Raw genomic sequence first — 54,794 nt, forward strand, 5'->3', positions numbered from 1 at the left:
CACCGTGGTCGAGCGCGGCTACCGGGCGCTGAAGCTGGACCCGTTCGGCACCGGCCACTTCGAGCTGGACCACGCGGAGACCCTGCATTCGATCTCCCTCGTGGAGGCCGTACGGGACGCGATCGGGCCGGAAGCCGAGCTGCTGGTGGAGATGCACGGGCGGTTCAGCCCGGCGACCGCCGTCCGCATCGCCGGGGAGCTGGAGCGGTTCCATCCGTCGTGGCTGGAGGAGCCGGTGCCGCCGGAGAACCTCAAGGCGCTGGCGAAGGTCGCGGAGAAGACGCGTCTGCCGATCGCCACAGGTGAGCGCATCCACGACCGCATCGAGTTCCGCGAGCTGTTCGAGTCGCAGGCCGCCGACATCATCCAGCCCGACGTCGGCCACATCGGCGGCATCGGCGAGGCGCGCAAGCTGGCCGCCACGGCCGAGACGCACTACGTACTGATCGCGCCGCACAATGTGGGCGGCTCGGTGCTGACCGCCGCGTCGCTGCAGCTCGCCGGCTGCACCCCGAACTTCAAGATCCTGGAGCACTTCAACGACTTCGCCGACGCGGAGATCAAGAAGGTGGTCAAGGGCGCCCCGCAGGTCGTGGACGGCTACTTCCAGCTCTCCCACGAGCCCGGTCTCGGCGTGGAGCTGGACACCGAAGCGGCGGCCGAATTCCCCCAGCAGCAGGCCCGTTTCGACCTGTGGGCCGAAGGCTGGGAGAAGCGGGACCCGAAGGGCGGGGCGAAGTGACCGCGCTCGTCCTCGACGCCCCCGGCGCGTTCCGTCTCGTAGAAACCGGCACCGGGACCGACACCGGAACCGAACAGCCCGCGCCCGGCCCCGGTGACGCGCGGGTACGCGTCCATGCCTCCGGGATCTGCGGCAGCGACCGCGAGCTGTACCAGGGCAACCGGCCCGAGGGCTACGTCCGCTATCCCGTCACCCCCGGCCATGAGTGGTCCGGGACGGTCGAGGCGGTCGGCGAGGGCGTCCCCGAGGCGCTCGTCGGCCGTAAGGTCGTCGGCGAGGGGTTCCGCAACTGCCAGGTGTGCGACCGCTGTCATGCCGGGGACACCACCTTGTGCACGGCCGGGTACGAGGAGACCGGCTTCACCCAGCCCGGGGCGATGGCCGACACCCTGACCCTGCCGGCCCGGCTGCTGCACCCGCTGTCCGACGACGCCGACCTGGGCGCGGCCGCCCTGCTGGAGCCCGCCGCATGCATCGCCGCCGCCGCCCTCAAGGCCCAGGCCCGGCCCGGTGAGCGGGTCGCGGTGGTCGGCACCGGCACGCTCGGCATGATCGCCGTACAGTTCCTCGCCGCCGTCTCCCCCGCGCGGCTGCTGGTGGTGGGCACCCGCCCGGACCGGGAGCAACTGTCGCTGGACTTCGGCGCCACCGACTTCCGCACCCGGGACCAGCTGTCCGACCAGCTCTCGGGCTACGACGTGGTCATCGAGACCGCCGGATCGGCCTCCGCCGCCCGTAGCTCCGCCTCGCTGCTGCGCCGGGGCGGCCGGCTGGTGCTCACCGGCATCCCGGCGGCGGGCGCCGACGGGCTGGACCCCACCGATCTGGTGGTCCGCCAGATCGAGGTGCAGACCGTCTTCGGCGCCCCGCCCGCCGCCTGGTCGCACGCGGTACGGGTCTTCGACGCGGGGCTGCTGACCCTGCGGCCGCTGATCACCCATGAGCTGCCGCTCACCGACTTCGCCTCCGCGATCGAGCTGGTCGGCAGCGGCGATCCGGCCGTCGGCAAGGTACTGCTGCGTCCGCAGGGCCTCGACTAGCAAGGGCCTCGATCAGCACATGTGGCACGCCTCCCGCACCCGTCCCCCGTCCTCCCACCAGCCTCCCGGACCGTCTCTAGTCATCCACCCAGCCCCACCCGGACAACGATGTCCTGGGCAGCACCAGCCGGACGCCGAACCACCGGCCATCACTCCACAGGGAGCACCGTGACCGCCGCCTCACCCACCACTCCCGGCCCCCGCCGCCCCGCCGACGCGGCCCTCGCCTCGCTCGGCCACGCCACGCCCGCCCCCGACCCCGCCGACGCCTCCGCGCACACCTTCCCCGACGGCGGCACCTGGCGCACCGAGATCCCGTCCGTCGAGGGTCCGGAAGCGCTGGCCACCGTGTTCAAGGAGGCCGGGCGGCTCGATGTGCCGATCCACCGGATCAGCCAGGGCAGCGGCGTCTGGATGCTCACCGATGCCGAGATCACCGAGATGGTGGAGTCCTGCGCCGAGCGGAACGCCGAGCTGTGCCTGTTCACCGGCCCCCGCGGCACCTGGGACATCGGCGCCGCCACCCGCTCCGACTCCGGCGGCGGCGGCCTGCGCGCCCGTGGCCATGACGCGGTGGCCGGATGTGTGGAGGACGCGCTGCGCGCGGTCTCGCTGGGCGTGAAGTGCCTGCTGGTCGCCGACGAGGGGGTGCTGTGGCTGCTGAACCGGCTGCGGGAGCGCGGTGAGCTGCCCGCGGACACCACCTTCAAGCTGTCCGCGCTGGTCGGCCCGGTCAACCCGGCCTCGTTCGCGGTGTACGAGCAGCTCGGGGCCGACTCCATCAACATCCCGTCGGACCTCACGCTGGAGCACCTCACCGAGATCCGCCGGGTCTCCCGCGCCCCGATGGACTTCTACGTCGAGGCCCCGGACGACCTCGGCGGCTATGTCCGGCTCTACGACGCGGCGGAACTGATCCGACGCGGTGCCCCCATCTATTTGAAGTTCGGGCTCAGCAAATCCCCGGGGATCTACCCGTACGGCGCCCAGCTGCGGGACGTGGCGCTGGGCAGCGCCCGTGAGCGGGTACGCCGCGGGCGGCTCGTGCTCGACCTGCTGGGCCGGCTGGGCGCGGACGGCGGGATGTCCCCGCTCGGCTCCCGGCTGCCGGGTCCGCTGCGGCGTTTCACCGCCGACGTGGCCCCCCTGAATTCCTGACGCAACGACGCCCCAGGGAAGGACCCAACACCATGCGCACGGTAAGAGGAGCACGAGCCGCGGCGATAGGCGCCGGCCTCCTCGCGCTCTCGCTGACGGCCACGGCCTGCGGCCAGGAGGCGGTCGGCGGCAGCCGGTACAAGAGCAAGGAACGGGGAGGAACGATCGGCATCGCGATGCCGACGAAGTCCTCCGAGCGATGGATCGCCGACGGCCGGAACATGGCCAAGCAGTTCCAGGCGGCGGGCTACAAGACGGACCTGCAGTACGGCGAGGACGACGTACGCACCCAGGTGTCCCAGATCGAGAACATGATCACCAAGGGCCATCGGCTGCTGGTGATCGCGCCGATCAACGGCGGTGCGATCTCGGATGTGGTGAAGCAGGCCCATGAGGCCAACATTCCGGTGATCTCCTACGACCGGCTGATCCTGGGCACGAAGAACGTCGACTACTACGCGACCTTCGACAACGACAAGGTCGGCAGGCTCCAGGGCCAGTACATCGTCGACAAGCTGGGGCTGTCCAAGGGCCGCAAGGGCCCGTTCTCCATCGAGATGTTCGCCGGGTCGTCGGACGACAACAACACCCGGTACTTCTTCAACGGCGCGATGAAGGTACTCAAGCCGTACATGGACAAGGGCGAGCTGGTCGTCCGCTCCAAGCAGACCAGTCTCAACCAGCTCTACACCGAGAAGTGGAGCGGAAGCGCCGCCCAGGACCGCATGGAGGACCTGCTCAACAAGGCGTACAGCAGCCGCGATGTCGATGCCGTGCTCTCGCCGTACGACGGCATGTCCATCGGCATTCTCTCGGCGCTCAAGGGCGTCGGCTATGGCAGCAAGGCCAAGCCGTATCCGGTGGTGACCGGGCAGGACGCCGAACTCGCCTCCGTGAAGTCCATCATCCGGGGCCAGCAGACGCAGACCATCTACAAGGACACCCGCAAGCTGGCGAAGGCCACGGTGGACATGGCCAAGGCGAAGCTCACCGGCGGAAAGCCCCCGGTCAACGACACCAAGTCGTACGACAACGGCGAAAAGGTCGTGCCGACCTTTCTGCTCAACCCGGTCAGCGTCGACAAGTCCAACACACAGGTGCTGGTCGACCAGGGTTACTACACCGCGTCGCAGCTGAAGTAGGGCGGTTCCGGGCTATGAGCACCATTCTCGAATTGCGCTCCATCACCAAGACCTTCCCCGGTGTCAAAGCGCTCTCCGACGTCAATCTCCATATCCGCAAGGGCGAGATCCACGCCCTGTGCGGGGAGAACGGCGCGGGAAAGTCCACCCTGATGAAGGTGGTCAGCGGCGTCCATCCGCACGGCAGCTACGACGGCGAGATCCTCTTCGAGGGCGAGGCGTGCGCCTTCAAGGACATCCGCGCGAGCGAGCAGCGCGGCATCGTCATCATCCATCAGGAACTGGCCCTGATCCCCTATCTGTCCATCGCCGAGAACATCTTCCTCGGCAATGAGCATTCCCGGCGCGGCCTCATCAGCTGGAACGAAACCCTCAGACACGCCACCGCGCTGCTGGGGCGCGTCGGTCTGACGGATTCGCCGCAGACCCGCGTCACCGACATCGGCGTGGGCAAACAGCAGCTGGTGGAAATCGCCAAGGCGCTCTCCAAGGAAGTCAAGCTGCTCATCCTGGACGAGCCGACCGCGGCGCTCAACGACGAGGACAGCGGGAAACTCCTCGATCTGCTGCTGGAATTCAAGGCGCAGGGCATCTCCTGCATCCTGATCTCCCACAAGCTCAATGAGATCCGCCGCGTCGCCGACTCCGTCACCATCCTGCGCGACGGCCAGACCATCGAAACCCTGACCGTCCGGGAGACCCCCGAGGCCGACCCCGAGGTCTCCGAGGACCGCATCATCCGCGGCATGGTCGGCCGCGACCTGGATCACCGCTTCCCCGACCGCACCCCGTACGAGGGCGAGGACGCCTCCGAAGTGGCCCTGGCCATCGAGGACTGGACCGTCCACCACCCCATCGACCAGCAGCGCAAGGTCGTGGACGCGGTGTCGCTGAACGTGCGGCGCGGTGAGATCGTCGGCATCGCCGGGCTGATGGGCGCCGGCCGCACCGAACTCGCCATGAGCGTCTTCGGCCGGGCGTACGGGCGCTACGCGGGCGGCCGGGTGTTCCGGGACGGCCAGGAGGTCCGTACCCGCACCGTGCCGGAGGCGATCGACCACGGCATCGCGTATGTCACCGAGGACCGCAAGCACTACGGGCTCAACCTCGACGACACCATCAGCCGCAATGTCTCGCTCTCCTCGCTGACGAAGGTGGCGCGCCGCGGCGTGGTCAACGAGCACGAGGAGTCACGGGTCGCCGAGCGGTTCCGCACGACCATGAACATCAAGGCCCCCACGGTCTTCGAGCGGGTCGGCCGGCTCAGCGGCGGCAACCAGCAGAAGGTCGTCCTCAGCAAGTGGATCTTCGCCGGTCCCGAGGTGCTCATCCTCGACGAGCCCACCCGTGGCATCGACGTCGGGGCCAAGTACGAGATCTACACGGTCATCAACGACCTTGCGGCCCAGGGCAAGGCCGTCATCTTCATCTCCTCCGAGCTGGGCGAGCTGCTGGGGATGTGCGACCGGATCTACACGATGGCGGCCGGGCGGCTGACCGGGGAGGTGCCTCGGGACGAGGCGACCCAGGAAGTTCTGATGCGCCACATGACGAGGGACAGAGGAGACGAAGGATGAGCACGGCCACCCAGAAGACCGAGAGCCCGGCCCCACCGCCGGCCAAGGGCTCCCCCAGTGTCGGGACGCTGCTGCTGGAGAGCATGCGGTCCAATATGCGGCAGTACGGGATGCTGGTCGCGCTCGGCCTGATCATCGTCATCTTCCAGATCTGGTCGGACGACATCCTGCTGCGCCCGCTGAACGTCACCAACCTGGTGCAGCAGAACGGCTATATCCTCATCCTCGCGATCGGCATGATGATCGTGATCATCGCGGGGCATATCGATCTGTCGGTCGGCTCGCTGGTCGCCTTCATCGGCGCGGCCGCCGGCGTGATGATGATCAAGCACGATATGCCGTGGGGCCTCGCGGTCGTCCTCTGCCTGCTGCTCGGCGCGGTGGCCGGGGCCTGGCAGGGCTTCTGGATCGCCTACATAGGCATCCCGTCCTTCATCGTCACCCTGGCCGGAATGCTGGCCTTCCGCGGCGGCACCCAGATTCTGCTGGACGGTCAGTCCCTGTCGCCGTTCCCCGACGGCTTCGAGAAGATGAGCACCGGCTTCATCCCGGAGATGGGCCCGTACACGCAGTACCACAACCCCACGATGGTGATCGGCCTCGTCGTGTGCGCGGCCGCCGTCTGGCAGGAGTGGCGCGGTCGGCAGCAGCGGGCCGCCTATGAGCTGGACGTGGTGCCGCTGGGGCTGTTCTTCGTCAAGTGCGCCGCGATCGTGGCCGCCGTGATGGCGTTCACCATGACGCTGTCCAGCTGGCACGGGGCGCCGTACGGGCTGCTGGTCCTGGCCGTGCTCTTCGTCCTGTTCAGCTTCGTGATGCGCAACACCGTGGTCGGGCGGCATGTGTACGCCCTCGGCGGCAACCAGCCGGCGGCCAAGCTGTCGGGTGTCCGGGACAAGCGCGTCACCTTCATGGTCTTCGTCAACATGGGTGTGCTGTCCGCCCTCGCCGGTCTGGTCTTCGCCGCCCGGCTGGGCTCCGCCACCCCCAGCGCGGGCCTCAACTTCGAGCTCGAGGCCATCGCCGCCGCGTTCATCGGCGGCGCCTCGGCCAGCGGCGGTGTGGGCACGGTGCTCGGCGCGATCATCGGTGGTCTGGTGCTCGGGGTGCTCAACAACGGCATGTCGCTGGTCGGCATCGGCACCGACTACCAACAGGTGATCAAGGGTCTGGTGCTGCTGGCGGCGGTCGGCTTCGATGTCTGGAACAAGCGCAAGGTCGGGTCGTAACCCCTCGACTGCGGGACGTCACCCCTCGACCGCGGGGTGACGTCCCGTCGACTTCGGGGTCATGGCCCGTCAGCTGCCGGGTCGTACCCCGTCAGCTGTCCCTCTTGGATCTAGCCTTAGGGAGCCGCATATGACCACGAGCAGACGCACGGTGATCACGGCTGCGGCGGCGGCCGGACTGGCGGCATCGGCCGCCACGACCGGCACCGCCCACGCGAAGAGCGGAGGAGACTCCGCGGGCAGCGGGGGAGACTCCGCGGGCAAGGGAGGCGCGGTGAAGGAACACTTCGGCACGCTCGCGGACGGCACGGACGTCGACCGCTGGACGATCGAGAACGGCCGCACCCGGCTGCGCGTGCTCAGCTACGGCGGCATCGTCCAGAGCCTGGAGATCCCCGACCGCCACGGCCGCCGCGCCAATGTGTCGCTCGGCTTCGACGACCTGGACTCCTACGTCGCCAACAGCCCTTACTTCGGCGCCCTCATCGGCCGCTACGGCAACCGCATCGCCCGCGGCACCTTCACGCTGGACGGCAAGAAGTACCAGCTGCCGATCAACGACGGGCCGAACAGCCTGCACGGCGGCGACAAGGGCTTCGACAAGCACGTCTGGTCCGTGGAGGCGTTCCGCAAGGGCGCGGACGTGGGGCTCACCCTGCGCCGGGTCAGTCCCGACGGCGAGATGGGCTACCCCGGCACGCTCACCGTGCGGGTGGACTACACGCTCACGGCAGAGGGCGACTTCCGCATCGACTACGAGGCCACGACCGACAAGGCCACGGTCGTGAACCTCACCAACCACACGTACTACAACCTGGCCGGGGAGGGCAGCGGCTCCATCTACAACCACCGGCTGGAGATCGCCGCCGCCCGCTACACCCCGGTCGACAAGACCCTCATCCCCACCGGCGAGCTCGCCAGGGTGGCCGGGACCCCGTTCGACTTCCGCCGCGCCAAGGAGATCGGCCGGGACATCCGGGAGGCGCACCAGCAGGTGCTGTACGGGCAGGGGATCGACCACAACTTCGTGCTGGACAAGGGCATCACCAGCCGTCCCGAGCACTTCCTGACGGTGACCGAGCCGGAGTCCGGCCGGGTGATGAAGATCGCCACGACCGAGCCCGGTGTGCAGTTCTACACCGGCAACTTCCTGACCGGCACGTTCGCGGGCACGTCGGGGAAGGTCTACCGGCAGGGTGACGCCTTCGCCCTGGAGACCCAGCACTTCCCGGACTCGCCGAACCAGCCGTCGTTCCCGTCGACGGTGCTGCGGCCGGGGCAGACCTACCGGTCGACGACCGTGCACTCGTTCTCGACGCGCTGAGCGGCTCCGCCGCGCACGGCCCTGTAGCTCAACGGTTCCCCTCCCGTACGGTGCTCACGAGCACGGTACGGGAGGGGTTCTCGTTTCCCCCCGGCCCCCGTCATCCGTCACTCCTCACTCGAGAGGACCCCGCATGAGACCGATCCGCCCCCGGCTCGCCCTGCTCGGCGCCGCCCTGTTCGCCGCCACTCCCCTGGCCCTCGCCACCCCGGCGACGGCCGCGGCCGACACCACCGCCACCCCCACCGTGGAGGAGCAACGGCTCGACGAGGCCATGCCGCAGGAGATCCTGCGGCGCAGCGGGTTCGACGACGCGGCGCCGGACTTCGCCCGCGCACTGGCGGGCGTAGGGTCCCCTGCCGAGGCCGAGCGAGTGATCGCACGCGAAGGCGGGCATCTGTGGCAGCGGGCGGTGGACCGCGTACAGGGCCGGGGCCCCGCGGTCGGGGACCTGAGCAGGGACGACGACCGCCCGCTGTACTGGGCACGGCTCGGCATGACCCGCGCACTCGGCCAGTGGCAACCGGGCTTCCCGCTCCCCGACGCCCGCCGCGCCGCGCTCCTGCGCACCCTGGAGCGCGCCTCGCGCGGCGAGGACTCGCTCAACCTCCCGGCGGGCAAGCACATCAAGCGCATCGTGGTCACCGGCTTCGACCCGTTCCAGCTGGACGACGACGTGCGCCGCTCCAACCCCTCGGGCGCGGCGGCGCTCGCCCTGGACGGGACGACGATCCGTACGGACAACGGCCCGGCCCGGGTCGAGACGGCCGTCTTCCCCGTCCGCTGGACGGACTTCGCGGACGGCACGGTCGAGCGCACCCTGCTGCCCGCCTTCCAGTCGGGCCCGCGCCGGGTGGACGCGTTCATGACGGTGAGCCAGGGCCGGGTGGGCCGCTTCGACGTCGAACGCACCAACGGCGCCTGGCGGGGCGGCTACCCCGACAACGCGAACATCTCCCGGACCGAGACCGTGCCCATCCCGGCCAATGTGCCAACCCAGCTCCCCCAGCCCCAGTGGACGACGACCACCCTCCCCTACGACAAGATCGTTACGGCGAACACCGGCCCCACCCCCGTCTACGACCACACCGAAGTCACCGAGATCCCGGCGGGCGCCACGACCCCGGTGGTCCAGCCGAACGGCCCGACCCCCGGCTCGACGGCCCGCGCGGGCGGTGGCGGCGACTACCTCTCCAACGAGATCGCCTACCGCGCCACCCTGCTGCGCGACGCGGTCGCCCTGAAGGCCCCGGGCGGCCATCTCCACACCCCGGTCCTCCAGTTCGGCCCCAACAACACCGACCCCGCCACCGGCCAGATCACCGACCCCGACTTCGTCCACAACCGCGAAGCCATCACCGCCCAGGTCCGCTCAATCCTCACCGTCGTCGCGACCACGACCCATTGAGGCCCTGGGCCCTCGATCGGCGAGCAACAGAGCCAAGGGCCCGGCCGGAAGCGGAAAGCGGCCCTGCGCGACCGCGTTGATCGCGTCGCCCATCGACCACCGAGAAAGCTTGAAGTCCCGCTCAGTAGGGGTAAGTTCCTGAGGCCCGACGGTCAGCCGCCGGGCCTCGAAAAGATGCCCGCGCGCCGTGGAGCCGAGGGTCATCGCATACGCCCCCGCCGAACGCCACGTCTCGGCCATGACCCCGGCCTCCTCCCGCAACTCCCGCCGCGCACACTCTTTCCGCCGTCTCCCTCGCCTCCCTGCGCCCGCCCGGCAGGAACAGATACTCCCCCGCCATGGCGGGGGAAATCCGCGCTCAACACGGCCACCAGCCCTCGGCGTCGCGGGCCACCACGACACAGGCGTCACGGACCGGCCCATGGCCCTGGGTATCGTCGCTCATGGCCGGCGAGCGTAGCGGCCATCACCGCACCGTCGCCGCGTACGCCACCGTGTCTGAGCGGCCCGGTCTCAGGAAGATGACGCCGCAGGACTAAGGGGTCGCTTCGGAGGCCAGGAGGGCGAGGAGGCCGGGGAAGCGGGTGTTCAGGTCGGTGCGGCGCAGGGTCACGCCCTTGCGGTTGCCGTAGTCGACGGTGCGGATGAGGCCGGGATGGCGGTCGGGGTGGAGCGGGTGCTGTATGTGTCCCTCCTCGGGCGGCGCCCACGGCCACGTATCGCAACGCACGCGACCACTGGCTGACCGAGCAGTACCTGGCGGGCGCCGGGGTCCGGCACACGGTGTTCAGGGCGGGCTTCTACGCGTCGACGCCGGCCGCACTCGCCGACGACGAACTCGTGGTGAGCGGGCCCGGGGGAGATGGCCGGGCCGCCTTTGTCACCCACGACGACATCGCCGATGTGATCACGGCCGTCGCCCTCGACGAGGGGCCCGCTCCGAGCACGACGGGGCGACCCTGGAGGTCACCGGGCCCGAGGCGCTCACCCTCGAGGAAATGGTCGCCCGGATCGCCTCGGCCACCGGGCGGCCCTACCGCTATGTCCCCGAGACCGTGGAGGAAGCGTTCGCGCGGCGGTGGCGGCTGGGCGTCAGCGGGGTGCAGATCGAGAGCTGGATCTCGTGGTACCAGGCCATCGCGAGCGGCGAGCTGTCCGCGGTGACCGATGTCGTCCCGCGGATCACCGGCTCGTCCGCGACGCCGGTCGAGCGGGCCGGCTGGTGGCCCGCGCCCAAGACGGCCTGGTAGCCACTCGGTCGTACGCCGTTACGACGCGCCGTTGAAGGCCCCCGCCGGGCCCGCCGCCGTCTCGCCCTGCGGCGCCGCGTCCTCGTTCTCGCCCGTCAGGTCGCGGACCAGCAGGGTCGCGCCCGCGACGGCGCCCGGCATCAGGAAGACCGCGACCAGGGGGACGAGGAAGAGGAGGGACAGGGGGACGCCGAAGCCGAGGGCGAGGAGACGGCGGGAGTGAAGCATGCGGCGGCGTTCCTTCAGCAGGATCCCGCGGCGCAGCAGGGCGATCGAGGTCAGCTCCTCGGTGAGGAAGAAACCGGTCACGCAGAAGGCCAGCGCGGGGATCATGGTCTGGCCGACGGCCGGGATGAAGCCGAGCGCGAAGAAGAGCACGCTCCAGAGGGTGACGCGGATGAGCAGGGCGGTGGCCTCGCGCAGCCCTATCCACAGCTCCGCCCAGACCGACAGGCCAAAGTCGGGGACCGCGCCGCCCTCGGAGCGGTCGACCTGCTCGGAGAGCGACTCGTAGAAGGGCTGGCCGACCAGGAGCGTGACCGCCGTGAAGGTGAGGACGGCGAGGAAGAGGCAGGTGGCGGCGAAGAGGATCGTGAGGGCGCCGCGGAAGATGCCGAGCCAGGGTGAGGACCAGTCGTCGGCGAAGGGCGTCGCCCATGCGATGACGTCATCGGTCCAGAAGAAGAGGGCGACGAGGGCCGCCGCGTAGCCGACGAGAGTGATCAGGGCGGGAATCATCCCGAACCCCCACCATCTCCCGTGCCGGGCCGCCCAGCGCTGCCCCTTCATCAGATAACCGAAGCCGTTCACAAGATCACGCATGGGCCGAAGCCTACTGGCCTAACGTGGCGCGAAAAGGACGCCGAGTTTATCGATCTCGTCACCGGCGCGGCCGGTGAAGCCCACGATCCGCCAGCCGGTGGGGGCGGTGTAGATGGCGGCGTCCGACGTGGGCGATCCGGCCGTCACCGTACGGCCCGTATCGGTGGTGAACGCCGCCGAGAAGACACGGGTACGGCCGTCCTTCCGGCCCCGGGTGAGGGTCACGGAGGTGAGGTGTTCGGCGGGGCCGAGGGTGAGGGAGACCGGGGCGCCGCCCGTGCCGCCGTGGGTGAGGGTCGCCCCGCCGTCCATGGCCAAGGACACCGCGTCCAGCCGGGAGCCGCCGCGCAGGGTGAGGGTGCGAGGCGCGGGCGGTGCGGCGGACAGGTCGTCGGCGTCGTTGAAGGCCGTGCCGTGCGGGCCGCCGAACTGGTCGCTGGCGCGCAGGGCGCCGGAGGTGCGCCAGGACAGGTCCACGGTGTGCGGATAGTGGTCGGACAGCGGCTTGCCGTCGGCGTCGAGGAACGACGTGTGCTCGTTGTGATAGCGGGTGGCGGTGAGCGAGAGCAGCGGGCCGGAGCGGTAGAGGACCTTGTCCACGACCTCGCAGGTATCGGTGACGTTTTCGGGGTCGCAGACGAGCGCGTCGGAACCGGCGGGCGGCGCCGAGCCGCCACGGACCAGGTCCACCCATGCGTCGGTGAGGCCGTTGCGGGTGGCCAGGTCGCGGATGTTGTCGGCGGCACGGGTGTAGCGGGTGTTGGTGTCGCCCATGACGAGCACCGCGTTGCCGGAGGAGGTGGCGGTGATGTAGTCGGAGAGCTGGGTGATGTTGGCGCGGCGCGCGGCGAGGTCGGCGTCCGTCGTCCCCGCGTTGGTGTGCACGTTGTACAGGTCGAGATACGCGCCCTCGGCCAGCCGCACCCGGGCGAGGGTGAAGCCCTTCGGGGTGAGGCAGTCGGTGCCGTTGCACCGGTTCCACTTCACCCGCTCGAAGTCGTCGTACGGCAGGTCGGAGAGGGTGTTGAGGCCGTCGCCGAAACCGGCGCCACCGCTGGTGGGGGTGCGGTACGGATGGTCGTCACCGGCGTAGAGCGCGGCGTGGTAGTTGAAGTCCTCCTGGACGTTGACGATTTCGTACGCGCCGAGCCGGGGCGATATCAGCGGGGTGTTCTTGGCGGGGTGGCCTGAGGACAGGCCCTCGGGGAGCCCGGCCACGTTGTAGGTGAGCACATGGAACGTGCCGGTGGCGGCGCGGGGGACCTGCGCATCCGCTACCGCGGGCGTGGCGCCGGATGTGGTCGCACAGAGTGTGAGCGCCGCCGCGGCCGCGACGGCTAAGCGTCCGGTGATTCTCAAGGAGACATCCTCTCGGCTGATGACCGGTGACAAGGGGCTGTTGGGCGTGCGGTGTTCGGCTGGTGTTCCACCGCGTTCCTTACCTTCGCTCATGGCTCCCGGACGTCACCACCCTCACGATGAACACGCGGTGCACAGCCTTCCCCCGGCTCTCGACCTGTCCGTACGGGACGAGGAGCTGCCCCCCCGACCAGCTCTCCCGGCGCTCGATGCTGCGCCGCGCGGGGCTGCTGGGCGCGGGGATCGGTACCGTGAGCGTGCTGGACGGCGGCGCCGCACCTGGGGCGGCTTCGACTGGATGACGGCGACGGTGGGCGGGCTGTGGGACAGCCTGCTCGCCGAGGGCAGGCCGTGGTGGATCACCGCCGACTCCGACTCCCACAACGTCTACGCCGACACCGCGATGCGCGTCAGGGCGAGGTCACGGGGCCGGGGCGCGGCGGTGGATCCGCACGGCCCGGCGATGGATGTGCCGGGCGATGCGGATCCCTGGCGCGACCTGTGGTTCTACTCCAACCCCATGGGGTGCCGCCCTCCTGACGAGGGGTCGGGTGCATCCGCCCTGACGACGGGGCGGACGCATCCGTCCTGACGAGGGGGTCGGGTGCATCCGCGTCTCAGAGCTTGCCCGCGCCCGCCTGGGCGGTGACGCTCGCTACGACGGAGGACGCCGGCTCCGCCGTGTACGCGTACGGCGGGGTGGTGAAGTTGCCGGTCTGGGACACCTCCGTGGCCGCCCCGCCCAGGTCGTTGCCGCGCAGCACCGCATAGCCGTCGATGTCGCTGTCCCGGCTGGTGGTCACGGCCACCTCGGTGTCACGGAAGACGTTGTTCTCCACCAGCGTCTGCGCGCCCATCCGGGAGTGCACACCGGTTTCCGCGCCCTGGACGTAGTTGTCGTAGAAGTGGCCGGTGCCGAAGCGCAGGCTGGGAATGCGGGAGTAGACGTTCGTGAACCAGTTGTGGTGGTACGTCACCTTGAGGTGGCCGGTGTCCTCGCTCGCGTTGTTGTCGCTGTGGCCGACCAGGCTGCCCTTGAAGTGGTCGGCGAATCTGTTCCAGGAGACGGTGATGTTGTCGGAGCCGTGGCTGATGTCCAGCAGACCGTCGTAGTAGTCCTTGTCGTGGTCGCGGTCGGCCGAGAGGGTGTTGTGGTCGATCCACACCCTCGTGGACTTCTGCACGGTGATGGCGTCGGACGGCTTCCGGGGCTTGCTGAGGTTGAGATTGCGGACGATGACGTTCGTCGCCTCCTTCAGCCGCAGTCCGCCGCCGGTGAAGCCGGAGCCCGAACCCATTCCCAGTACCGTGGTGTTGGAGCCGATGTCCACCTGGCCGGTGAGGGAGAACATCCCCGAGACCTTGACCACCTTGGCCTTGTCGCCGGTGACGGCGGCCTTGAAGGCGTCCAGCGAGGTCACGGTGGTGGCGGTGGCGTTTCCACCGCCCGTGGTGCCGGCGCCGAAGCCGATGGGGGTGGTCTCGGCGGCGAGACGCGCAGCGGTGGCGGAGCCCGCGGCGGTGCCGGAGCGGGCGGCCGTCGCGTGTGTGCTCTCCGAGCGTGCGGAGTCGGCCGAGTCCGCGTCATGGGCGGAGACCGTGGCGAGGCCACCGAGGGCGAGCGCCGCGGCGACGCCCGCGGCGACCGCCGTCAGCCGGCGTCGGTCGCGAGCGGTGACGGGAGTATTCGAGGCGCTGGTGACATCGGTGGCGCCGGTGACGCCACCGATGTCGTCCGTGGTGCCGTGGTCGTACGTCGAGCGCATAGGGGAGTCCTCTCATTCGGAGGATCTCCACACGGGAGGGGTAATCGCTTGCGGGATAAGCGCGAATGAGCGGGCAAGCACGCTGATCACAAAGGCCGGTGGAGATCGCCAAAGGTGCGGCTCTGACGGGTGCGGGGCCCTGACGCCGGGCGGTGCGGTCAGGACCGCCCCGGCGGACAGCAGCCATCCCGGAAGAAGCTAGTAAGCGCTTGTGACACTGTCAACACCCCTTTGCGACAAGGGAGTTGGCCATAAGGAGAGTTGACGGGGGCGGACTTTGCCGAATCCACAGGCGTCCCACAGATACCGACCGTACCTTTCCATGCTCATGACAGACTTATCCTCCGCCCCCATGGGGCGCCGACGCGTACTGGTCGCCGGAAGCGCGGCCGCCGCGGCCATCGGAATCGGCGCGGGCACGGCCGCCGCGCGCCCCGAGACGGCCGCCACGGCCACCACGGCCACCCGAAGCACCGGTGTTGCAGGGGCCGGCGATTCCGCCGCCATCTGCACGCTCACCAAGGAGCTCACCGAGGGCCCGTACTACCTCGACCACGCCCTCGTACGCTCCAACGTCGCCGAGGACAAGAAGGGAGTCCCGCTCCAGCTCACCCTCACCGTCGTGGACACCGCCACCTGCGCACCGCTCAACAAGGCGCTGGTGGAGATCTGGTACTGCGACGCGCTCGGCGAGTACTCCGGCTTCGTCGGCAACAACGGCCACCAGGAGCCGGACGACGGCACGTTCCTGCGCGGTGCCGTGCTCACCGGCGCCGATGGGGTGGCCAACCTCACCGGCATCTACCCCGGCTGGTACCGCGGCCGCTGCGTCCACGTCCACCTCAAGGTGCACACGGACGTCACGCTCACCCCGGACGGCTCGTTCACCGGCGGCAACGAGATCCACACCGGACAGCTCTTCTTCGACGAGAAGATCACCGAGGCGGTGGCCAAACTCTCCCCGTACTCCACCAACACCGTCCCCCGCACCCCCCTGTCCGCCGACGGCATCTACGGCAACGGCGGCACCGCCGCCGGGCTGCTCGCCGTGACGGCGCTCGGCAGCACCCCGTCCGCCGGTTACCGCGGCACGCTCACGGTCGGCGTCGACCCGGACGCCTGACCCGCCTCCCTGTCCGCCCCGCCCGGCATCCCCGGGCGGGGCCTTCACGGACGTCGTCCGCACCCAGGCGTTCAGGCCAGGCGGATGACGTTCCAGGACATCGGCTCGAGCGTGGTGCGCAGGGCGCCGTCCGCGAGCGCCGTGCCCCCGCCGGGATGCGGGGTGACGCGCTCGGGCTCCGTGAGGGTGTTACGGGCCTCGGGGTCGGCGTCGGCGAGGACGGTGTGCTCGACCACGCGGGTCACCGGCAGGGCGTGCAGGGCGATCTCCAGCGGGAGGGGGCGGTGCTGGTCGCGGTTGACCGCGAAGACCGTCACCGCGCCGGTGGACTCGTCGAGGACGGCGGTGGCGTGCAGCAGCGGGACCTCGCCGTAGACGGCGGTCTCGTTCGTCGGGCTGTCGACGTTGACCTGCAGCACCCTCCCCCGCCCATGGGCCGACGCCTGCGCGAAGGGGTAGAAGGTGGTCTGGCGCCAGGCGGGGCCGCCCGGTTCGGTCATGATCGGGGCGATGACGTTGACCAGCTGGGCGAGGCAGGCGACGGTGACGCGGTCGGCGTGGCGGAGCAGGGCGATCAGCAGCGAGCCGACCACGACGGCGTCGGTGACGGAGTAGTTGTCCTCCAGGAGGCGCGGGGCCTCCTCCCAGTTGAGCGGCTCGGCGTGATGATAGTGGGTCTGGTACCAGACGTTCCACTCGTCGAAGGACAGGTTGATCTTCTTCTTCGACTTCAGCCGGGCGCCGATGTGATCGCAGGTGGCGACGACGTTCTCGATGAAGGACTCCATGTCCACGGCCGAAGCGAGGAAGGAGTCGCGGTCGCCGTCGCGCTCCTCGTAGTAGGCGTGCAGGGAGATGTGGTCCACGAGGTCGTACGTCTCCTGCAGGACCGTCGCCTCCCAGGTGGCGAACGTCGGCATCGACTGGTTGGAACTACCGCAGGCCACCAGCTCCACGTCCGGGTCGATCTGCCGCATCGCACGGGCGGTCTCGGCGGCGAGCCGTCCGTACTCCTCGGCGGTCTTGTGCCCGGTCTGCCAGGGTCCGTCCATCTCATTGCCCAGACACCACAGCCCGATGCCGTACGGATCCTTGTCGCCGTGGCCGATCCGGAGGTCGGCGAGGGCGGTGCCGGACGGGTGGTTCGCGTACTCCTGCAGCTCAAGGGCGTCCGCGACACCGCGTGTGCCGAGGTTGAGCGCCATCATGGGCTCGCCGTCGACCTTGCGGACGAAGTCGATGTACTCGGAGAGACCGAACCGATTGGTCTCGGTGGAACGCCACGCGAGATCGAGCCGGCGCGGCCGCTCCTCGACCGGCCCGACGCCGTCCTCCCACTTGTAGCCGGAGACGAAGTTGCCACCGGGATACCGGATGACGCTGACGCCCAGCTCGCGGATCAGCGCGAGGACATCGGTCCGCAGCCCGGCCTCATCGGCGGCCGGGTGACCGGGCTCATGGATGCCGGTGTAGACGCAACGACCGAGGTGCTCGACGAACGAGCCGAAGAGGCGGGGGTTGACCTCGCCGACGGCGAAGGCGGGGTCGAGGGTGAACCGGGCTGAGACAGCGGCGGAGGCGGAAGGGATCTGCGGCATGGCGGCCCATCTCTTCGGGTGCCGCGACTACGCGACGGCGCGGTTTCGCGGCTATTCGGCATATCGACCAGCGCTCGTTTCTTCGAACGCGACGGTAAGATCTCGCCGCCACATGCGTCAATGGCGGGGCGGGGGTGCGTTGTTTGGGGTGCGCGGCTCGGTTGGGCGCGGGTTTCCTCTCGCGCCTTCGGCGCAAAATGAGCAGCGGCGGGCCGGGACACCGGCGCGCAGCCACGTCGTCGGCCGGCGGCTGGTGGGGGTTGTCCGGGCTGCGCGGCTCGGTGGGGTGCGGCTCCCGTCCCGCGCCTACGGCGCGATTGAGCAGCGGCGGCGGAGGTGCCGGAGCGCGCCCACATCGCCGACTGCCGGGCCGGTGGGCCCGACTCCCGGTGGTGGCCGCCCCCGCCCGGAGCCGAGGCCCGGTGCCGGACTGCCGGAGGCGGGGCTGTTCGGGCACGGCCCGGCACGGCCACATCGCCGGCCATCAGGCCGGTGGGGGTCCGGGTACCCCTTGAAAAAACGGTTGATATAGCGCAACTAATTTATCAAGCGATTTCTAGAGGGCACCACACCCCTGCTGTCCGGCATCGGCCTCGGCCCCCCGGCCAGGCCGCCACCGGCCCGGCGGCCCCACCGGCCCGGCGGCCGGCGGCGAGGGCCCGGCCCGGCACCCCCTGCCCCGCTGCTCAATTGCGCCGAAGGCGCGAGACGGCGCCGCACACGACCACACCGCTCAGCCACACCGCCCAACCGAACGCCGGCCGGCCGAGCGCCGCTCAGCCACACCCCCGGCCGCGCCGCCCGACCGAACGCCCCGGCCGAAGCCGTCCGCTCCCTACTCCGGGCGGATGCCAGTGCTGGACAGCCTCAGCCGGAGCTCTCGCTCCTGGTCGCCCGCCACCGTGCCCTGCTCGCACACCTCGAAGGCGTGGGCCAGGACGTCCGCCACCTGTTGCACCTGGCGGGGGCCGCCCTGGAGGTCGGCGGTGACGGGCGCCGTCAGTGAGGCGGGGCGGGGCTCTTCGCGTGGATCGGCCACCTCGAAGACGGAGGTCCACACCGTGGGCCGCCCCTCCCCCACGTCCTGCGGAAGATTCGTGGTCGCCTCGTCGGACTCGTAGCACATGCGCAGCACACCGAAGACGGCCTCGGCGTCGTATCGCGAGATTCCGCTCACCGCCACCAGCACCTGCGAGGCGGACCGAGGCTGTTCCGGACCGGCCATCGTGGACATGGGGCCACCTTTCCGTTCGGTCTCTTCCGGCTCTTCCGGTTCTTACGGTTCCGGCGAACGCCGGATCTCCTCGGGTACCCACCGCCCCCGGCACATCACCTCTTGAGCGAACCCTTGCCCCTTGACCCACCCGACCCTCGCCACGTCCTACGCCTCGTTGATCCAGTTGCCGCGCGGGTGCGCGAGGGACGGCTGGCGGTCGGGCTGCCGGGGCGTTCGCTGACGACGGTGGTGCTTTCGGTAGCGACCCGCCGACGCCCCCTGCCGACGGGTGGCAGGGGGCGTCGGATCCGTGGTCCGGGTCCTCGGTTCGTCAGTCCTCGAACGCGACGATCATCTTGCCGGTGTTCTCCCCACGGAGCATGCCGAGGAAGGCTTCCACTCCGTTCTCCACACCCTTGATGACGGTCTCGCGGTAGTGCAGCTTGCCCTCGCGGATCCAGCCACCGACCTCCGCGAAGAACTGCCCCTGCAGATCCTGGTGGTCCCCGACCAGCATGCCCTGCATCCGCAGCCGCTTGCCGATGACCATCGCGAGGTTGCGCGGGGCGACGGGCGGCTCGGTGACGTTGTACTGCGAGATCATGCCGCAGACGGTGATCCGGCCGTGCACCTTGAGGCGGCCGATGGCGGCCTCGAGGTGCTCGCCGCCGACGTTGTCGAAGTAGACGTCGATCCCGTCGGGCGCGGCCTCCTTCAGCTGCTCGGCGACCGGGCCCTTCTTGTAGTTGAAGGCCGCGTCGAAACCGTACTCGTCGAGCAGCACCCGGACCTTCTCGTCCGAACCGGCGCTGCCGATCACCCGGGAGGCGCCCTTGAGCTTGGCGATCTGGCCGACCTCGCTGCCGACCGCGCCCGCCGCGCCCGAGACGAAGACCGCGTCGCCCTCCTTGAAGGACGCGACCTCCAGCAGCCCCGCGTACGCGGTGAGGCCGGGCATGCCGAGCACGCCGAGGTAGGCGGGGAGGGGGGCGATCTCGGGGTCGACCTTGACGGCGCTCTTGGCGCTCACCGTCGCGTACTCACGCCAGCCGCCGAAGTGCAGCACGTGGTCGCCGACGGAGAGCCCCTCCGCGTTGGAGGCGATGACCTTGCCGACCGCGCCGCCTTCCATCGGCTGGTCGAGCTGGAACGGCGGCGTGTACGACTTCACGTCATTCATGCGCCCGCGCATATACGGGTCCACCGACATGTAGAGATTGCGGACCAGCGCCTGCCCGGGGCCCGGCTCGGAGATCGGGGCCTCGCGCAGCGCGAAGTCCTCCGGCTTCGGCCACCCCTGGGGGCGGGCGACCAGGTGCCATTCACGGCCGGTGGTGGGGATGACGGACATGGAAGGTGCCTCTCATACGCTTCAGCAGATGAAACAATCATGCTGCTGAATATTTCATGTTGTCAAGTAAATGGGTACGCTGGTTGGCATGACGTCCCGCATCGACCCGCTGACCCTCGAGGTCGTCGAGCTCATCGGCACCATCGTGGCCCGTTATCACGAGGAATACGAGGAGGCCGCAGCCAAGCACTCCCTGACCGGGGCACAGGCCCGGGTGCTGGGCCTGCTGTCCGGCGGCCCGACGCCGATGCGCCGGCTCGCCCAGCAGCTGAAGTGCGAGCCGTCGAACGTCACCGGGATCGTGGACCGTCTGGAGTCGCGCGGCTTCGCCGAGCGCCGCCTCGACCCGGCCGACCGGCGGGTCAAGCTGGCCGCCGCCACCGAGGCGGGCCGGGAGACCGCCGAACGGCTCCGGGGCTCGCTCGACTTCGCGCGCGAACCGCTGGCGGAGCTCTCGGACGAGGAGCGTACGGTGCTGCGCGATCTGCTCAAGCGGATGCTGGGCGTCGCGCCGTAGCGAAAGCGGAGCCCGTAGCGGCCCGTAGCGAAGGCACAGCCGTAGCGCGCCGGGATGCCCGGCTAGGTGCACCACCACAGGAAGCGATTGCAGGTATCCGAGGGCGACGGGGTCGGCGTCGGCGCGACGGTCGCCGGGGCGGTGGGCCCCGGATGCGACGGCGTGGTGGGCCCCTGGGTCGTACCGGGGCCGCCCGGGGCCGAGGAGGTGGCGTCCGACGGATCCGAGGACCCGTCCGGATCGGACGAGGTGTCGTCCTTCTCGTCCTTGGACTTCCCGTCGTCCTTGCCCTTGTCCTTGGACGCGTCCTTGTCCTCGCCCTGGCCGCTGTCCGTCGCCGAGGGGAGCTCGCTCGGGCCGGTCGGGTCCTGGGTGACCGGCCCGTCGGAGTCCGACACACCGCCGCTGCGGTCGGCCACCGGCTCCTGCCGACTGGGCGACGGGGAGGACTCCCGCCAGTGCCCCTCGGTGGCCAGCTCGGCCACGAACACCGCGGCCAGCACCGGGCCGAGCACCGCCGCCATGATCGTCACCCGGCGGCCACGCCCCCGGCGGGCCCGACGGGCGCGGCTGCCGATGAGACGGGGCTTGGGCTTCCGGCGCGAGGCACGGGTGGCACCGGAAGCGGGGGACGCCTGCGCCGCGCGGCGGTCGGCTCGCCCGCCCGTACGTCCGTCCTCGGGCTCGTCCGTACGCCGTTCGGCACGTCCGCCCGTACGCCGGTCCGCGCGGCGGTCGGCTCTCCGCTCCGCACGGGGCGCGGGCGTGTCGGCCCCGCCCTCGTGTGTCGTGTCCGATGCGGCGGAGGGCAGGCCGAGGTCCCCAGCGGGCGTCCCGCAACCGGGGCAGGAGACGGCACCGTTGAGATGGCGGCGGCAGGGAGAGCAGTAATCCATTTCGCCGGGCAGGTTATGTGACCAACGGGTAGGTCAGCAGGACGCGGGGTGTGAGGATCCTGTGCAAAGACCGTACGAATGCCCTCGTCAGGCCGTGTCCCGCCAGCCGTCGGCGGCCGCCCGACCCCGCTCAGCCGGCGAAGGCGGGCTGCGCCAGACCCTGCCCCGCACCCTCGATGACCAGCAGCGACCCGGCGAGCGGCGGCGCGGCGACGCCGAGTCCGACCCGTGCCGAGGTCAGATACAGATCGGTGAGGTCCGCACCGCCGAAGGCACACGCGGTGGGGCGCGGGAAGGGAAGCTCCACCACCCGATCGAGTGTCCCGTCGGGGGCGTAGCGACGGATCGCGGCGCCGTCCCACAGGGCGACCCACACCGCGCCGCCGGCGTCCACGCACAGCCCGTCCGGGAAGCCCGCGCCCTTCTCGACCTCGGCGAACGGCCTCCGGCTTGAGACCACCGGACCATCGGCGTCGTCCACGTCGAAGACGTCGATACGGCGGGTGGGGGTGTCGATGTAGTACATGAGGCGGCCGTCCGGGCTCCAGCCGATGCCGTTGCTGACCGTCACCTGCGGCAGGAACTCCGTAGGGGAGCCGTCGGCGCCGATCCGGGAGAGCGTGCCGCCGCCGGCCGTCTCGTCGTAGCGCATGGTGCCCGCCCACAGCGCGCCGTCCGGCGCCACCGCGGCGTCGTTGCCACGGCGGCCTGGGACCGCCTCGCGAAGCAGCCAGTCGAAGCCGCCGTCGGCTCCGTACATCCCGATGCCGTCGCGGAGGTTGACCACGAGACCGCCGCCCGCGCGGGGCTTCGCCGCGCCGACATGCTGCTCGGTGGCCAGGGTGGTGCGGCGGCCGGTGGCGGGGTCGTAGGTGTGGACGCGGGAGGAGAGGATGTCCACCCAGATCAGCCGCCGGGCGGCGGCGTCCCAGGTGGGTCCCTCACCGAGCACGGCGCTCGCGCGCACCGCGATCTCGAGCGACGGCCGTGTGCTCATATGTCCCGCCTCCGATGTCCCAGCCGCACCGACAGCTCTCCCGCGCCTTTGGCCGCCAGCTCCGCCAGCTCGGCCTGGCGCTCCTCGCTCCAGCGGATCGTCGGCACCGAGATCGACAGCGCCGCGACCACCCTTCCCGTGGAGTCCCGTACGGGAGCCGCCACACAGCTCACATCCGGATTGGACTCCCGCTGCTCGACCGCGATGCCGCGCTCGCGCACGGTGAGGAGATGGCGGCGCAGTTCGACGGTGGAGGTGATGCTGTTGTCCGTCATCGCGGCCAGCGGCTGCTCGCCGGACAGCCGCGCGTCCAGGGCGTCGTCCGTCAGGGAGGCGAGCAGCATCTTGCCGACCGAGGTGCAGTGGGCGGGCAGCCGACGGCCCGCGGCGGAGACCATGCGGACGGCGTGGGTGGAGTCGACCTTGGCGATATAGATGACGTCCATGCCCTCGAGAATCGCGACATGCACGGTCTCGTCGCAGGTCTCCGCGACGCTCCGGGCCACCTGCTGGCCCTCGGCGGCCAGGTCGAGCTGCTCGGCGTAGCGGCTGCCCAGCTGATACGGCCGCACCCCGAGCCGATAGCGGCCGGGCTGGTCGGGTACCTGGACCAGATAGGAACGGGCGGCCAGAGTGGTCACCAGCTCATGGACGGTCGTACGGGGCAGGCCGAGCCGACGGGTGATCTCGGGTGCGGAGAGGGTGCCGTCTCCGTCCAGGAAGAGCTCGAGTATGTCCAGAGCCCGTGTCACCGCGGGCACCAGGCGTCCCATAGTGCTCGCCCTCCCCTTCTGGTCAGATGGCAAGTGTTCGAGATTCCGGCCGGTGGCCGGTATCGCGAACACAGGTTATGCGGAGCGGACTTCCCCCGGCAATGGTCCGGCAAAGTAGGAGCCATGGATTCCGCGCCCGGCTCGTTCCTCCAGCCCGACTCGTTCCCCACCCCCTTCCCCTTCGTCCTCGTGCTGCTGCGGCGGATGGCCGACCATCAGCCGGGGCTGGTCGAGGACGCACTGCGCGAGCTGGGCTTCGGGCGTGCGGTGATGCGCGAGGCCAACCGCCGCTGGCAGGCCATGCAGCGCTCGCCACGGCGGCGCTCGGCGGTCGCCCGCTACCGCTCCGTGCTGGGCCCACCCGAGTCCACCTCCACCCGCCGGATCGGCGATCTGACGAGCGAGGCGCTGAGCTGGTCCGTGCCGCTGTGGCCGGATCTGCGGTTCGAGGTGCTCACCGCGCCGAACGGGGCGGTGTGGAACGAATGGCTGGTGCGCGCTCCGGGCGCGCCCGGGCCGCGGCTGCGTACGGCTGCCGACCTCGTGCCCTGGTCCTGCACGGTGGACGAGGTGGCGCGCGCCTTCGCGCCCGCGCGGCCCATGGAGGGCTCGGCGCCCACCCGCTGGCGGCTGGCCTTCGACGCGCCGGAGGCGGAGAACGGTGAACTCCGCCACTATGTGGCGGAGTTCACCTGGGGACTGCTGCAGCGTGTGGAGAACGTCAGGCCAGCTTCGCCGACAGCGTGATCTCCGTACCGGCGAGCGCCTGGCTCACCGGGCAGTTCTTCTTGGCGTCCTCGGCCGCCGCGGTGAAGGCGGCCTCGTCCAGGCCGTCCACCGTGCCCTCGACGGTGAGGTGGATGCCGGTGATCCCGGTGCCGGGCTGGAAGGTGACCTCGGCCTGGGTGGTCAGCTGGGTGGGCGGGTTGCCCGCCTGGGTGAGGCCGTGCGAGAGCGCCATCGAGAAGCAGCTGGAGTGGGCCGCCGCGATCAGCTCCTCGGGGCTGGTCTTGCCGTTCGCCTGCTCGGCGCGGGACGGCCAGGAGACCGGCTGCTCGCCGATGCCGGAGGAGTCGAAGGTGACGGTCCCCTGTCCCTGGGCCAGATTGCCCTGCCAGACGGTGTGCGCGGTACGCGTCGTAGCCATGCTCGCTGTTCCCTGCTTCCTGTCGGACGTGAGATATGCATGGAGATGATCACCCGGCGGGGGTGCCACCGCTGCCAGCGGCTCCCTGCCCGGAGATCGACTCCGAGCCTACGTTCCAGGCGACCACGGCCGGGCGACCATGCTCAGTTCCGAGTCGACTCACCGTCGCGGTGTCCAACCGGAAGAGCGCGCCGGCGGACGGGGGCAGGCCCAGCCGGCGGGCGGTGAGCACGCGCAGTACGTGGGCGTGCGCCACCAGCACCACATCGGCGCCGTCCTCCGCCTCCAGCTCGGCGGCGATCCGGTCGAGCACCCGGTCCACCCGGGCCCCGACCCGCTCGGGCGACTCCCCGGGGTGGTCGGCGCCGCCCGGCGGGACGCCGTCGGTCCACAGGTTCCAGCCGGGGCGGGTGCGGTGGATCTCGGTGGTGGTGATGCCCTCGTAGCCGCCGTAGTCCCATTCCTGCAGATCGGGCTCGACCGTGAGGTCCTCGAGCCCGGCGAGCCGAGCGGTGCGCATGGCCCGCGCCATCGGGCTGACCAGGGTCAGCCCGACCTTCCGCGCGGCGAGCGGCGGGCGCAGGGCGCGGGCCTGCTCCTCACCGCGCGGTGTCAGGGGCACATCGGTCCAGCTGGTGTGCTTGCGCGACCGGCTCCACTCGGTTTCGCCGTGCCGGATCAGCACCAGCTCAGCCACGGTTGCCGGACGCCTTCTCGTCGCCGGCGGCGGCCTGCTCCTTCTCCTCGTCGATGGCCCGCTTCTCGTTCGACGCGGCGGCGATGGAGGCCCGCACGCTGTCCATGTCGAGGCCGCGGGCCTGGCCGATGACGTCCTCCAGGGCCGGCTCGGGGAGGGCGCCGGGCTGGGCGAAGACCGCGATGTTCTCCCGCACGATCATCAGCGTGGGGATGGACTGGATGTCGAAGGCGGCGGCCAGCTCGGGCTGGGCCTCGGTGTCGACCTTGGCGAACAGCAGATCCTGATGGCGCTCGGCGGCCTTCTCGTAGATGGGCGCGAACATCCGGCACGGCCCGCACCAGGAGGCCCAGAAGTCGATCAGGACGAATTCGCTACCGGACACGATTTCGTCGAAGTTGTCCTTGGTGAGCTCGACGGTGCTAGTGCTCATGCCTGCGTTACCCGCTTCCGTACATCGGCAGATGCCACATGCACGGTAACCCCGCCACCGCCCGCGGTTATTCCGGGGCGGTGGCGCCCTTACGGCTGCTCCGCGGGTCAGGCCGTCCTGAAGCGTATGCCCAGGTCGGCGGGGGTGAAACGGCGTACGTCCCTGGTGGACAGCCCGCGATCGGTCCCCCGGAAGACCCAGAAGCCACCCGTCCTGCCATGGCCGTAGCCGGGCGCGGCGGCGATCACATCGTCGTGTCCGTCCCCGTCGACGTCGAGGAGCGGGGGCTGGGGGGCGAAGGCGTCGAAGCCGTACGGAGTGTGCCGGCCGGGCACCCCCGGGGTGTCCAGGTCCACGGTCTGCTCCCCGCCGTTCCCCTCGTGCGCGCTCGCGGCCGGGTCGTACTCGCCACCGTGCCCGCGCCGTGCACCGGGCAGCAGGGTGAGCCGGCCGTTGCCGTAGTTCTTCTCCGGGGTGGCCACCACCAGGTCGGGACGGCCGTCGCCGGTGATGTCGCCGACGGACGGGGAGCCGCCGAAGCCATCGCCGCGCCGCGCATCGCCGGGCAGGCCCGGCCCCGACGGATCGACCGTGAGATCCGAACGCCCCCGGCCCGGACCGGACCTGGCGCCGTGGACGACGGTCAGCCGCCCGGCGCCGGAGTGCCGGCCGGGGCCGAGGGTCCCCTGGCCGGGCGCGAGCAGATCGTCGATCCCGTCGTGGTCGGCGTCCCCGGCCGCGGGCTCGCGCGGGCCGTCCTCCGTGCCGAGGGCGTGGGCCAGGCGCGCCTCGGGCCGCTTGTCCCGCACCAGGCCCTTGGGACCGCCGCGGTAGTGGGCGACGGGGGTGTCGAGGGGGGCGGTGTCGTCGGGTTCCGGCTTGTCGGGCCGTTCCGACTGCGCGGCGTCGTAGCGGTAGGTCAGCACCACATCGGTGCGACGGTCGCCGTCGAAGTCCCCGGCGGTGGCGGTGGCAGGCGCGGCGGCGGGTGCCGCGCGGCGGGCCCGGCCGGTGGGGAGCGGGGCGGTACGGGCGGGGCCCGCCTTGGTGCCGAACGGCCCGTACAGCACCCGGACCGCACCCCGGCCGTCGGCCGCCGAGGCCAGCAGGTCGGCCGCGCCGTCCCCGTCGAAGTCCCCCACGGCCAGCGCCAGAAATCCGGCCGCGCCACCCCGGAGCGGGCGCGGCGCGGCCAGCCCACGGGGGCCGCCGCGCAACATGACCGTCTCCCCCGTCCGCTCGCCCCGCGGCGAACTCCCGTGCCGGAAGCGCGCCGTCACCAGGTCGGTGAAGCCGTCGCCGTCGAGATCGGTGCGCAGCAGGGGCCCGACGTAGTCGTCCTCGGCGCCGTCGACGACGAGGCGGTGCCGCGGGTCGAGGCCGTGCGCCGAGCCGTAGACCACCGCCAGCCGGGCGGGCAGCGGCCCCCGGGAGGCGCTGGTGGGGCGGATGGCGGTGGCGAAGTCGTCGTAACCGTCCCCGTTGAAGTCCCCGAGCGAGGCACCGGCCGTCCCCTTCGTGGCCCCCTCCGCCGGCTTCGGGCCCCCGTGGCCGCCCTCGCTGCACCCGGCGAGCAGCAGCACGGACACGGTCACGGCGGCGACGGGAACGGACGAACGCACGGCGGCACCTCGCGAGGCGGATCGAGCGGTCACGGACAAGGGGCACGGACAACGGTCACGGACAACGGACAACGGACACAGCTACGGACACGAACGCGGATGCGAACGAAGGCTTCACCGCTCAAGGACTCCAGGAAGCACGCTCGGGTTGCCTCGCGGACGCCCCGCGGAATGCGCGCGACATCGGTCGACGAGGTTGCGATCATGGCGAGAAAACCTCCCCGGACGAGGAAGGGCGATGCCCGATGCCAGCCATACCCGCCGACCCGACAGTGCTGCACCCGATGCCCGAGCAGCCGCGGGTGGTGCTGCTGAAGCCGCTGATCACCTCGCCGCTGATCGAGGCCGGGGAGTTCTCGTACTACGACGACCCGGATGACCCCACCGCGTTCGAGACCCGCAATGTGCTGTACCACTACGGGCCCGAGCGGCTGGTCATCGGGAAGTTCTGCGCGCTGGGCGAAGGGGTGCGGTTCATCATGAACGGCGCCAACCACCGTATGGACGGCCCCTCCACCTTCCCCTTTCCCATCATGGGCGGTTCGTGGGCCGACCACTTCGACCTGATCACCGGCCTGCCGGGCCGGGGCGACACCGTGGTGGGCCACGACGTCTGGTTCGGATACCGGACGATGGTGATGCCCGGCGTCCGCATCGGCCACGGCGCGGTCATCGCCTCCGGTTCCGTGGTGGTGGACGACGTTCCCGACTACGGCATCGTCGGCGGCAACCCGGCCAAGCTCATCCGCCGCCGCTACGACGACGCGGACATCGCCCGGCTGCTGGCCCTTGCCTGGTGGGACTGGCCGATCGAGCACCTCACCGCCCATATCCGCACGATCATGTCCGGAAGCGTGGACGAGCTGGAGGCGGCGGCCCCGCGCTGAGCCTGTCCAGCAGGCGGCAGAGGAGGCTTGCTCTACGGCAACGGCAGTAGAGCAAGCCCCCCTACTCTCAGCCCCCGAGACTCATGTACAGCCGGGTGCCCCGGGGCTGGTACCCGACGCGTTCGTAGACGCGGCGGGAGCCCTCACCCGAGTACTCCAGCCAGACCGACTGGGCTCCCCGGGCGAACATCGTCTCGGTCAGCGCGGCGGTGACCGCGGCGGCGATGCCCTGGCCGCGGAAGGCGGGCCGGGTGCCCACGCCCGCCAGTTCCGCGGTGCCCACGGCGGGTGCCGAGCAGGTGGCCCCTCCGGCGCAGCCCCCATCGGGTGCCCGGACGAACCGGACCGCACCCCCGTCCTCCTGGATCCGGCGCAGCCGGGCCGCCCCCTCCGGGGAGGAGGCGAACTCACCGGCGAACGCCTCGGACAGCGCGGCGTCGATCGCCCGGTAGTCCTCGTCCGTGGACGGGACCGCCACCGGGCCCGCCCCCGGGCCGGCCTCCGTGTCCTGACGAAGGGTGAGCCTGTCCGGGGTGCACACCAGATACGCGTGCACCGCCTCCACGGTGAACCCCTCCTCCCGTAGCGCGGGCTCCACGGCGGGCGCGGCGTCCGGCGCGAACTCGAGCCGGGGCCTGAGGTCGCGTACCCGGAACGCCTCGATCAGCTCCTTGACGTCCCGGGCGGTGGGCCGGGCGCCGGGGAGCGGGGTCGCGTAGTTGATGTACGGGCTGGTGGTGCCGGGATCGAACCCCGCCACAAAGCCCCCGGTTTCGACAAGCACGGGGCGGCGGCGGAGGTTGGCTACGGCAAAGCTCTGGACGTCGGTGCCCATGGTGATGTGACCTCACGAAGAAGCGCGGCGGAAGGCGCCACGAAAGAAACGGTGTGCGGATACGTGGGGCCGCCGTGAGGAGACGCGTGTGGCACCGATCGTTCAGTGCCGACGGCGGCCGCTGGGGGACGCCGAGTCCATGGGCTTCAGTCCTTTGACAGGTAGCAGGCAGGAGGAATCGCCGTCGGCGAACATATCGCACGGCGTGGCCGAGTGACAGTTCGTTTTTTTGGGGGCGGCGGGCACTCCCGACTTCCCGGAGGCCGAAGGCGTCTGGGGCTCGCCGTGCGTCCTGGGCGGCGGCGCGGGCGGCGGCCCGCGCCCGGCCTTTTCTCCGTACGGAGGATTGACGCGGACACACCACGACCTTACCTTCTCGACAGGTCTCGTCGTTCACAAAGAAACATGTCCTTCATGTATGTGGACGCGTGTTCTACCCCACCCCCCACGGGAAGGCATTCCCATGCGCATCCGTACGCTGCTCGCCTCGCTGGCGACCGTGACCGCCGTCATCGGTGGCCTGGCCCTCGCGATGCCCGCCGGCGCCACCACCGCGGCCACGCCCTTCGCCGACCCGTCGAAGGCGCCGGGCGGCAACTTCGACCTGTCGGTGTGGCAACTCCAGGAACCGGTCGGCTCCCCCGGCAAGCCGACGACCATCCCCTCGTCCCGGCTCCAGGGGTCGAACGGATTCCAGGACGACTACTTCTACACCGACAAGCGCGACGGGGCGATGACGTTCTGGGCACCGGAGAAGGGCGTCACCACGCCGAACTCCAACTACGCCCGCTCCGAACTGCGCGAGATGAACCGCAACGGCAGCGCCGCGGACTGGTCGCTGAGCGGCTCCCACAAGTTGCAGGCGACGCTGCGCGTGGTGTCGGTGACGAAGAACGTCTGCGTCGGGCAGATCCACCTCGGCTCGGGCGGATCCTCCACGAAGCCGCTGGTGGAGCTCTACTACCGCGCCAACGGCGACATCGTCCTCGGAACGGAGAACTCCCCCGAGGGCGGCCAGACGCTGCACAACGTGGGCCATGTGTCGGTCGGCAAGACCTGGAACTACACGATCGGCGTCTCCGGCGGCGACACGATCGACCTGACGGTCAACGGCAGCACGACGCACTACGACATCCCGTCGTCCTTCTTCCAGTACAAGCAGTACTTCAAGGCCGGCTCCTACAACCAGTCGTCCTCCGACAGCACCACGAACGGAGCGCGCGTCGGCTTCTACGGGCTGACCGTCTCCCACGGCTGAGCACCTGAGACCCGGCGGTCAAGGGGGCCGCCGGGTCGTCGGTGTCAGCCGCCCGGAAACCGAGCCACCCAGCGCCGCTGCCAAGGGGTCTCGACGGCCCGGTGGTGATGGTGCGCGCGTGTCCAGGCCACAGCGTCCGCGGGCGCCACCCCCGCCATGATGGCCAGGCAGGCGATGACGGTTCCGGTGCGGCCGACGCCGCCTCCGCAGGCGACTTCGACGGGCGTGCCCGCCCGTGCCCGTTGGTACAGCGCGCGGATCTGCCGCACGGCCAGGTCGCGGTCACGCGGCAGCAGGAAGTCGGGCCACTCGATCCACGCCCGCTCCCACTCCAGCTCCCCGTCATGCCGGTGGCGCAGCCGGGTGGACCCCAGGTAGAGACCGAAGCCGGGCAGCGGCCCGTCCGGTCGCGGGTGGCGCAGGCCCCGGCCACGGACCCAGCAGCCGTCCGGGAGCCGAAGGGCACCCGTCAGTGGTGCGTCGCTCATCGCTCCCCGCTCCCGGTCCGAAGACCCACATCTCTCGAAGTGTCGAAGTACAGCCGCCTTTCGACAGCGTAGTCCGTTCGGGCGCATATCCCGCTCCCACGGGGTTACCCAGAGGGGACGGGCGGGGCGTGAGCAGAGTGCGGGCCGGTGTGCTCCTGCTCGGTTTCACTCTCCGCTGGGAAGAGAGGGCCACGGCCATGACGACTCCCGGCAATTTGCCCACACCTGAGCAAGGGCTCGTTCTCACCCACTTCCTTACCGTGCGCGATGTCGTGAGATCGAGACGCTTCTACGCCGACATCTTCGGCGGTGAGGTCGTACTGGAGGAGAACCCGGCCATCGTGCGGGTGGCGAACAGCTGGATCATCATGAACCCCGGAGGCGGGCCCACCCCGGACAAGCCCGAGGTGACGCTTGTGCCGCCGGAGGGCGGTAACACCGTGTCCAGTTTCCTGAACGTCCGGGTCGCCGATATCGCCGCCTTCTACGCCGACGCCGTGGCCAAAGGAGCGGAGTTCCTCACGGAGCCCCTCGACCGCAAGGCCGAGCTGCGCTGCTATCTGCGCGACCCCGATGGCTACCTCATCGAGGTCGGCCAGGCCACCGGCATGCTCCGCGGGGTGTTCGCCGACCTTTGACCCACGGCCCCTCTTTAGGTACGTGAATCATGGGTACCCGAAGAGGAAAGACCAATACATTCGCCGCGCTCGTCGCGGCGCTGGTGACTGTCCTGGTGGTCTCCCTCAGCACGAGTCCTGGAGCATGGGGCGAGAGTCGCGGCCATGGCACCGCGACGGCGCAAGCGCCGTCGCCTTACCCGCAGGCGAAACCGCCCCCCGGCTTTCAGTCCAAGTACGCGGAGGTAAACGGCTTCCGCATGCACTACCTGCGAGGAGGCAAAGGCTCACCGGTCGTGCTGATCCACGGATTCCCCCAGTCCTGGGCCGAGTGGCGGGACCAGATGGGACCGCTCGCCAAGCACCACACCGTGATCGCCGTCGACCTCCGCGGCGCCGGCAACTCCGAAGTCACCAAGAGCGGCTACCAGAAGGCGCAGATGGCCCGGGACGTGCATGCGCTGCTGAAGCGGCTGAAGCTGAACGACGGCGTCCAGGTCGTCGGGCACGACGTCGGTCTGTGGGTCAGCTACGCCTACGCGGCCCAGTGGCCGTCGGAGGTTCGCCGGATGGCCGTGATGGAGGCTCCCATCCCGGACGACAGCCTGTACCGCTTCCCGGCTCTGTCGGCCAACCCGGAGACCCCGTCGATGTGGCACTTCGGCCTGTTCCAGCTGCCTCTCGCCGAGCAGCTCATCTCCCCTGGCCTAGCATCGTCCGCCCTGGCACGGTCGTTCCTTCGCTCGGCGTTTACCGGCCGCACGGACGCGACGGCCCCTCGCGCACGACGTCGCGGGCCGACTTGTCCCGCCGCAGCCCCTGGTAGCGGGGGTGGCGCAGGCGCCCGTCGCGGGTCCACTCGGTGAAGGCGATCTCGGCGACCAGTTCGGGCCGAACCCAGTGGGTCCCGGGACCGGTGCCCGGGTTGCCATCGGCGAAGGGGCAGGTGGACGAGCGCAGGCCCTGCAGCTCCCGGGCAAGCGCCTGGAGGGTCTTGGTGTCGAAGCCGGTGCCGACCTTGCCCGCGTAGCGGAGGTCGCCGGCGCTGTAGTAGCCGAGGAGGAGGGCACCGAGATCCGAGCGGGTGCCCTGCGGATCGGTCCATCCACCGATCACCAGCTCCTGGCCCTGCTCGCACTTGAACTTGAGCCAGTCGGAGGACCGGCCGTGCGTGTACGGGGCGTCCGCGCGCTTGGCGATCAGCCCTTCCCAGCCGTGCTCGCAGGCGTAACGGTAGTAGGTCTCTCCCGCGGTGTTGCGGTGCGCGGTCAGGCGCAGCGGGTCGCGCCAGGTGAGCAGGGAGCGCAGCAGGGCCTTACGGCGGCGCAGTGGCAGCCCGGTGACGTCGGCCCCGGCGATGGACTGGACGTCGAAGAGGTAGTAGTACACACTCACGCCGCTCCGCCTGGCCTGGTCCGGGGAGGCGAGGTGGATGCGTGGCTGGAGGCGGGCGAAGCTGGTGCGGCCCCGGTCGAAGGCGACGACCTCGCCGTCCAGGACGCAGTCGGGTAGCGACTGGGCACCGAGGGCGTCGACGACTTCGGGGTAGGCGGAGGCGGCGGAGCGGCCATTGCGGCTGAGCAGCTCGACACGGCCCTCCTCGCAGCGGGCGAGACAGCGCTCGCCGTCGAGCTTGCGCTCGTAGAGCCAGTGCTCGTCGGAGAACCGCTCGTGCGTGAGGGTCGCGAGCATCGGCTCCAAGTCGCGGCCGTGCGTGACGGGCCCGAGCCGGTGCCGCTCCTCATCCGACAGGCCCCGCAGTGGATCACTCACGTGAGCTGTTCCCCTTCCACTGCCGGCCCGGTTCCGCCCGCCCCGGCTCCGAAGCGTTTCACCGGCCACATTTCTTGCGGCGGGTGTGGCGTGCTGGTCAGTCGCTCGACAGGGCCTCGAGCAGATCCCCGGCTTCGGGGTGCGGCAGGGCTCGGGCGACGTCGGCCACGGCGACCATGCCGACCAGGTCGTGCCCGTCGATGACCGGCAGCCGCCGTACCTTGTGATGGCTCATGGTCGTGAAGATCTCCTCGGCGTCATCGTCGGCGCCGATGGTCACGGCCTCTCCCTGAGCCAGCTCACCGACCTTCGTCCGAGCGGGGTCCTTCCCCTGACCGAGGACCTTCACCACGATGTCACGGTCGGTCACCACGCCCTTGAGCCGGTTGTCGGTGCCGCAGATCGGCAGCGCACCGACGTGCAGATCGGTGAGCTTGTGCGCCGCGTCCAGGACACTGTCCTCGGCACTGGCACAGTCGGCCCCCGGCGTCATGATGTCTCGTGCGATGGTCATCGATGTCCCTCCTCACGGTGAGACGTCCCCGCCCCGCTCCCGGCGACGCGGGGACGTCACTTTGCGGATCAGCGGCCGAGTGCCCGGACCAGCCCCTCCTCATGCATGCTGGAGCCGCCCACAGGGCCCCGCCCCTGGTGTCGACCCGTCCGGCGGGGCAGCGCCCCCGCGGCCTCTCACCCACAACCGCCTCAGCCGAACGCCACCTGCTCCGCTCCCCCTGCGCGGGATGCGCACGTCCGCTCAAAGAGCGCTGGTCGGTCGCGGGTGGGGCCCTCGTGGCCGATGCGCTGTGGAGTGCTCGACATCGGGCCTCATCGCGTATTCCGCTGTGACCTCGGTGGCCTCCGGCGGTGGCTGGTGTCGCACACCGGGTAGCTCGCGCTGCGGCCGCACAGGCACACGGCGGCCGTGAAGCGGTCGGAGCGGACCACGCTGCCGTCCGGCAGGGCCACCTCGACGGGCCCCTCGATCAGCATCGGGCCATCCGTTCCCAGCGTCACCCGCACGACACGCGCACGCCCGCACGTCCGGTGCTCCGGACACGTATCGTCGCCCTCACCACGCTCGTTCGGCACGGATCACCACCAGCTCTTCCTTCTCCCCGCCCGGCTCGATCAGCCCGCGGGCCTCCAGCCACGCGGCCTGCTCGCGCAGCACCGGCCCGAACGGGATGAGGCGGCGGCCGGTTACGGCCGCCCGCAGGCCCGCTCGTCCCAACCGCTCCACTGTCTCCTCGACGCCGCACAGCGCGGAGTGGACCAGAAGGAGCACACCCCCGGGGCGCAGGAGCGGCGGCGCGTCCCGGCAGATCTGGTCGAGCAGCGCCCGGCCGTCGACACCGGCGTTCCACGCCACGGCGCGGCCCCGACGGGCAGCCGGGGAGGGGACGTAGGGGGGATTGGCGACAATGAGATCGAAGCGGCGGTCGGCCACCGAAGTCAAAAGATCGCCGCGCATCACGTGGATACGCAGCCCCTCCAGCCGGGAGCGGAGCCACACGGTGGCCACGGCCAAGGGCGAGATGTCGACGGCGGTCACCTGCCCCGCGCCTGACCGGGCGGCGGCGATGGCCAGGGCGCCGCTTCCGGTCCCGATGTCCAGGACGACGGTGCCCTCGGTGATGTTCTCCCGGTCCAGCGCCTCGGTCAGCAGCCACGTGTCATGCTGCGGCGCGTACACCCCCGGAGGGGTCATCAGCATCATCCGCCACGAGTACCCGAAGATGGCGCCATGGCACACCTCCCGCGGCCCGCAGCGGGATAGGTGGCCCGCTTGATTCTCCGTGCCGGGGGTTACCCGGTCAGCAACCGGCCAACACCGTCGCGGACCGGGCGCCACCACTGGCCTTCCGAGCCCGGAGGAGAAGCGCATGACCGAGACCATCAAGGAACAGACCCTCGGGCAGCTGGGCGGGAAAGGCAGTGTCCTGGCGCGGCAGCGGCGCGACCATGCTGAGCTCGACCGGCTGATGGATCACTACGCCCTCGCGGGGGGCGACGAGCGGGAGCGCGTGCTGAAGGAGATCGTCCAGCTTGTCTTCAGCCACGCCTTCGCCGAGGAGACCGTGCTGTGGCCGGTGGTCAGGCGCGGTGTGGCGGACGGAGAAGAACTCACCTTCCGCGTGGAGGAGGAACACCAGGAGATCAACGACCTGATCGCCGAGGTCGAACGCCTCTCCCCTGGCGATCCCGTGCGTGGGGAGAAGATCGAGCGCGCCTTCAGCCTGATCCGTCAGGACATCCGCGACGAAGAGGACCTGCTGCTGCCCCGGCTACAGGAGGCGATGAACGCGGCCCGGCTGCGCCGGCTCGGAGCGCTCTGGGAAGCCGCACGTCTGACCGCCCCCACCCACCCGCACCCCGCCATCCCGCGGCGCCCTCCGGGCAACGCCGTCCTGGGCGTGCCACTGAGCGGATACGACAGGTCGCGCGACCTGCTCGGTGGCCCCATCGGTCAGGGTGTCAGGAAGCTGCTGGGCTGGGCCGCGGGACTGCTGCTCGCGGCCTTCACCGCAGCCCGACGGCTGCGCAAGAGGTCATGAGAACGGGGTGTTCCCCTCGCCGTCCGCGCGTTTCCGCAGGCGATGGGCGGGGACCCGCCCTCTGTGGTGGCGTATGGATCGGAGCAGCGGGTTCGGCTTCCCGCGCTGCGGGCCGGCTGGCTGACGCAAACGTTCGTGCACTGGCCCTTCCGTCCGGATCAGGTTCGGACTCTGGTGCCTGAGGGGCTGGTCGTGGAGACGTACGAGGGCGTGGCACGGGTGAGTCTCACGCCCTTTGTCATGGCGCACGTGCGTCCCCCTGTCATACCCGCGGCGGTGCCGGGGGTCCCGACGTTCGCGGAGACCAATCTGCGGACCTACGTCCGGCGTCCGGGCGGGCGGGACGGGCTCTGGTTCCTGTCCATCGAGGTGGCCTGCCCACTGATGGTGGGGGCTCGCGCCGTCGGCGCGCCGTACAACCCGGGCAGACTGAGTGTCTCCCGGAAGGGGAATGCCATCTCCTACGTCGGCTCCCGGTGGGGCGGTACGCCGTCGTACCATCTGGCCGTCCGCCCCGGCGAGCCGATGATGCCGACCGATCGGGACGTATGGCTGACCTCGCGCTGGCGGGCGTACACGCGTCGGCTGGGCGCGCTGTGGGAGACACCTGTCGAGCACGAGCCCTGGCCGTTGTCCGACGCCACGGTTGACGTGCTCGAGGAGACGCTGACCAGCGCGGCGGGCCTTCCCCCTCCCCTCGCCGAGCCCGTGGTGCACTTCTCGCAAGGCGTCAGCCATGTGCGTCTCGGCGTCCCCCGGCCCGTCGGGCCGTTGGTGACCCCGGGGGATGCCACCTGAGGCCCCTCGCCGGCCGTCATCGTCCGAGACATGCGACGGGAGCGCATCTACCCCTTCGACACGGTGCGCATCGTCCCGTTCCGCGTGAGCGTCGGAGCGAGCGCCGGACCCTCGAGGCCGGATCCCTCGGACATGGGCTTCACCACCGGTCGGCGAGGGCGTGGGGCTTGCGCTGCGTGTTCTGCCCGGCGTACTCGCCCGCCGCTGTGCGCCTCCATCCCGACCGCTTCGCGGACATCGTGGACACATGGGAGCACCGGGCGACGCCGGGAAGGGGGCGCCATAAGGGCCCCCTTCCTGACCGGGCTCGCGTCCGCTGCCCAGTACGCCCACCCCGCCCCCGCGGCCAGCCCGCCGACCGCGGCATCCGGATGAGCCGCCCGGCAACCGAGTGGAGCCCGCCCCGGTCGGTGGCGCAGGGCGCCGACCCCGGGTACCCGTCGAGGCATGATCAAGCGCGCGCTGTGGCAGGGACTGATCGCCGGCACCGCTGGAGGTCTCGTGATGACACTCGGTGAGAAGATCGAGCAGGCCCTCACCAAACGGCCCGACTCGCACGTGCCCGCCCGGGTCCTCCAGCGCCTGACCGGCCTGCCCGAAGTCCCCCAAAAGCAACCCGTGCCGGTGAACTGGGCCATGCACTTCGGCCAGGCCGCTGTGCTCGGCGTGCTGCGTTCGGTCATGGCCCACGTCGGGCTGCGCGGCCCGGTGGCCTCGGCGAAGTTCATGGTCGTGCGCCTCACCAACGACCAGATCCTCGAAAACGCCACCGGCGTCGGCGCCCCGCCCGCCACCTGGCCCCGCGAGGAACTGATCGTGGACGTGCTGCACAAGGCCGTCTACGCCTTCGCCACCGGCGCCATCGCCGACGCCCTCGCCGCACGAGGCGGCCCCGGGCCCGGACAACGCCACGCCGCCCTCCGCCCCGGCCGCCACATCGGCGTCGGCCCCCTGCCCCGCAAGGACGCCTACGGCCGCTGACCCAGCCCCCGGGAGCGGGTCATAGGCGAGCCGACGCTCGGGCGCCCATCCCGTTCGCACGGCTCGCGACGTGGGCCGTATGCCAAGTGGCCACTCGCCCGGCTCATGGGTGTGCCCGTCGTGGTCAGCGCGATGCGTGGTGACCCCTCCGACGCGGCCACGGCCTCGCCTATGACCCGGGCGTGTGCGGCCGGGACCAGAGCGAAGCCCGACCACCGCCGTGCGCGTCCCGTGACCCCGCACTACTCCCACCGCGAGAAAGCGGCATGTCTCGTGCTCGCCTGCCTGCATCACTGGCCGGAGGCTGGGCACACGAGGGCGAGCCCAGGGGGGGACTCTTCCGAAGGAGCACCGTCGTGATCAAGAAGCTGCACGATATGGGCCTGCGCAGCGAGCACGTCTACACCACCGCTGTAGCCTCCATCGCCCTTTCCGTCGGCACCTGGGCCGCTTCCCTCCGAGTCGAGCCCGGCGCCGGAATGGACCGTGCCGACCGGTGGGGCATCTTCGTCGGCGAATGGGCTCCCACGCTCTTCGGCCTCGGCCTGGCCCTCTCTCACTACGAGCAGGACGAAGGCTCTCTCATGGGCAAGGTACACACCGACGGCGAGCGGCAACGCCAGATGACGGGCAGCGCCTAGCACCGCGCCCCCGCATGAGCTGAGGAAGGCGACGCCCGGCTTCGGCTTCCTCAGCGTCGCGGACTCCTTCTTGGTGGGTTCCATGACAGGAGGGACCGCATCGGCCGGTCCGCCCTTGCGGACACGAGACCACCTACGGCAAAAAGGACGAGCCTATGCGTACCTGCACACCGCGCAAGAAATCCTCCGACGGAAACGACTCGCTCGCCGTGGCACACGGCACGTTCAACGTCGTGGGCGGCTTGTGGCCGCTTCTGCACCTGCGGAGCTTCGAGTGGGTTTTCGGGCCGAAGACGGAGCGGTGGCTGCAGCAGGCGGTCGGCGGCCTGCTGGTCTCCAACGGGGTATCCCAGCTCGTCGGGGCCACCTCGGCCGAGGGACGTACCGTGGCGCGGCGCGTCGGGCTCACGACAGCCCTGACACTGCTGGCCATCGACCTCGTCTACGTGCCCAAGGGGCGCATACGCCCTACCTACCTTCTCGACGCCGCGATGGAGGCGGGTTGGATCACCGCCTGGCTCCATACTCCCTGCCAGAGCCCGGCTGGCAAGGCCCGGACCGGCAGTGGGCGAACCGCGGCCCCGCGGCGCTGGCGACTGCGCGACCATACGGGAGCCCGCCGGTAGGCGGAAGGAAGCTGTGTGCGGCCGATACGTCTCCCCGGACCTGATGGCACCGGTCACAGAGCTGCACCACGCGTAACTGCTCGAGCGCCTGCACAGTGACCCCGTGGCCGCCGACTGACCACGAGGGTGGACACGCCTCAGCCGTCCTTGCCCATGGCCTTGCGGACGGTGTCGCGGGTCCGGTCGATCATGGCCGCCATCGGACCGAGGGCGACGTTCTTCGCCGCGGCACAAGCACCATAGGCAGAGAAGGGCTGTGATGGCAGTGGGGCACGGCGGAGACGTCATCAATGAACTGACCACCGACCACCGCGAGGTCGACGCACTTTTCGAAGAAATCCAGGCCGCCACTCCGGGAAATTCCGAGCGAAAGCGACTGCTGGACCAGCTCACCATCGAGCTGGTGCGGCATTCAGTCGCCGAGGAACAGTACCTCTACCCCGCCATCCGTCGTCGCTTGGCAGGAGGCGACGCGATCGCCGACAAGGAGATCGCCGATCATTCCCGGGTCGAGCAGTTGTTGAAGGACTTGGAGCAGCGCGGGGCGGACGCCGCTGACTTCGACGTGCTTGTCACCAAGCTGAAGACAGAGGTCACGAGCCACGTCAGTGATGAGGAGCAGAACCTCTTCGTCCAGCTGCGGCAGGCGTGCGATGCGGATGAGCTGCACGAGCTGGGAGAAAAGATCCGGCACGCGAAGAAGACCGCCCCCACCCGGCCGCACCCCAGCGCCCCGGACACCCCGCCGAGCGACAAGATCCTCGCACCCGGTACGGGCCTGGTGGACCGAGCCCGCGACTTCGTCACCGGACGCGGCAAATAACGGAGACGCTCGTCGCGTAACCGGCCGTTGAGCGCCGGAACCACGTCCATGTACGGGGCCATATGGAAAGCGGGACCGGAAGTCCGCGCCGCAGCGCGGCGGCGAGCGTTCCCACAGCGGCCCCAAGGGCCCGACCCGCGACCAGCTCTACAACGAGGCCAAGCAGCGTGGCATCGCGGGCCGCTCGCACATGACCAAGCAACGGCTGGCCAAGGCGCTCGGCCGCTGACCACCGGGCCGCCCCCAGCAGGGGCGGTGCCGCGGGCTCAAATCCCACCGCTCCCGCTCGTACGCCCCTCTGCCCTTGCGGAAACGCAGGACAGAGGGGCGTTTCGCGTGTGGACACGTCCCAGTACGTGAGCGTCAAGTCCTGAGGCTGCTTGCCCCGACATGCCCGTGTGAACAGCTCCACCTGGTCAGGAGCGAGGACCAGGGTGCGTCGTGACTTCTTCGTCTTGGGGCCCCGGTACCTGCCGCCCTCGGCTCGACGCTTCCACGCACGTTGTACGCGGAGGGTGGGCCGCTTGCCCGTAAACGTGAAGTCACGCGGCTCAGACGCGTGTGCGCGCAGGGATTCGCGCCTTGTTCGACCGACCCGAGACCGAACCCTTCACCCTTGACCCAGCCGGGCGGCCATGGCTGTCCGTGACCGTTCACCAGATCGCGGAAGCGTTCGCCGCCGCCGCGTCGTCAGAGCTCTCGCGCTCCCACTTACCGTCGCGGGTGCCGCCGACACGCCAGACGACCCCGTAGGAGACGGTGCCGGCCCTGCTCGTGTGAGTCTTGATGTGCGCCATGAGAAGCAGCGCAAAGGCGCCGTGTGAGGCAACCGTGAGGCGTCGGGGTTCGACCAGACGGCCAAACCCCGACGTATCTGGAGGTCAGGAGGATTTTCCCGAGGTGGGGCGGGTGGGACTCGAACCCATAAGCGTGACGCCTCTCACCTGCGACGATGCCAAAACAACGGACAAAGCGGCCCGTTCCCGTCCGGCTGGACCCCGCTCGATCCGGCTCGACCGAGGAGCGGTTAGGCGTTCGCCACACCGCCCTCTTACACGTACAACAACTGGCTCCGAGGAGCGTAGAAAGAATCCCCAGCCGTGTTCCTGACTCCTCCTCCGAGACGGGAAAGACTACCGGCCTCGACGGGCCCCCTGTCACGCTGCGTAGTGATCGAGTTCTATGCCGGCGCGGAGCGGCCCACTTTGCCGGCTGCGCCGGGCTCGACTGCATCGCTGTCCCTGGCGGAGAGTGGACCAGCAAGCTACCGCTGAGCCCGGAGTCAGCCCTCTCGCCACTGGAGCGGCCGCTCAATCCGGCAGGAGTTCAGGCGCCTGTGACCACGCTCGGCTCGCCCGTGGTCCACGAGGTGTGCAGCACACGGCGGTCGATGCGCCACCCGTTGTCGGTGCGGACGAATGAGTCCGTGTACGTGCCACCGGTGTGGTAGAAATCGGTGCCGCGGTGGTGATGGGCGATGATCTGTGTTCGCGTGCGTGCTCCCTCGTCGGTGGGCTCGACCCAGATCGCTCCCAGGAGGTGCTGGGTGGCATCGAGCCGCCTCATGAGGTCGCCGATGGCACCTGCGATCTCGTTCGCGCCCCGGGCCATCACGCCGGTGAAGTCCTCGCCGCCCGGGATGTAGCTCTCAAAGGTGTTTTCGAGCTCTGCGGTGTCGGTGAACGCGTCCGCAAGCTGACCGAAGTCACGGCTATCCAGCGCCTCCACATATCCAAGGATCACCGACCGGATCTCTGCTTCGTCGCGACCGTCGATCTGCTGGGTGTTCTGCGTCATTACCCTTTTCCTTTGCTTCTGTGGTGCATGAATTGGTCGTTGGTGGACGGGAGAAGGCAGGTCAGGGAGCAGCACGTCGCTGGCGTGCTGGGTGTCGATGTATTCGTCCACACAGGCGACGCGGTCATCGCGGTCGCCGCGCCGCGGTGGCCCTGTTGGAGCAGCGTCTCGGTGAGTGACCGCCCCAGGCCTGCTCAGGCGGCGGTGATGTGCCAGGTGTGGGGATCGCGCGTCATGTCCGTACCTTCTGGGCGGCCGGCTTGTGACGGCCCGTCCGGTCGCGTGGTCGGTGGTGGGGGTGTGCGGTCACATCTGTCCCAGGCCGCCGTCGACGAAGAGTTCGGCGCCCGTGGTGAAGGAGCTCTGGTCGGAAGCCAGGAACACCGCGGTGGCGGCCACTTCCTCGGGGCGGCCGATGCGGGCCAGGGGGATGCTGCTGCCCATCTGGTCCCTGACCTGCTGCCGGGACTCGTCGTCGTGCGCACCGGCCGCGACGTAGGTGGCAGGTGTATCGATGGGGCCGGGGCTCACAATGTTGACGCGGATACCGCGTTCAGTCAGTTCGTAGGCCCAGGAACGGCCCAGGCTGCGCAGGGCGGCCTTGGTCGCGCCGTACAGGCTCATCTGGGGAACGTTGCGGGAGGCGCTGACCGAACCGACGAGGATGATGGAGCCGCCGTTCGTCATCAGAGGCAGGGCCTTCTGCACGGTGAACAGCGCTCCGGCCACGTTGACGGAGAAATGCCGGTCGTAGTCTTTCTGAGTGATCTCGGTCAGAGGGATCACGCTGCCGCCGCCCGCATTGACGAAGACGATGTCCAGCCGGCCGTGACGTTGCCTGATCGCGCTGATTACCTGGTCGATGGTATGAGGGTCGGCGACGTCGCCCTGGACGCCGGCGGCCTGGGTGCCGAGGTTCTCGACGGCGGCATCAAGTTCCGGTCGCCGTCGGCCGGTGATGTAGACGAAGGCTCCCTCCTTGATGAAGCGCCGGGCGGTGGCCAGGCCGATACCTGCGGTGCCGCCGGTGATGAGAGCGACCTTGTCGGACAGCTGTCCCATGGTCAGTTCCTTCTGGTGTTGTGGCCGAGGCCCTGTGGTGTTCGTTGTTTCGGGTAGGAGATCGGAGCTGTCGGGCAGGCTCCGCCACCGGGCGAGTGAAGGTCGAACGGGCCCAGAAGCGTGGCGGCGAAGGTCGTGGCTGCCGCTACGCAGAAGGCCGGGCCCGGGCTGGAGGGGAAGGAGGCGGCGTTGTCACCTGCGGCATGGTCGCGACGGTGATCGCGAAGCCGAGGGAGCCTGCGACCTGCTGGGTGGTCTGGAGTAGGCCTGACATGGAGCCGGCGTCTTCCGCTTCCGGACCGGGCCTGATCACCACTGCGGTCGGGGTGAAAACCGTGGCCGCCCCGACGCTTTGGATGAGCAGCGCGGGCAGGACGGCCCGTGGCGTAGCTGTCGGCGGAGTCGAGGGCAGGGAAGCGAGGAACTCACCGTGACCAGGAGCGCCCCAGTGAGCGTGAGTGAATGCGAAGCCCGACGTCAGGTGCCCAAATGCAGCGCGCGTTGGCAGTACTGCACGACCACGAAGAGGATGGCCGATCAGGTGCCGCCGATGAGCGCCATGATGGCCGGCCTTCAGCCCAGCAGCAGTACTGCTGCGAGAACGAAGGACAGGATCGGCCAGGGGACTCAGTGGTATGGATGAAGCCGTAGAGGAGCGCGAGGGGTCCGCCGGTGGCGGCGGCATCCACGTGTTCTCGAACATCGCCACCGACCACCCCCGCAACAGCAAAGCCGGGGCCGACACCGGCTAACCCACCAGGTCACGCCCGGCCCGACCCGCACCAATTCCCTCGGTGGAACGGAGCCCTCTTCAACGCGGGACGACCGCTACTGTCCCGAACGAGCGCAAGCAGGAAAACGCGGCGTCATCGTCATTTCCGCTTCGGCCCTCGCTCGTACCGGTTACGCCGAGCGGCATCAGGCCGGGTTCTCGCAGAAGGCCTCCACGTTGTTGCCGTCCGGGTCCCGCACGAAGGCGGCGTAGTAGCTGTCGTGGTACTGCGGCCACACCTTCGGCTGGTACAGAACCGGCGCCCCCTGGGCCACGGCCGCGGCGTAGAAGGCGTCGACCGCGTCACGGCCGGGCGCCGCGAAGCCGAGGTGCGTCTCGCGTGAGGGCGATGCCGGTCCGACCACCGGACCGATCCAGAACTCGGGGCGCCCGGGCCCGTAGCCGATACGCTGCTGGTGCTCGATACGACGGCTGGCGCCCAGAGGCGCGAGCACGGCGTCGTAGAACGCCGCGCTCTTCTCGGGATCGGCGACCTGGATCTCCACGTGGTCCAGCACGTTTTCCTCCTCATGGGGGTGGTGCGGAGTGGGGACGGAAACGATCAGTCCTGGTAGTCGAAGAAGGTCTTGATCTCCTCGAGTACCCGCCCGGGTGCCTCGTGCAGGAGCCAGTGCCCCACTCCCTCGACAGGGCTGCCTGTCGCCTGCGGAGCGGCGTCCTTGAGCGCAGTGTGGAACGCATCGAAGAGCTGCGCCTGGGCGATGATGTGGACGGGCATGTCCAGGGGCTTGCGCATGAGGCGGCGGTTGTCGGCCTCGTCCTGCGGCCATGCCTGGTAGTAGCGCGACCCGTTGTGCAGCACGCCCGGCCGGCCGTAGACGCGCGCGTACTCTTCGAGGCTCTTCTCCGGGGCCGGTGCTCCGAGCAGTTGATAGAAGTACGAGAGGAAGAGGCGCTCCTGTCCGGCTACGAGCTGCTCGAAGAGCGGTTCCTGCTGGAAGAAGGAGAAGTGGAACGACAGCGGCTTGAGCTGGTCGAAGGTGAGTGAACCGCCGACGAGGCCAAAGTCCATGATCATCAAGCCGTCGAACTGTTCGGGCCACTGAGCCGCAAGGGCATAAGCGACGGCGCTGCCGAAGTCGTGCGCGACCAACTGCACCCCCTCCTGGTGGCCGAGCTGGAGGAGCAGGCGGTGCACGTAGCGGGCGAGCGTGGCCTTGTCGTGCGAGGGCAGCTCGCCGGTGGTGTCCCCAAGTCCCGGCAGGTCCACGGCGATGACCGTGTGGCCCGGCAGCAGGTCGGGCATGATCGCCCGATATTCGTACCAGCTCTCCGAGAAGCCATGGAGCAGCACGATGGTGCGGGGGCCGTCGCCTCCGACGACGTAGTGCATCTGAAGGCCGTCGATGGTCGTGAAGCGGTGCTCGAAGTGCTGAGCGAACTCCGGGTCATCACGGGTGGCGGCGTCGTAGCCCTCGCTCAACGGGGCTTCTGAAAGGGAGTGGAGGTGTGCGGACATGAGGGTGCTCCTGAAAGTTGACAGGGGGTGCCGGTCGGCGCGTTAATGTAACTAACCTTGATACAGCTTACACAGTGTCGCGCCGCCCGGAACGGCCGTCCTGCGGAGCAAGGAAAAGCGGGCCCGTGTGGGCTCATCGCCGTTGGTCCAAGAGGGACGGAGCCCCCCGGCGAGTGGTGACGGGACGGAACGAGTGCTCCCGCACCACACCTCAGGAGTCGGCCCCACCCGTGCGTTCACCCATCCCAGAACGGAGTCACATCAATGACGTCGGCATCGACATCCGCGAAACCGTCTCTCTTCACGCCCGATTCACTCGGAGACATCAAGCTCGCCAACCGTGTCGCGATGGCCCCGCTGACTCGGATGCGGTCGGGCTCCTCCGGCATACCCGGTGACCTGATGGTCGAGCACTACCGACAGCGAGCGAGCCTCGGACTGATCGTCACCGAGGGCGTCTACCCCAGCCGCGAGTCGCAGGCCTTCGTGGGGCAGCCGGGCATTGTCACTGACGAGCAGGCGGCCGGCTGGCGGCGGGTGGCCGAGGCCGTACATGCCCAAGGCGGCCGCATCGTGATGCAGGTCGTGCACGCCGGTCGCGTCACCCACCCCGATGTCAACGGAGGGCGGCACATCCTGGCTCCCAGCGCGATCGCGATCAACGGCGAGGGACACACGGAGAAGGGCAAACAGCCCTACCCAGTGCCGCAGGCACTGACCGCCCCGGAAGCCCGAGCAGCACTTGAGGACTTCGTCACGTCCTCCCGTCGGGCGATCGAGGCCGGTTTGGACGGCGTAGAGGTCCACGCCGCCAACGGATACCTGCTGCACGAGTTCCTCTCCCCAGCGTCGAACCACCGCACCGACGAGTACGGCGGCACACCGACGAACCGGGCCCGCTTCGTCGTCGAGGTGGTCACGGCGGTGGCGAAGGCCATCGGCGCCGGGCGGGTCGGGTTGCGAATTTCGCCCGAACGCAACATCAAGGACGCCCTGGAGACCGACAGGGACGACGTCCTGGCCACCTACGGCCACCTGCTCGACCGCCTGCGCCCGCTAGGCCTGGCCTACCTTTCCCTCCTGCACAAGGAGCTGGGAGGAGACCTGGCTCAGCAGTTGCGCCGGCGCTTCGGGGGCAAGTTGATGGCCAACAGCGGGTCCGCCTCGATCACCACGCGCGAGGAAGCGGTGGAGCTGATCGAGGCCGCTCACGCCGATGTCGTAGCCGTGGGCCGAGCGGCCATCGCCAACCCCGACCTGGTGGAGCGCTGGCAGGGCGAGCACCTGGAAAACGTGCCGCGCCCGGCACTCTTCTACACATCCGGCCCCGAGGGTTATACCGACTACCCGTTCCTCCAAGGCGGACAGAACTAGGGACACGGGCGGGCCCGAGCCTGCCGTCGTTCGGCGCGGCCCGCTCGCTTTGCGGTCTGTCCCCGGGCCGCCACAAGGCCGCGTCGCGGCACCACGGCGTGGCAGTGCGGCGAGGTGGGGGCGGCGGCGGCACACCGCTGATGCGGGTCGCCACCGACACTCACAGCAAAGTGTAATCAAAGCTGTTATATTTTATTTGAGCGGCTGGTGCAGCACCTCCGGCGTCCTTCACTGGAGGTGGCGGGCTCCCCGCAGCCTGCAGGGCCAGCCTCAGAGCAATTCTCCAAGGAGTGGGCAATGGGACAGCTTGACGGAAAGATCGCCCTGGTCACGGGCGGCACCACTGGTATCGGCCTGGGCGCGGCCCAGCGTTTCGCACGGGAAGGCGCCACCGTCTACATCACGGGGCGCCGCAAGTCCGAGCTCGATGCCGCTGTGGCAGCGATCGGCGCGGACGCCGTGGGCGTGCGGAGCGACGTGTCCAGGCTCGATGATCTCGACGCCCTGTACGCGACCATCAGGGAGCGCAGCGGACGGCTCGATGTGCTGTTCGCGAACGCAGGAGTGGGCGGTGTCACAGAGTTCGCAGACGTGACAGAGGAGGAGTACGAGCGAACGTTCGACATCAACGTCAAGGGCATGTTCTTCACTGTGCAGAAGGCGCTCCCGCTCCTTCCCGAGGGTGCCTCTGTCATCCTCACCTCCTCGACCAATGCCTCCCAGGGCATTCCGGCGATGAGCGTCTACAGCGCCACCAAGGCGGCTGCGCGCAACTTCGCCCGGTCTTGGGCAGCCGAGCTGGCGGGACGCAAGATTCGCGTCAACTCGATCAGCCCCGGCCCCGTCGAGACCCCCGGTCTCCTGCGCTTCGCGGGCGACGACGCCGATGCGCAGCGCGAACTCAAGGAAAACTTCGCCAGCTCCATCCCCATGGGGCGGGTAGGGCACGTGGACGAAGTGGCCTCCGCCGCCGTCTTCCTCGCTTCCGACCAGAGCTCGTTCACCACGGGTGCCGAACTCTTCGTCGATGGCGGCCTCGCCCAGGTCTAGGAAGCAGACGGCCTGCAGGACGTTTCACCGCGGACTGGGCAGCAGCGAAACCGGGCTTCCGGCCGTACAGAACCCTGCCGGAAGTGCGCACGGTGGTATGCATGGGCGCGCCCCAGCTGCCCGCCTCCGTAGGCACGCACGGTCGCGCTGCCCAGGCGCGGTGACCATGCAATACCGGTGCAACGTCGGTCGTTGCGCATTCCTGCGCTGGCGGAGCGGGGAGCTCCCTTACGGAAAAGGGGTCAGGGGCGTGCGGCGTGCGCGCGAAAGGTCGCATGAGTCCGGCCGTGCACATCCTGACCTGGCTGGCGCGCGACCGGCGCGGCACCGACAAAGGGGACACAACGCCCCAGCGCATCGCCGTTTCCCTCAGCGATCCCCCGGCCAGGAGCTTGACCGGTGATCCCTGTCGGGCGTGGGCGATATCCGCACAGTAGGGACGAACGGCGCAACCCAGCTCCGCGAGCAACATCGGCACGTGCCTTGCTGCGGATGCCCTGAGGCACGATCGCGGACGCCCGAGCGGCATGCACCCGGCTGGAACACGCGGCGCCCGGTTTTTCTGTAACTGTTACAGTTTTTAGTATCGCTGGCAGCGTGCGCGAGCGCCAGTCAGTACCGGCATCGACCGAGGGAGGCGAGCCCGCGTGAGCGCGAACAGCCGTATGAGCCTGGCCGTCCACATACTGACCTGGCTGGCGTACGACCGGCGCGGCACCGACAAAGAGGTCGCGACGTCCCAGCGCATCGCGACCAGCGTCAACACCAACGCCGTCGTCATCCGGCGCTGCCTCGGGCAGCTCAAGGATGCCGGACTGGTAGAGGTCACCCACGGACGCAACGGCGGCTGGAACCTCGCCCGTCCGGCGGAGAAGATTTCCCTTCTCAACGTCTACCAGGCACTCCCCGAGGAGCCGATCTTCGGAATGCACGCCTCGGATCCCAATGCGGAGTGCTACGTGGGTTTCGGCATCCAGCACGCCCTGGGTCAGGTGTATCAAGAGGCGACTGAGGCTCTCTGCCGGTCGCTGTCGGCCACCACCGTGGCGGACGTCCTGCGCGACACGCTGGCGTTCCACTCCGTATCAGCCGGGGCCCGCTGACCGTTCACGCGGTCACGCCACTCGGCCGCGGCCACTGTGGCCGTCTGCCCGGCGTACGACGCTTCCTCCTGGCGTACCGGTAGGACGACTTTGCTTGCCTCGCGATCACCCCTGGCTCGCGAGACACCAAGGTGTCGGCCGCACGACCGCCGTCGCGCTGGACGCCTGATAGTCATACGGCCATCCACGTGAAGTTCCCTACCGGTCACGAAGGAACTCCCGTCGGTGGCGAGAAAGAGAGCCGCCGAGGCATCTCTGCCAGCTTCCCCGTACGGCCGAGGGGGTCGTGGCCCAGGCGTTCCCGGTGCGCTCAGCCTCCCCCGGGATCTCGCCCTGGGATTCCCGGAAGCCCCCGGTCTCGATAGGGCCGGGGCTGAGGCCATTTACCCGGGCGCCTCGGCCACCCAACCCCTGTGCCCAGGAGCTGCCGAACGGTGCACGGCGGACTTGGATGCTGCGTACAGGCTCATACCAGGGCTGCCACCGTCAGCGCTCACCGAGCGATGGCACGCCCGATAACCGTCCCCCAGCCGGTGACGAGTGTTATCCGGTCATCCAGTTCTTCATGTTCACCCCTCTTCGTATCGGTCCTGCCACACGGGCGGGTGACACCACGAGGAGAAGCCCTTCATACGTCGCGGACGACGCAGAGCCTCTCGCGGTCGAAGCTCGGTCCGCCGTCGACAATTGCTAAAGTGTATCCATTCTAGTTACACTAACGGCATCGCTTCGACTACACGGCCGTGCCGAGCGAGAAGCAACTCCTCGTCCCTCGTGCAGGTGCCAGCTGCTCGCCCGTGCGGCCTCCCTCCGCCTTTTCATCAACCCATCCCCCTATGAGGTGGCATGTCCGTCCACACCGGCAGCGATGCCGATACATCCCCGGCCCCGACGGAACACCGCAGGGTGCCCACCGTGGCCGTGCCACGCTTCGTCGCCCTGGCCACGGTCGCCATCCTGGCCACGCAGCTCATGCTGCAACTCGACGCGCAGGTGGTGACGGTCGCACTCCCCCAGCTGCAACAGGATCTCGGTTTCTCCCCCGCCGGTCTGTCATGGGTGCCCAACGCCTACGCGCTGGCCTTCGGCGGACTCATGCTGCTCGGCGGTAGGCTCGGCGACGTTCTGGGCCGGGTCCGGGTCTTCACCATCGGGACAGTGCTGTTCGCTCTCGCGTCACTGGCCGCCGGCCTCGCCCCCGACGCGACGATCATGGTCGTCGCCCGGGTGGCGCAGGGAGTCGGAGCGGCCATCGCGGCACCGAGCATCCTGTCCCTGATCACCGCCATCGCCCGAGACGAGCATGCCCGCAGCCGGAACATGGCCCTGTTCACCGCCGCCTCCGCAGTGGGCTCGTCCTTCGGCCTGATCGTCGGTGGCGCGCTGACCGCCTTCTTCTCCTGGCGGTGGGGGCTGTTGATCAATTTGTTCATCGGGGCCGTCGTCGTTCTCGTCGTCCAATGGCTCGTCAAGGAGGACCGGCCGACCGGAGGCCGGGTGGACGTGGCGGGAGCGATCACCGCGACCCTCGGGTCGCTGGCCCTCGTCTACGGTTTCGTGCACGCCGCAGAGACAGGCTGGGCCACTGCGGGAACGGTGGTCACCTTCGTCCTCGCTCTCGTCCTGCTCACCACGTTCGTCGCCGTCGAGCGGCGCGTCAGGCTCCCGCTGCTCGACCTCTCCCTGGTTCGTCATCGCAAGCGCGCGACGGCCCTGGGCGCCATGGGACTCACCGTGGGGGTCCACTTCTCCCTGCTGTTCACGCTGGTGCAGTTCTACCAACGGGAGCTGGGCATGAGCGCCTTGGTCGCCGGCCTCGCCTTCCTGCCCCTGACAGGCACCATCCTGATCGTCACGCAGTTCGTGCCCGCATTCGTACGGCGGTTCGGAGCCGGTCGGTTGCTCGTCCTCGGCACGGCCCTGGTCACCATCAGCTTCATCTGGTTCGCCGCCCTGGACGACTCCAGCACCTACGTCGGCGGAGTCGTGGCCCCCCTGGTGCTCCACAGCCTCGGTGTCGCCCTCGTGTTCACCCCCGGGACGATGCTGATCATGGAGGGGGTGCCTGCCCGGCACAGCGGGTCGATGTCCGGGTTCCTGCAGATGGTTCAGCAGGTGGGCGGCTCCCTCGGCATCGCCGTCATCGTCGCGGTCCACACGAGCGGCGGCGAGCCCGGCGCCTTCGTCCCCGGCCTGGCGGGTGCCTTCTGGACAGCGGCCGGCCTAGGTACCGCCGCTGTGCTCGTTGCCCTCTTCGGTCTCAGCGCCCGACGCTCTCGAAGCTAGCCCGCCGGCTGACAGCGGATGTGCAGCACCCAGGTCGGCCCACTTCTTCGACAGAGTGCCGCCCAGTGTGTGGGGGCAGCGGCGAACGCCACCAGCTGCTTCCGCACACTGGGTAAGCCACTGGTTTCGGAGGACGGCACTGCTGGGCCTTCCCGAGACCGCCAACCAGGGCAACGGCCCCGGCTACCGGCAGCCCGGGGCCCCGCCCAGGCGTGGGCCCCGGGCGGTTACGACCTGAGGCGCCTCTGTCCGGCGACAAGAGTGCCGTCCGGCAAGGTCACCGAACGGTCAGAGGCGGGCAGGGGTTGGGGCGACGACGCACGACTACTGCGGGCTTCGAACCGCCGTCATTGGTGAGGCCCGCAGGTCAGGCGACAGGGTCACGCAAGATGGTCCGCAACGCGTCCTGCGGCGTCTGTGCGGTGAAGGGATCGATGTGAATCTCTCGATGCGGGCCGGAACGCCGAAGGCCCCTCTCACGGGCGAACGCGCCAAGTCGAGCAAGAGTTTCGAACTCGTCCTTGAAAGGCCCGTGATGCATCACCTGCACCACAAGGCTCTCGGGCAAAGTAAACAACTCCACTTCGCCCCCCGGGTCGTCGGCGCTGCCCGCCGCGTCACGGCGGGCAGCCACAACTGCGTTATGGGTGATTGAGTCGGCGACGCGGGTGGTGATGCGGTACTCAAGGAGATCGATGCTGTTGCCGGTGTAAAAGTCTTCGATCTCGACAGATTCGGCCTGCTTCGGATACCAGTAGAGAATCTCGATGACACATGCATCCGATGGAGAAATCCTCAACGCGCCGGGGAGGGCCGCCTCCACGGCGGTAACGAAGGCCATCTTGCGATAGAAAGTCTCGGTCCCCGGACGGCCCGAGCCACCCACCGAGAGGAATGTGCCCTTTGGTGCGCGCACAAGCTCCGGTGTGTCCGCTGCGGCAAGGTGGGAGGTGATGGCTCCGGACTCAGGCATGAAGAGCTCCTTAAGGGGCGCTTCCAACGAGGAATTTCTCCATGCTGTCAGAGTCCTGGAGGATCAGCATCTTGACGAACACCGCCCCCACTCAATGAGTCTTTCGCTCCGACCGCCAAGACACGACGTCCGGGCCCCGCTCGCAACTGTCTGGGCCGACCGGTGCCAGGGCGTCGGTGATCGTACGGGCGTCGCCCTCATAGTGAAGGCCTTCAAGAAGCCATCTCAATCTATGTCTGCGTGTCTGCGGTAGCAGACGAGAGCGCAGGCAATGTTCGTGAAGGCGGGACAAAGGGCTCTGGGGCAAGCGCATCGGCGTGCGTATCGCCCAGCGAACGGTCAGAACGAGTCGTCCACGCGGTGCGGATTCCCACGTGGAGCCGGCCCCAGACACCGACTCTTGATCAGATCAGGAACCTGCGGCGGGCCGTCGACTTCGTTACCTCGAAGCACGGCGACAACACCTGCCGCTGTCACTACGCACAGGCATGGTCATTCTTCGCGGGACTCGCCGGCAAATCCCCCTCGCCGGCGCCACCCCGCCAGAAGGTCCGCGCTCAAGCCGTTGACCTGGGCATACACCGAGACCCGGCTGGACTACCATCTGCGTGTCAGCTCTTGGGCATGCCCTCCAGGGTCCGTTGCAGGCCGTCGCCGATGCGATCCATGGTGGCCTCGTAGGCTTCCGGCATATCGACGTCGAGTCGATCAGCGAGCACGAAGACCCACCACAGACACTCAGCCAGCTTGTGCCGCAGTTCGGCGTCCACGTCACCGTCGATGCCCCAGGTGCGCTCGGCGGCCAGCACCAGGCGCCCGACGTAGGCTGCGTCGTTCGTGAAGCCGAGCGCGAGTTCCGGCAGTGTCCAGGTCCGGCCCAAAACGCGCTGCTCGATCTGCTCGTACTGGGCTCGGACCTGCAGCGCCCTGTCCTCAACCTCGATGAGGCCGGCCTTCTCGTCGTGTGTCGGCGTCTCGTTCATTGAGGGTCCCTCCGGGGAAATCGATGTTGCTGACGACGCTAGAGGCAGATGCGGACGAATTTGGTCCTGGTCTGTCGGTGTGGTGATGCGGTCTGTCGGCAGACGGGTGACACACGATGCGAGGTGAATGGCCGGTGATCGCCTACAAGGGCCCGGAGACCGCCCCGCTTCCCTCCGTGCCGCCCGTCACGGTGTGTCCGTGGGGGCCAGCTCGAATTCGGCCCGGTCGGACTCGACTCCGTTGATCTGGAGGGAGATTGCGTGCCGCCCCGGGTAGTAGCGGCGTGTCGTGATCGGCCGGAACGAGTGCTCCCGCATCACCTCCATCTGTTCGCCCGGTGCGAGGGTTCGGGTGGCGAGTTTGAAGGTCTTACCGGTCAGGGTTCCGTTGGCCTTGCGGTGATGCACGATGTAGTCGGTCGTCAGCCGCGCCGCAGAAGCACCTACGTTGCGGATTGAGGCGGTGAGCTGGACACTCTCGCCAAGAGGGACGACGTCCCGGTCCAGTCGGGGCCCGACCACGTCCAGGACCGCGGGAGCGAAACCGAGCAGTTCCAGTGCACCAAGGTGGCCGCGCTTGATGAGCGTGCGCAGCCCGTGCCGCACCAGGCGCTCCGTGGTGGCGTCAGGACTGTCCAGCCAGCGGCGCGCCGTGTCGACGACGACCTCGGGATGGTCGCGGCTGAGGTCGTTGAGGTGGTTGGCGACCGAGCGGCGTACGTATTCGCTCTCGTCCCGGTAGAGGGTGTCCAGGATGGGGACCGTCGCTCCGGGACGGGTCAGGATCTGCGGCACCCGTACCGCCCAGGGGAGGTAGGGACGGGTGCCTTCGGAGGCGAGCCTGCGCACGTCGGGGTCTGCCGATCGGGTCCAGTCGCTCACGATGGTGTTGAGCGCCCGGTCGAGGTCGTGTCGCAGCAGTGTTCTGATCGCGAACTCGGAGGAGAGCCGCCCGGTGAGCTCGGCGAGAAGCGCCATCGCGTCGTCGAAGGCGGCGGTCTCGTCTTCCTGGACGGCGCGGGTGGCGAGCGCGCCGGTGACCGGCCAGATCAGCCATCCGGTGAACTGCGGTGCCTTGTCGCGGGCTGTTCGTACGGTCCGGGCGAGTGTGGCGTAATCGCCCGGTAGGTCTGTCAGCAGTGCGTCGCGCAGCAGGTCGGCGCGCTGTCTGAGGGGCAGCGGGCCGATCTGCCGTGCTGCCGCGTGCAGTGCCGTGAGGGTGGCGTCCGGAGCGGCGGCCCGAATGGCGTGCGTGAGATTCTGCACGGTGTGGCGGCTGATGAGTTCGTCGGCGAACGGCATGCTGGTCTCTCCGTCATGTGACGTGGTGCAGTGCAGTGGTGAGCTGCCAGTCCACGCCGTCGTGGTCGATCGTGGCATGGACGGGAGAGTCCGCCATCTCGCCGGTGATTCCGGCGGCGCCGGCGCGGGCGTGCGGCAGGCTGTCGTAGGCGACGATGTCGATGATGCGTCCGTCGTCGGTCTCGACGATGCGTCGCCACAGGAAGCCGGGCTGTCGCTTCAGGTAGGCGTCGATGTCCGCGTTCGCTTGGACGAAGTCGTCGGCGGTGAGGCCCGGTGCTGGGCGCAAAATGGTGATCTCGAGTATCTCGACCATGGCGTGTTCCGTTCTCGTCACGCAGTGCTGTTGAGGGAGGTCAGCGAACGAACGCCTTGGCGGACAGGCCGTTGACCGTGGTGTCACCCTGCTGGAAGCCGACCATGGACTCGATCATGCTGTGCGGGTAGTCGAGGGTGGGTGCCGTGAGGCTGTCCAGTTCGGTGATCTGCGTGTCGGTGAGCGTGATGTCGAGCGAGGCGAGATTGGCGGCCAGCTGCTCTTGGGTCCGGGCGCCGACCAGGGTGGACGTCACCTCGGAGCGCTGCCGGACCCAGGCGAGCGCCACCGCCGCCACTGTCGTACCGAGGCTGTCGGCGATCTCCCGCAGGGCGTCGAGGAGGACGTAGGTCGGTTCGCTCAGGTAGGAGGCGGCATACGCAGTGCGCCCGGACCCGGCCACCTCGGTGGTGGTGCGCGAGTACTTGCCGGACAGGACGCCGCTGGCCAGCGGGCTCCACGGTGTGATGCCGAGGCCGAAGCGGCGGGCGGCTCCGAAGGTCTCGCCCTCGACGCTACGGGCGAGCAGGGAGTACTCGACCTGGAGTGCCGCGACGGGCTCCCACTCCCGCAGCCGGGCGGTGGTAGCAGCCTCGGCGACCCACCAGACGGGCACGTTGGACAGGCCGATGGCATTGATCTTGCCCGCGCGTACCAGATCGGTGAGGGTGGAAAGGGTCTCCTCGACGGGAGTGTGCCGGTCCCACTGGTGCATCCAGTAGAGGTCGATGTAGTCGGTACTCAACCGCCGCAGAGATGCGTCCAGTTGGGCGCGGATCGCCTTGCGGCCGGCACCGCCGGAGTTGGGGTCGTCGGCCGCCATG

Annotated in this window: 58 protein-coding genes and 1 pseudogene (2 of these 59 cut by a window edge); 28 read left to right on the forward strand and 31 right to left on the reverse strand. The window is 69.5% G+C overall.

The window, feature by feature from the left end; all coding sequences use genetic code 11:
• From ACFYOY_RS31790 to ACFYOY_RS31825, 8 genes are all read left to right on the forward strand, one after another.
• Positions 1 to 742 carry the 3' portion of a mandelate racemase/muconate lactonizing enzyme family protein gene (locus ACFYOY_RS31790; RefSeq protein ID WP_351882801.1) on the forward strand. Its footprint begins 419 nt before the window's first position, so 742 of the gene's 1,161 nt are visible here — the last part of the coding sequence; the start codon falls outside the window, past its left edge; the stop codon is at positions 740 to 742.
• Positions 739 to 1,782, forward strand: a complete 1,044-nt coding sequence (locus ACFYOY_RS31795; RefSeq protein WP_351882799.1) for an alcohol dehydrogenase catalytic domain-containing protein — start codon at positions 739 to 741, stop codon at positions 1,780 to 1,782. The genes ACFYOY_RS31790 and ACFYOY_RS31795 overlap by 4 nt, the downstream gene beginning before the upstream one ends.
• Before the next feature lie 168 nt (positions 1,783 to 1,950).
• Complete coding sequence (locus ACFYOY_RS31800) at positions 1,951 to 2,940, forward strand: hypothetical protein (RefSeq protein ID WP_351882797.1); 990 nt, start codon at positions 1,951 to 1,953, stop codon at positions 2,938 to 2,940.
• A 32-nt stretch (positions 2,941 to 2,972) separates the two neighbouring features.
• Positions 2,973 to 4,082: a multiple monosaccharide ABC transporter substrate-binding protein gene (gene chvE, locus ACFYOY_RS31805; RefSeq protein WP_351882795.1), complete on the forward strand. Its 1,110-nt coding sequence runs from the start codon at positions 2,973 to 2,975 to the stop codon at positions 4,080 to 4,082.
• Between the two features lie 14 nt (positions 4,083 to 4,096).
• Positions 4,097 to 5,659 carry a multiple monosaccharide ABC transporter ATP-binding protein gene (mmsA, locus tag ACFYOY_RS31810; RefSeq protein ID WP_351882793.1) on the forward strand — a complete coding sequence of 521 codons (1,563 nt, stop codon included), beginning with the start codon at positions 4,097 to 4,099 and terminating at the stop codon, positions 5,657 to 5,659.
• Complete coding sequence (mmsB, locus tag ACFYOY_RS31815; RefSeq protein ID WP_351882791.1) at positions 5,656 to 6,888, forward strand: multiple monosaccharide ABC transporter permease; 1,233 nt, start codon at positions 5,656 to 5,658, stop codon at positions 6,886 to 6,888. The genes mmsA and mmsB overlap by 4 nt, the downstream gene beginning before the upstream one ends.
• Before the next feature lie 130 nt (positions 6,889 to 7,018).
• Complete coding sequence (locus ACFYOY_RS31820; RefSeq protein ID WP_388590917.1) at positions 7,019 to 8,212, forward strand: aldose epimerase family protein; 1,194 nt, start codon at positions 7,019 to 7,021, stop codon at positions 8,210 to 8,212.
• 133 nt (positions 8,213 to 8,345) lie between these two features.
• Positions 8,346 to 9,620 (forward strand): pyroglutamyl peptidase, encoded by a 1,275-nt coding sequence (locus ACFYOY_RS31825; protein WP_388590919.1) that lies wholly within the window; start codon positions 8,346 to 8,348, stop codon positions 9,618 to 9,620.
• Here ACFYOY_RS31825 and ACFYOY_RS31830 read toward each other — a convergent pair.
• Positions 9,585 to 9,860 carry a hypothetical protein gene (locus ACFYOY_RS31830; RefSeq protein ID WP_388590921.1) on the reverse strand — a complete coding sequence of 92 codons (276 nt, stop codon included), beginning with the start codon at positions 9,858 to 9,860 and terminating at the stop codon, positions 9,585 to 9,587. The genes ACFYOY_RS31825 and ACFYOY_RS31830 overlap by 36 nt on opposite strands.
• Before the next feature lie 295 nt (positions 9,861 to 10,155).
• Entirely contained in the window at positions 10,156 to 10,350 is a 195-nt protein-coding gene (locus ACFYOY_RS31835) for a hypothetical protein (protein WP_388590923.1), read from the reverse strand.
• Positions 10,351 to 10,618: 268 nt separating this feature from the next.
• Here ACFYOY_RS31835 and ACFYOY_RS31840 point away from each other — a divergent pair, with 268 nt between their 5' ends.
• Positions 10,619 to 10,870 (forward strand): hypothetical protein, encoded by a 252-nt coding sequence (locus ACFYOY_RS31840; protein ID WP_351882783.1) that lies wholly within the window; start codon positions 10,619 to 10,621, stop codon positions 10,868 to 10,870.
• Between the two features lie 18 nt (positions 10,871 to 10,888).
• Here ACFYOY_RS31840 and ACFYOY_RS31845 read toward each other — a convergent pair whose 3' ends face one another.
• Positions 10,889 to 11,692, reverse strand: a complete 804-nt coding sequence (locus tag ACFYOY_RS31845; protein ID WP_388590926.1) for an EI24 domain-containing protein — start codon at positions 11,690 to 11,692, stop codon at positions 10,889 to 10,891.
• A gap of 18 nt (positions 11,693 to 11,710) precedes the next feature.
• Positions 11,711 to 13,051 carry a jacalin-like lectin gene (locus tag ACFYOY_RS31850; protein WP_351882779.1) on the reverse strand — a complete coding sequence of 447 codons (1,341 nt, stop codon included), beginning with the start codon at positions 13,049 to 13,051 and terminating at the stop codon, positions 11,711 to 11,713.
• 130 nt (positions 13,052 to 13,181) lie between these two features.
• On the opposite strand from ACFYOY_RS31850, the gene ACFYOY_RS31855 reads away from it, so the two are divergent.
• Positions 13,182 to 13,643 (forward strand): hypothetical protein, encoded by a 462-nt coding sequence (locus tag ACFYOY_RS31855; protein ID WP_388591011.1) that lies wholly within the window; start codon positions 13,182 to 13,184, stop codon positions 13,641 to 13,643.
• A 25-nt stretch (positions 13,644 to 13,668) separates the two neighbouring features.
• Here ACFYOY_RS31855 and ACFYOY_RS31860 read toward each other — a convergent pair whose 3' ends face one another.
• On the reverse strand, positions 13,669 to 14,817 hold the full coding sequence (locus ACFYOY_RS31860) for a polysaccharide lyase family 1 protein (RefSeq protein ID WP_388590928.1): 1,149 nt from the start codon (positions 14,815 to 14,817) through the stop codon (positions 13,669 to 13,671).
• Between the two features lie 322 nt (positions 14,818 to 15,139).
• Between ACFYOY_RS31860 and ACFYOY_RS31865 the strand changes: the two genes are divergently transcribed.
• Positions 15,140 to 15,940 (forward strand): intradiol ring-cleavage dioxygenase, encoded by an 801-nt coding sequence (locus ACFYOY_RS31865; protein WP_351882771.1) that lies wholly within the window; start codon positions 15,140 to 15,142, stop codon positions 15,938 to 15,940.
• A 71-nt stretch (positions 15,941 to 16,011) separates the two neighbouring features.
• On the opposite strand, the gene ACFYOY_RS31870 is transcribed toward ACFYOY_RS31865, so the two are convergent.
• From ACFYOY_RS31870 to ACFYOY_RS31880, 3 genes are all read right to left on the reverse strand, one after another.
• Entirely contained in the window at positions 16,012 to 17,538 is a 1,527-nt protein-coding gene (locus tag ACFYOY_RS31870; protein WP_388590930.1) for an alpha-N-arabinofuranosidase, read from the reverse strand.
• An 835-nt stretch (positions 17,539 to 18,373) separates the two neighbouring features.
• Positions 18,374 to 18,772: a hypothetical protein gene (locus ACFYOY_RS31875; RefSeq protein ID WP_351882768.1), complete on the reverse strand. Its 399-nt coding sequence runs from the start codon at positions 18,770 to 18,772 to the stop codon at positions 18,374 to 18,376.
• Positions 18,773 to 19,085: 313 nt separating this feature from the next.
• On the reverse strand, positions 19,086 to 20,105 hold the full coding sequence (locus ACFYOY_RS31880) for an NADP-dependent oxidoreductase (RefSeq protein ID WP_351882766.1): 1,020 nt from the start codon (positions 20,103 to 20,105) through the stop codon (positions 19,086 to 19,088).
• 88 nt (positions 20,106 to 20,193) lie between these two features.
• Here ACFYOY_RS31880 and ACFYOY_RS31885 point away from each other — a divergent pair, with 88 nt between their 5' ends.
• Positions 20,194 to 20,622, forward strand: a complete 429-nt coding sequence (locus ACFYOY_RS31885; protein WP_137965625.1) for a MarR family winged helix-turn-helix transcriptional regulator — start codon at positions 20,194 to 20,196, stop codon at positions 20,620 to 20,622.
• A gap of 62 nt (positions 20,623 to 20,684) precedes the next feature.
• On the opposite strand, the gene ACFYOY_RS31890 is transcribed toward ACFYOY_RS31885, so the two are convergent.
• From ACFYOY_RS31890 to ACFYOY_RS31900, 3 genes are all read right to left on the reverse strand, one after another.
• Positions 20,685 to 21,518, reverse strand: a complete 834-nt coding sequence (locus ACFYOY_RS31890) for a hypothetical protein (RefSeq protein WP_388590933.1) — start codon at positions 21,516 to 21,518, stop codon at positions 20,685 to 20,687.
• Positions 21,519 to 21,648: 130 nt separating this feature from the next.
• Complete coding sequence (locus ACFYOY_RS31895; RefSeq protein WP_351882762.1) at positions 21,649 to 22,515, reverse strand: SMP-30/gluconolactonase/LRE family protein; 867 nt, start codon at positions 22,513 to 22,515, stop codon at positions 21,649 to 21,651.
• A complete protein-coding gene (locus ACFYOY_RS31900; RefSeq protein ID WP_351882760.1) occupies positions 22,512 to 23,288 on the reverse strand; it encodes an IclR family transcriptional regulator in 777 nt (258 codons plus the stop codon). The genes ACFYOY_RS31895 and ACFYOY_RS31900 overlap by 4 nt, the downstream gene beginning before the upstream one ends.
• A 123-nt stretch (positions 23,289 to 23,411) precedes the next feature.
• Between ACFYOY_RS31900 and ACFYOY_RS31905 the strand changes: the two genes are divergently transcribed.
• The gene (locus ACFYOY_RS31905; RefSeq protein WP_351882758.1) at positions 23,412 to 24,035 is read left to right on the forward strand and encodes a hypothetical protein; all 624 of its coding nucleotides are present in this window, start codon (positions 23,412 to 23,414) and stop codon (positions 24,033 to 24,035) included.
• On the opposite strand, the gene ACFYOY_RS31910 is transcribed toward ACFYOY_RS31905, so the two are convergent.
• From ACFYOY_RS31910 to ACFYOY_RS31925, 4 genes are all read right to left on the reverse strand, one after another.
• The gene (locus ACFYOY_RS31910; protein ID WP_351882756.1) at positions 24,010 to 24,435 is read right to left on the reverse strand and encodes an OsmC family peroxiredoxin; all 426 of its coding nucleotides are present in this window, start codon (positions 24,433 to 24,435) and stop codon (positions 24,010 to 24,012) included. The two genes, ACFYOY_RS31905 and ACFYOY_RS31910, sit on opposite strands and share 26 nt — an antisense overlap.
• Before the next feature lie 49 nt (positions 24,436 to 24,484).
• Positions 24,485 to 25,132, reverse strand: a complete 648-nt coding sequence (locus tag ACFYOY_RS31915; RefSeq protein ID WP_351882754.1) for a histidine phosphatase family protein — start codon at positions 25,130 to 25,132, stop codon at positions 24,485 to 24,487.
• Complete coding sequence (trxA, locus tag ACFYOY_RS31920; RefSeq protein WP_351882752.1) at positions 25,125 to 25,565, reverse strand: thioredoxin; 441 nt, start codon at positions 25,563 to 25,565, stop codon at positions 25,125 to 25,127. Before trxA ends, ACFYOY_RS31915 begins: the two co-directional genes overlap by 8 nt.
• 107 nt (positions 25,566 to 25,672) lie before the next feature.
• Positions 25,673 to 27,187 (reverse strand): FG-GAP and VCBS repeat-containing protein, encoded by a 1,515-nt coding sequence (locus tag ACFYOY_RS31925; protein ID WP_351882750.1) that lies wholly within the window; start codon positions 27,185 to 27,187, stop codon positions 25,673 to 25,675.
• 245 nt (positions 27,188 to 27,432) lie between these two features.
• Between ACFYOY_RS31925 and ACFYOY_RS31930 the strand changes: the two genes are divergently transcribed.
• Positions 27,433 to 28,074, forward strand: coding sequence for a CatB-related O-acetyltransferase (locus tag ACFYOY_RS31930; protein WP_351882748.1), 642 nt, complete (start codon positions 27,433 to 27,435; stop codon positions 28,072 to 28,074).
• 67 nt (positions 28,075 to 28,141) lie between these two features.
• Here ACFYOY_RS31930 and ACFYOY_RS31935 read toward each other — a convergent pair whose 3' ends face one another.
• Positions 28,142 to 28,909 carry a GNAT family N-acetyltransferase gene (locus ACFYOY_RS31935; RefSeq protein WP_351882746.1) on the reverse strand — a complete coding sequence of 256 codons (768 nt, stop codon included), beginning with the start codon at positions 28,907 to 28,909 and terminating at the stop codon, positions 28,142 to 28,144.
• A gap of 463 nt (positions 28,910 to 29,372) precedes the next feature.
• Between ACFYOY_RS31935 and ACFYOY_RS31940 the strand changes: the two genes are divergently transcribed.
• The gene (locus ACFYOY_RS31940; protein ID WP_351882744.1) at positions 29,373 to 30,167 is read left to right on the forward strand and encodes a polysaccharide lyase family 7 protein; all 795 of its coding nucleotides are present in this window, start codon (positions 29,373 to 29,375) and stop codon (positions 30,165 to 30,167) included.
• Positions 30,168 to 30,211: 44 nt separating this feature from the next.
• Here ACFYOY_RS31940 and ACFYOY_RS31945 read toward each other — a convergent pair whose 3' ends face one another.
• Positions 30,212 to 30,655, reverse strand: coding sequence for a protein-tyrosine phosphatase family protein (locus ACFYOY_RS31945; RefSeq protein WP_351882742.1), 444 nt, complete (start codon positions 30,653 to 30,655; stop codon positions 30,212 to 30,214).
• 197 nt (positions 30,656 to 30,852) lie between these two features.
• Here ACFYOY_RS31945 and ACFYOY_RS31950 point away from each other — a divergent pair, with 197 nt between their 5' ends.
• Both ACFYOY_RS31950 and ACFYOY_RS31955 read left to right on the forward strand, forming a co-directional pair.
• Positions 30,853 to 31,293: a VOC family protein gene (locus tag ACFYOY_RS31950; RefSeq protein ID WP_388591007.1), complete on the forward strand. Its 441-nt coding sequence runs from the start codon at positions 30,853 to 30,855 to the stop codon at positions 31,291 to 31,293.
• Between the two features lie 29 nt (positions 31,294 to 31,322).
• Positions 31,323 to 32,138, forward strand: a complete 816-nt coding sequence (locus ACFYOY_RS31955; RefSeq protein WP_388590938.1) for an alpha/beta fold hydrolase — start codon at positions 31,323 to 31,325, stop codon at positions 32,136 to 32,138.
• Here ACFYOY_RS31955 and ligD read toward each other — a convergent pair.
• The 4 genes from ligD to ACFYOY_RS31975 form a co-directional block, all read right to left on the reverse strand.
• Complete coding sequence (gene ligD / locus ACFYOY_RS31960) at positions 32,023 to 33,045, reverse strand: non-homologous end-joining DNA ligase (RefSeq protein WP_388590940.1); 1,023 nt, start codon at positions 33,043 to 33,045, stop codon at positions 32,023 to 32,025. The two genes, ACFYOY_RS31955 and ligD, sit on opposite strands and share 116 nt — an antisense overlap.
• A gap of 97 nt (positions 33,046 to 33,142) precedes the next feature.
• Positions 33,143 to 33,559: a CBS domain-containing protein gene (locus ACFYOY_RS31965; RefSeq protein WP_388590942.1), complete on the reverse strand. Its 417-nt coding sequence runs from the start codon at positions 33,557 to 33,559 to the stop codon at positions 33,143 to 33,145.
• Between the two features lie 314 nt (positions 33,560 to 33,873).
• Positions 33,874 to 34,038, reverse strand: a complete 165-nt coding sequence (locus ACFYOY_RS31970) for a CDGSH iron-sulfur domain-containing protein (RefSeq protein WP_388590944.1) — start codon at positions 34,036 to 34,038, stop codon at positions 33,874 to 33,876.
• A gap of 79 nt (positions 34,039 to 34,117) precedes the next feature.
• Positions 34,118 to 34,765, reverse strand: coding sequence for a HemK2/MTQ2 family protein methyltransferase (locus ACFYOY_RS31975; RefSeq protein ID WP_388590946.1), 648 nt, complete (start codon positions 34,763 to 34,765; stop codon positions 34,118 to 34,120).
• 166 nt (positions 34,766 to 34,931) lie between these two features.
• Between ACFYOY_RS31975 and ACFYOY_RS31980 the strand changes: the two genes are divergently transcribed.
• The 7 genes and pseudogenes from ACFYOY_RS31980 to ACFYOY_RS32010 form a co-directional block, all read left to right on the forward strand.
• Positions 34,932 to 35,603, forward strand: a complete 672-nt coding sequence (locus ACFYOY_RS31980) for a hemerythrin domain-containing protein (RefSeq protein ID WP_388590948.1) — start codon at positions 34,932 to 34,934, stop codon at positions 35,601 to 35,603.
• A gap of 42 nt (positions 35,604 to 35,645) precedes the next feature.
• A complete protein-coding gene (locus tag ACFYOY_RS31985; protein ID WP_388590950.1) occupies positions 35,646 to 36,401 on the forward strand; it encodes a YqjF family protein in 756 nt (251 codons plus the stop codon).
• A 447-nt stretch (positions 36,402 to 36,848) separates the two neighbouring features.
• Positions 36,849 to 37,382, forward strand: a complete 534-nt coding sequence (locus ACFYOY_RS31990) for a hypothetical protein (RefSeq protein WP_388590952.1) — start codon at positions 36,849 to 36,851, stop codon at positions 37,380 to 37,382.
• Between the two features lie 356 nt (positions 37,383 to 37,738).
• A complete protein-coding gene (locus tag ACFYOY_RS31995) occupies positions 37,739 to 38,023 on the forward strand; it encodes a hypothetical protein (protein WP_388590954.1) in 285 nt (94 codons plus the stop codon).
• Positions 38,024 to 38,178: 155 nt separating this feature from the next.
• Positions 38,179 to 38,649, forward strand: coding sequence for a hypothetical protein (locus tag ACFYOY_RS32000; RefSeq protein ID WP_388590956.1), 471 nt, complete (start codon positions 38,179 to 38,181; stop codon positions 38,647 to 38,649).
• Between the two features lie 265 nt (positions 38,650 to 38,914).
• Positions 38,915 to 39,472, forward strand: a complete 558-nt coding sequence (locus tag ACFYOY_RS32005) for a hemerythrin domain-containing protein (RefSeq protein WP_388591009.1) — start codon at positions 38,915 to 38,917, stop codon at positions 39,470 to 39,472.
• A gap of 70 nt (positions 39,473 to 39,542) precedes the next feature.
• Positions 39,543 to 39,701 (forward strand): annotated as a pseudogene (locus ACFYOY_RS32010) (plasmid stabilization protein); the annotation flags it as partial.
• Between the two features lie 424 nt (positions 39,702 to 40,125).
• On the opposite strand, the gene ACFYOY_RS32015 reads toward ACFYOY_RS32010, so the two are convergent.
• From ACFYOY_RS32015 to ACFYOY_RS32035, 5 genes are all read right to left on the reverse strand, one after another.
• The gene (locus ACFYOY_RS32015; RefSeq protein WP_388590958.1) at positions 40,126 to 40,269 is read right to left on the reverse strand and encodes a hypothetical protein; all 144 of its coding nucleotides are present in this window, start codon (positions 40,267 to 40,269) and stop codon (positions 40,126 to 40,128) included.
• A gap of 529 nt (positions 40,270 to 40,798) precedes the next feature.
• Positions 40,799 to 41,269, reverse strand: coding sequence for a nuclear transport factor 2 family protein (locus tag ACFYOY_RS32020; RefSeq protein ID WP_388590960.1), 471 nt, complete (start codon positions 41,267 to 41,269; stop codon positions 40,799 to 40,801).
• Between the two features lie 306 nt (positions 41,270 to 41,575).
• Positions 41,576 to 42,331, reverse strand: a complete 756-nt coding sequence (locus tag ACFYOY_RS32025) for an SDR family NAD(P)-dependent oxidoreductase (RefSeq protein WP_388590962.1) — start codon at positions 42,329 to 42,331, stop codon at positions 41,576 to 41,578.
• Positions 42,332 to 43,249: 918 nt separating this feature from the next.
• A complete protein-coding gene (locus ACFYOY_RS32030) occupies positions 43,250 to 43,621 on the reverse strand; it encodes a VOC family protein (protein ID WP_388590964.1) in 372 nt (123 codons plus the stop codon).
• A 44-nt stretch (positions 43,622 to 43,665) separates the two neighbouring features.
• Positions 43,666 to 44,583, reverse strand: a complete 918-nt coding sequence (locus ACFYOY_RS32035) for an alpha/beta fold hydrolase (protein WP_388590966.1) — start codon at positions 44,581 to 44,583, stop codon at positions 43,666 to 43,668.
• Between the two features lie 264 nt (positions 44,584 to 44,847).
• Between ACFYOY_RS32035 and ACFYOY_RS32040 the strand changes: the two genes are divergently transcribed.
• The 4 genes from ACFYOY_RS32040 (at position 44,848) to ACFYOY_RS32055 (ending at position 50,396) form a co-directional block, all read left to right on the forward strand.
• Complete coding sequence (locus ACFYOY_RS32040) at positions 44,848 to 45,957, forward strand: alkene reductase (protein ID WP_388590968.1); 1,110 nt, start codon at positions 44,848 to 44,850, stop codon at positions 45,955 to 45,957.
• 297 nt (positions 45,958 to 46,254) lie between these two features.
• Positions 46,255 to 47,007 (forward strand): glucose 1-dehydrogenase, encoded by a 753-nt coding sequence (locus ACFYOY_RS32045; RefSeq protein ID WP_388590970.1) that lies wholly within the window; start codon positions 46,255 to 46,257, stop codon positions 47,005 to 47,007.
• A 647-nt stretch (positions 47,008 to 47,654) separates the two neighbouring features.
• Complete coding sequence (locus ACFYOY_RS32050; protein WP_388590972.1) at positions 47,655 to 48,110, forward strand: Rrf2 family transcriptional regulator; 456 nt, start codon at positions 47,655 to 47,657, stop codon at positions 48,108 to 48,110.
• 846 nt (positions 48,111 to 48,956) lie between these two features.
• Positions 48,957 to 50,396 carry an MFS transporter gene (locus tag ACFYOY_RS32055; protein WP_388590974.1) on the forward strand — a complete coding sequence of 480 codons (1,440 nt, stop codon included), beginning with the start codon at positions 48,957 to 48,959 and terminating at the stop codon, positions 50,394 to 50,396.
• A 367-nt stretch (positions 50,397 to 50,763) separates the two neighbouring features.
• Here the strand turns inward: ACFYOY_RS32055 and ACFYOY_RS32060 are convergent, their stop codons facing one another.
• From ACFYOY_RS32060 to ACFYOY_RS32080, 5 genes are all read right to left on the reverse strand, one after another.
• Complete coding sequence (locus ACFYOY_RS32060; protein ID WP_388590976.1) at positions 50,764 to 51,369, reverse strand: GyrI-like domain-containing protein; 606 nt, start codon at positions 51,367 to 51,369, stop codon at positions 50,764 to 50,766.
• Between the two features lie 611 nt (positions 51,370 to 51,980).
• Positions 51,981 to 52,352, reverse strand: coding sequence for a hypothetical protein (locus ACFYOY_RS32065; RefSeq protein ID WP_388590978.1), 372 nt, complete (start codon positions 52,350 to 52,352; stop codon positions 51,981 to 51,983).
• A gap of 186 nt (positions 52,353 to 52,538) precedes the next feature.
• A complete protein-coding gene (locus ACFYOY_RS32070; RefSeq protein ID WP_388590980.1) occupies positions 52,539 to 53,654 on the reverse strand; it encodes a DNA alkylation repair protein in 1,116 nt (371 codons plus the stop codon).
• Positions 53,655 to 53,667: 13 nt separating this feature from the next.
• The gene (locus ACFYOY_RS32075) at positions 53,668 to 53,970 is read right to left on the reverse strand and encodes a hypothetical protein (RefSeq protein ID WP_388590982.1); all 303 of its coding nucleotides are present in this window, start codon (positions 53,968 to 53,970) and stop codon (positions 53,668 to 53,670) included.
• Positions 53,971 to 54,010: 40 nt separating this feature from the next.
• Positions 54,011 to 54,794, reverse strand: partial view of an aldo/keto reductase gene (locus ACFYOY_RS32080; protein ID WP_388590984.1) — the 3' portion only. Its footprint extends 272 nt past the window's final position; the window shows 784 of its 1,056 coding nt (coding positions 273-1,056); the start codon falls outside the window, past its right edge; its stop codon occupies positions 54,011 to 54,013.

Origin of the sequence: Streptomyces sp. NPDC007875 (assembly GCF_042868035.1) — a bacterium.
In the GTDB taxonomy this organism is placed as follows: domain Bacteria; phylum Actinomycetota; class Actinomycetes; order Streptomycetales; family Streptomycetaceae; genus Streptomyces; species Streptomyces antimycoticus.

Coding starts and splice junctions, on each gene's coding strand:
- ACFYOY_RS31820 (WP_388590917.1), top strand. CDS start 7,019: ATGACCACGAGCAGACGCACGGTGATCACGGCTGCGGCGGCGGCCGGA.
- ACFYOY_RS31895 (WP_351882762.1), bottom strand. CDS start 22,515: ATGAGCACACGGCCGTCGCTCGAGATCGCGGTGCGCGCGAGCGCCGTG.
- ACFYOY_RS31930 (WP_351882748.1), top strand. CDS start 27,433: ATGCCAGCCATACCCGCCGACCCGACAGTGCTGCACCCGATGCCCGAG.
- ACFYOY_RS31905 (WP_351882758.1), top strand. CDS start 23,412: ATGGATTCCGCGCCCGGCTCGTTCCTCCAGCCCGACTCGTTCCCCACC.
- ACFYOY_RS31980 (WP_388590948.1), top strand. CDS start 34,932: ATGACCGAGACCATCAAGGAACAGACCCTCGGGCAGCTGGGCGGGAAA.
- ACFYOY_RS31985 (WP_388590950.1), top strand. CDS start 35,646: ATGGGCGGGGACCCGCCCTCTGTGGTGGCGTATGGATCGGAGCAGCGG.
- chvE (WP_351882795.1), top strand. CDS start 2,973: ATGCGCACGGTAAGAGGAGCACGAGCCGCGGCGATAGGCGCCGGCCTC.
- ACFYOY_RS31935 (WP_351882746.1), bottom strand. CDS start 28,909: ATGGGCACCGACGTCCAGAGCTTTGCCGTAGCCAACCTCCGCCGCCGC.
- ACFYOY_RS31965 (WP_388590942.1), bottom strand. CDS start 33,559: ATGACCATCGCACGAGACATCATGACGCCGGGGGCCGACTGTGCCAGT.
- ACFYOY_RS31940 (WP_351882744.1), top strand. CDS start 29,373: ATGCGCATCCGTACGCTGCTCGCCTCGCTGGCGACCGTGACCGCCGTC.
- ACFYOY_RS32060 (WP_388590976.1), bottom strand. CDS start 51,369: ATGCCTGAGTCCGGAGCCATCACCTCCCACCTTGCCGCAGCGGACACA.
- trxA (WP_351882752.1), bottom strand. CDS start 25,565: ATGAGCACTAGCACCGTCGAGCTCACCAAGGACAACTTCGACGAAATC.
- ACFYOY_RS31840 (WP_351882783.1), top strand. CDS start 10,619: ATGGTCGCCCGGATCGCCTCGGCCACCGGGCGGCCCTACCGCTATGTC.
- ACFYOY_RS31950 (WP_388591007.1), top strand. CDS start 30,853: ATGACGACTCCCGGCAATTTGCCCACACCTGAGCAAGGGCTCGTTCTC.
- ACFYOY_RS31845 (WP_388590926.1), bottom strand. CDS start 11,692: ATGCGTGATCTTGTGAACGGCTTCGGTTATCTGATGAAGGGGCAGCGC.
- ACFYOY_RS31945 (WP_351882742.1), bottom strand. CDS start 30,655: ATGAGCGACGCACCACTGACGGGTGCCCTTCGGCTCCCGGACGGCTGC.
- ACFYOY_RS32015 (WP_388590958.1), bottom strand. CDS start 40,269: ATGGCGCACATCAAGACTCACACGAGCAGGGCCGGCACCGTCTCCTAC.
- ACFYOY_RS31955 (WP_388590938.1), top strand. CDS start 31,323: ATGGGTACCCGAAGAGGAAAGACCAATACATTCGCCGCGCTCGTCGCG.
- ACFYOY_RS31910 (WP_351882756.1), bottom strand. CDS start 24,435: ATGGCTACGACGCGTACCGCGCACACCGTCTGGCAGGGCAATCTGGCC.
- ACFYOY_RS31825 (WP_388590919.1), top strand. CDS start 8,346: ATGAGACCGATCCGCCCCCGGCTCGCCCTGCTCGGCGCCGCCCTGTTC.
- ACFYOY_RS31860 (WP_388590928.1), bottom strand. CDS start 14,817: ATGCGCTCGACGTACGACCACGGCACCACGGACGACATCGGTGGCGTC.
- ACFYOY_RS32020 (WP_388590960.1), bottom strand. CDS start 41,269: ATGACGCAGAACACCCAGCAGATCGACGGTCGCGACGAAGCAGAGATC.
- ACFYOY_RS32025 (WP_388590962.1), bottom strand. CDS start 42,331: ATGGGACAGCTGTCCGACAAGGTCGCTCTCATCACCGGCGGCACCGCA.
- ACFYOY_RS32045 (WP_388590970.1), top strand. CDS start 46,255: ATGGGACAGCTTGACGGAAAGATCGCCCTGGTCACGGGCGGCACCACT.
- ACFYOY_RS31830 (WP_388590921.1), bottom strand. CDS start 9,860: ATGGCCGAGACGTGGCGTTCGGCGGGGGCGTATGCGATGACCCTCGGC.
- ACFYOY_RS32035 (WP_388590966.1), bottom strand. CDS start 44,583: ATGTCCGCACACCTCCACTCCCTTTCAGAAGCCCCGTTGAGCGAGGGC.
- ACFYOY_RS31875 (WP_351882768.1), bottom strand. CDS start 18,772: ATGTCCACGATGGCCGGTCCGGAACAGCCTCGGTCCGCCTCGCAGGTG.
- ACFYOY_RS32055 (WP_388590974.1), top strand. CDS start 48,957: ATGTCCGTCCACACCGGCAGCGATGCCGATACATCCCCGGCCCCGACG.
- ACFYOY_RS32075 (WP_388590982.1), bottom strand. CDS start 53,970: ATGGTCGAGATACTCGAGATCACCATTTTGCGCCCAGCACCGGGCCTC.
- ACFYOY_RS31900 (WP_351882760.1), bottom strand. CDS start 23,288: ATGGGACGCCTGGTGCCCGCGGTGACACGGGCTCTGGACATACTCGAG.
- ACFYOY_RS32000 (WP_388590956.1), top strand. CDS start 38,179: ATGCGTACCTGCACACCGCGCAAGAAATCCTCCGACGGAAACGACTCG.
- ACFYOY_RS31885 (WP_137965625.1), top strand. CDS start 20,194: ATGACGTCCCGCATCGACCCGCTGACCCTCGAGGTCGTCGAGCTCATC.
- ACFYOY_RS32040 (WP_388590968.1), top strand. CDS start 44,848: ATGACGTCGGCATCGACATCCGCGAAACCGTCTCTCTTCACGCCCGAT.
- ACFYOY_RS31865 (WP_351882771.1), top strand. CDS start 15,140: ATGCTCATGACAGACTTATCCTCCGCCCCCATGGGGCGCCGACGCGTA.
- ACFYOY_RS32070 (WP_388590980.1), bottom strand. CDS start 53,654: ATGCCGTTCGCCGACGAACTCATCAGCCGCCACACCGTGCAGAATCTC.
- ACFYOY_RS31975 (WP_388590946.1), bottom strand. CDS start 34,765: ATGATGCTGATGACCCCTCCGGGGGTGTACGCGCCGCAGCATGACACG.
- ACFYOY_RS31970 (WP_388590944.1), bottom strand. CDS start 34,038: ATGCTGATCGAGGGGCCCGTCGAGGTGGCCCTGCCGGACGGCAGCGTG.
- mmsB (WP_351882791.1), top strand. CDS start 5,656: ATGAGCACGGCCACCCAGAAGACCGAGAGCCCGGCCCCACCGCCGGCC.
- ACFYOY_RS31880 (WP_351882766.1), bottom strand. CDS start 20,105: ATGTCCGTCATCCCCACCACCGGCCGTGAATGGCACCTGGTCGCCCGC.
- mmsA (WP_351882793.1), top strand. CDS start 4,097: ATGAGCACCATTCTCGAATTGCGCTCCATCACCAAGACCTTCCCCGGT.
- ACFYOY_RS32065 (WP_388590978.1), bottom strand. CDS start 52,352: ATGAACGAGACGCCGACACACGACGAGAAGGCCGGCCTCATCGAGGTT.
- ACFYOY_RS31990 (WP_388590952.1), top strand. CDS start 36,849: ATGATCAAGCGCGCGCTGTGGCAGGGACTGATCGCCGGCACCGCTGGA.
- ACFYOY_RS31890 (WP_388590933.1), bottom strand. CDS start 21,518: ATGGATTACTGCTCTCCCTGCCGCCGCCATCTCAACGGTGCCGTCTCC.
- ACFYOY_RS31870 (WP_388590930.1), bottom strand. CDS start 17,538: ATGCCGCAGATCCCTTCCGCCTCCGCCGCTGTCTCAGCCCGGTTCACC.